The following is a 57,671-nucleotide window of genomic DNA, read 5'->3' on the forward strand; positions in this document are numbered from 1 at the left end:
GATAAATTTCAAACATAGTTGTTTTTCTCTATCCAGAGTGATGAAAGAGCGCTAATAAGCCTTCGGCGTTCAGAGATTGACTATTCAGACTAAGCGTTAAAGGCAGATATGGCATCCGATCGACCATGCCAAGACTGCTGTCAAGGATTTTGTAGGGAAATCTCTGAGCGTCAGCCATTTTGTTCTTGTTGCTTTGTCGCCAGAAGATTCATTAGAACATTGGCAGCCTCAGAACAGTTGTAGGGCGACCAGACCGGATACTCTTGGTTTGCAACAAAGAAGTTTGCATCTTCTTCTTTGACCAGTTCTGTTGCGAGAAACTGCATCAGCCGAAGCTTGTCAATTTTTGGAAGCCCCTGGATTTGTAACATGAGTTCAGCCAATGGCATTTGAGAATCTCCTCGTTTGAGGTTTGGTGAAAAGGTTGAGGATGCTCGCTTGTCATACAGAGGCGCATCACTAGCCTGCACCTATTTTACCAATTGCTTGGTGGGTTGTTTCAGGAGATTCCAATCACTATATCAGTGCTTTTCTCTTAAAAGATGAAATTAGCGATTGCCGAAGCAAGTTAGGAGATTGAGCAAAAAGTGGCTGGGTTAAAGAAGGGAACCCAGCCTACAAGACCTCAAGGGGTGACAAGCACCCGAAAACCTTTATTCAACAAGGGTTTAGAGTTTTGAAGCTGCGAATATAATCAAGGTACAAATAAAAATGATAATCATTCTTTTGGGGAGGAGTAGGGCCTTTCCAATTAGGGACTTCCAAGGAATAAAATAACCAAATACAATAATGATAATCATTCTGATAGGGGGGAAGGAGAAGCAGCCGTCGGCTGCTTCTCCTTCCCCCCCTTTTGTAGTAAATTCAATTTGGAGTGTAATTTTTGGGTGTTGGGAGTGTTGATAGAATTAACTGATTCAGTCAAAAAATTGTTTAACGAAACAGCAAGCCAACTCAAAGGAGCAGCACGACGGCAGTTTCAAGCACAAGTTGTGATGGAGCTAGGTTACGGAGGACAATTACTGGCTCAAAAAGAATTGGGATGGGATAGAAATACTATTCGTAAAGGAATTCAAGAACTAACGAGTGGAATTACTTGTGTAGATAATTATTCTCAAAGAGGACGTTGGAAGGCAGAAGAACACTTCCCAAATCTTTTAGAAGATATCAAAAAATTAGTTGATGACCAAAGCCAAACTGATCCAAGTTTTAAAAGTCAAAGGCTGTATACACGCCTGACTGCAAGTCAAGTAAGAAAGCTATTAATTGAAAAGTTTGATTATAGTGATGAACAGTTGCCAACTGAAGAAATAATTCGCATCAAATTGAATTATTTAGGTTATCGACTCAAACGAGTAGCAAAAGTTTTACCTCAAAAAAAATCCCAGAAACTGACGCAATCTTTGAGCAACTAGCACTCTTTTAATCAATCAGCTTTGGATGACAAGAGCATTTTACGTCTAAGTCTTGATGCAAAAGCTCGTGTAAACATTGGCTCGTTTGACCGAGGAGGTAGAAACAGAATCCCAACCGAAACTGATGACCATGATTATAACCCAAAAACAACAGTAACTCCTTATGGTATCTTTCTCCCAGAGTTAGATGAACTATTTTTATATTTTACAGAGTCTCAGTTAACGAGTGATTTTATTGTTGATGTCTTATCAGATTTTTGGAAAAGTCAGAGTTGGCGGTTTCCAGATATAAAAACACTTATTCTTAATCAAGATAATGGTGGAGAAAATAATTCACGCCGTACCCAGTTCATGAAACGTATTGTCGAGTTTGCTCATCAACATCAACTTAATATACGTTTAGCTTATTATCCTCCATAGGGATCTCCAAATAATAAAATGCCCAGGCGAAAGCGACGGCTGGGCATTTTATTATTTGGAAAAGCCATATCATAGTAAATATAATCCCATCGAGCGAGTATGGGGTATATTAGAAAAATCTTGGAATGGCAGTATTTTAGATGAAGTTAAAACTGCTTTAAACTTTGCTGAAAATATGACATGGAAAGGTAAACATCCTGTAGTAGTTAAATTAATAACTCAAACCTATGAAACAGGAGTTAAGCTGACCAATAAGGCTATGTCTGCTGTCGAACAACAAGAACTGATACTTCTGTGTCAGATAGGTGACATAATCCTCTTGGGCGTTATCTTCTCCTGTAGTTGCCGAAATTTTAGCAATGCCTCGTAAACGCGACAGATTTCCCCGTTTCGGCTTTGGGTTGGCTTCCTGTTTCAGAGATTCTAGAAGAGCCTGTACCAACGGCGTTGCGATCGCTAATGGGCAATTGCAACGCCTGATTTTGTATTTCTTGTAATGTCATTAGTTCTTTGCCCAGCAACTCAGCGGTCGGCTCCAACGATTTGTTATGCCGCATCAACACCAAACGCTTTAAGTGCCACAATATTAAGGTAACTTAATTTCTACCCAATTCTATGCAGGTTAAGGATTTGACTATTGAAGAACTCAAACTCTTGATTCAAGAGACTGTTGCTGAAACTATCCAATCCTTGCTGATTGACCCTGATGAAGGGAAACAAGTTAAGCCAGAGGTTAAGCAGCAACTCCTTAGTTCTTTACATCGTACCCAAGCTGGAGAGCGTGGAATCTCGGCTGAGGAAGTTGCAAAGAAATTGGGCTTGAACTGGTAATGACTTACTACGTTGAATTCACGTCAGAAGCAACAGATGGTTTAGAGCAGCTTACTTCAACTATTCAACAACGCATCCTGAGTAAAATCCGTTGGCTTTCGGAGAATCTTGATAATTTGACTCCCCAAGCTCTGAGTGCTGATTTGAGTGGACTGTTTAAGCTCAGAGTTGGGGATTATCGAATTATCTACTCATTTGATAGTAGCAATCAACGCATTACAGTTCACAAAATTGGACATCGCCGAGATGTTTACACTTGATTACCCACGCTCCTACTCTATGTGAGCGAACTAAGCAACACCAACACCATATACTTTTGAGTCAGCGTAGGTAGAGATTAAAATATCAAAGCTGTTGACAGTTATATTGCTCGGAGAAACTTGCAGGCGTGTATTGATTGCCTAGTTAGCCTCCATTGAAGCGGTTATGTTCAACTATGGATAAGGTTTAATAATGTTAGGCAGCCAATATAAATTAAAAACCTCACTAATAAACCACAAACTTACGGTTATAAAAATTATTATTTTCTCAAGTTTACTGATAGCTTTACTATTTGCCTTTTTATTAGATTTAGCTTTAGGTTCAGTTGATATCCCTATCAACGAAGTAGTCAAAATTTTGCTCGGACAAGCACCAGAAAAAGCAACATGGGCTCATATTATTCTCAAGTTTCGTCTACCAAAAGCTTTAACTGCAACTCTAGCAGGTGCGGCTTTAGGTGTGAGTGGTTTGCAAATGCAAACTCTGTTTAAAAATCCCTTGGCGGGGCCTTTTGTATTAGGAATTAGTTCTGGTGCAAGTTTAGGTGTGGCTTTGGTGGTGTTAACTGCAAGTGTGACTACACCAACGCTATTAAATGATTTGGGAATTATTACGGATTTTGGGTTGGTGATAGCAGCTAGCCTTGGCGCAGCGTCGGTTTTGGGTGTGATGTTAGTGGTTTCGCGTCGAGTACAAGAGACGATGACGCTGCTAATTTTAGGTTTATTGTTTGGCTATGCTACTAGTGCAATTGTGAGTATTTTGTTGCAATTTAGTTCAAAAGAACAGATTCAAAGTTATATTATGTGGACTTTTGGAAGTTTCGCTGGGGTGACTTGGAAACAGTTAATTGTTTTAATTCCGGTGATACTTTTAAGTTTATTGGTAGCGGTGTTGCAATCAAAATCTTTGAATGCGCTGTTATTGGGTGAATCTTATGCGCGGAGTTTAGGTTTAACGGTGGAGAAAGCTAGGTTTTCTATTATTAGTAGTGCTTCTATTTTAGCGGGTGGAATTACGGCTTTTTGTGGGCCGATCGCATTTTTAGGTGTGGCTATTCCTCATTTGTGTCGCAGTCTGTTTATGACTTCTGACCATAGGATTTTAATCCCTAGTGTGATGATTATGGGGGCAATATTGGCTTTGGTGGCGGATTTATTTTCGCAATTGGCGGTGAGTCAAATGGTTTTACCTTTAAATGCTATTACGGCTTTAATCGGGACTCCTGTGGTGAGTTGGGTGATTTTAAAGCGTGGTTCTGGTAAATCTTTTTAAACGCAGAGGTACGCAAAGGTAAACGCGGAGGTACGCGGAGTTTTTTTGAGGTTTGTATGAGTGATGGGGTGTTGACGACTTACGGGTTGAGTATTGGTTATAAGTCGGGGAAGGGGGTGCGGTGTGTGGCGAGGGATATTTCTGTGTGTCTCTTAGCGGGGGAATTGGTATGTTTACTGGGGCCAAATGGTGCGGGTAAGTCTACCTTACTGCGATCGCTCGCGGGAATGCAACCACCTATAGCGGGTGAGGTGCGACTTTTGGGTGATGATATCTATAAGTTAGCACCGCAGGATTTAGCCAAGCGGTTGAGTTTGGTGCTAACGGAAAAAGTTGATGTGGGAATGTTATCAGCCTACACTTTGGTGAGTTTAGGACGATATCCTTACACTGACTGGTGGGGAAATTTGACATCTGAAGATAAGGTTATTGTACATTGGGCGATAAAATCTGTGGGCGCACTACACTTAGCACAACGCCAAGTTAGCGAACTCAGTGATGGGGAACGTCAAAAAATTATGATTGCGCGTGCTTTGGCACAGTCCCCTATGGTGATGTTGCTAGATGAACCAACGGCATTTTTAGATTTACCGCGACGGGTAGAAATTATGCAATTGTTACGTCAGTTAGCACGGGAAACCAATCAAGCAATTCTCCTTTCTACCCATGATTTAGATTTAGCTTTACGTCTGGCGGATAAAGTTTGGCTATTAGCAACTAATGGAATTTTACACGTTGGCGCACCAGAAGATTTGGTCTTGAGTGGTGCATTTGCTGATATTTTCAAAAGTGAAGGTGTAGAGTTTGATGCTACTTCTGGTGAATTTCATCTCCATACATCCCACAAAGGAGAAATTAATTTGATAGGCGGTGAGGGAATTGCCGTAGTGTGGACTATTCGCGCTTTACAAAGAGTTGGGTTTAGGGTTAAACAATGTGAAAATTTCTCTGTTATTCAAGACGTTACGCCAACGCAAATTTCAGTAGAAGTTATATCAAACTCAGAACAATTTTTATGGCGAATCACAAATAGCAAGACTGTATATACTCATCATTCCTTGTATGAACTGATTGAATTTTTGGATTGTTTATAAAAGTAATGTCTTTAATTGATTGACATTCTTTAACTGTATACTCAGGAAAAATTGCGAAATAATTCTAATATCCTAACTACTCCTCTTCGGCAGATAACCCATCAAATAACATCTCATATATCAATGGTACGCCCAACTCTAGCTCTTCTAAAAGAGTACGCTGGTTAAATACATCTTGGGGTTTGCCTTCTACCATCAGTCGCCCTTTATCCATAACAAAAACCCAATCTGCCCACCGATAGACTAAATCTAAATCATGAGTTGCCATTACTAGAGTAGTTCCGTCTTGATGAATTTTTTTCAGAGTTGCTATCAAATTACGAGTATGTTTTACATCTAAATAGGCAGTAGGTTCATCTAGCACTAACAGTTCTGGTTCTAGTACCATTACATCTGCTATGGAAACTCGCTTTTTTTGCCCTAAACTCAGATGATGCACTGGTCTTTCTGCTAAAGCAGTCAGTTCAAATTCAACTAATGCTTGCTCTACTCGCTGTTGAATTTCGGATACTGGCAAACCCAAATTACACAAACCGTAAGATATATCTTCTTCAACAGTAGAAGCTACTAATTGTTGTTCTGGATCTTGAAATACTAATCCGACCTTCTGCTTTAATTTACCAAGATAATTTCGGTTATAGTTTAACGGTTCACCACGCCACCGGACAATACCAGAATCAGGTTTATATAAACCATTAGCTAGTAAGAATAGTGTCGTTTTACCACAACCATTCTGACCAATTAACGCACACTTTTTACTTGATGGAATCTTCAATGCTAGACCATTCAAAGCTGATTGTTGTGCGCCTGAATAGGTGTAATATACCTGTTCAAATTCGAGTAAATATTCCTGCATTTCGCCAAAAGTCCAATCCTATTAATACTACACAGCCGAAAATGGCTTCGATAATATACCGTAATTGAGGACGATAGCGACTCTGATGCCAAACTCGAAATTCACTTACAAAACCCCGTGCTTCCAGTCCAAGAGAGAACTGATTATATCGTTGTAAGGTTCGCTGTAATAGTTGTCCGATGAGTATTGCTAAACTTTTCATGCTAAGAGCAAGAGTGCGGTAGCCACCACGGGAATTTTGTGCTGTCCACAATTCACTGGCTGTGTTCAGGAGAATGAAAATAAATCGATACATTAGTAATAATAAATCGGTTAACAGTACTGGAAATCGTAAGTACTGGAGAGTTCGTAATATTTCCGTGAAAGGGACAGTTAGCATCAGAAAATACAAGCAAGAAACAGAGGCTAATGCTCTGGTTAAAATTCCCAATGCTTGGATACTGCCACTATGACTGATATAAATATAGAAGTGTCCGATAGTTAGTCCATACCACGAATCTAATTTGACGTTTTGTAAATTAGTTATTGCAACTCCATTTACCATTAGGGCTGGTAAACTTGTCAAACAGAAAACTATGGTGAACATTAACAACCGAAAATAAACTCTAGCCGGAATTCTGGCATAAATCATTGTCCAAATACTCATCCAAAGCACCATTAAAATTTGCACTAAGGGATGGGTTGCAAGGGAAATAGCAAGAGTAGTAAATGCAAAAATCAGTTTATGTTCTGGTGGCAATCTTCGCAGCCGATTAGTGTAAGCCAAAGTATCTAGTTGCAGGCTCATTCTTCACGTTTTCGTTGTTGGGAACGTCCTTTATATAACCCAATTGCATAACCAACGACTCCAGCACCCAAAGCTGCTTGCGAAGCAAATAATAAGCTTTCTATTTCCCCACTAGCGGGTTCAAAAAATGATTTAAACCAGGGTTTATATTCCGGTTGAATTTCATTTATAGCCTCTTCTGCTTTGCCATCTGCACCAGCGAATTCCGCATCACGGACAAAGATTAACGGTGCAATTGCTAAAGCTAATACAGCTACCACCAATACCCAATTACTCAACCCTTTTTTAGATTGACTCATTGCCATTTCCTCGTTTGATTAATTGCAATAGTTCCAATTCTTGAGGATTATAAGATTGCAGCCAATTCCACACTAATACAGTTAGCAATCCTTCACTAATTGCTAAGGGAACTTGAGTTATGGCAAAAATTCCGGCGAACTTGGTAAATGAAGCGATAAACCCACCAACAGGTGCAGGAAAAGCTAGGGCAAGTTGGATAGAAGTGATAACGTATGTGAGTAAATCTGCGATCGCAGCTGCTAGAAATATGGCGATTTTGTCTTTACCACCCAACTTGATTGTCAAATTATATATCCAGTAAGCGGCAAATGGTCTAGCGATCGCCATCGAAAAAGCATTTGCTCCCAGTGTTGTCAAGCCGCCATGCGCTAGTAACAAAGCTTGAAACAACAACACTAAACCACCCAAAACCGACACAGTAAGCGGCCCAAACAGCACCGCACCTAACCCCGTCCCTGTTGGATGAGAACAGCTACCTGTAACCGAAGGGATTTTTAACGCTGACAGTACGAATGTGAAAGCACCAGCCAAGGCCAGTAGTAGTTTTAGCTGTGGGTTAGCTTGGGTAATGCGAGTTAGACTACGCAATCCTAATATAAAAAATGGTAATGCCACAATCCACCAAAAAATCGCCCACTGCACTGGTAAAAAACCTTCCATAATGTGCATGGCATAGGCGGGTTTGGGTAAACCAATTACTAGGTAAAAACTGATAACTCCCATCAGGGTTAGACTGACTAACGCCTGTTTTCTTTTCATAATCTGTACCTCGCAGATTTATGTCAACGAATTGGTTCCCATCGGCGGGCATCCTGACTCACCCAATTTTGGTTCACAGTTGCGGGACAGCGCCGGATTTGCACCGGACTTTCCCCCTTGCGTCTGATGGCTGCTTTTCATCAGAACCGATGGGAGTAACTATATCATTATTGCAGAATTTTGAGCCGCGATTTTTTACCAACACAGCTAGCTGCCGCAGGTTAGCTACAAGTCATCGATCAGGGAAATAAGTATGAATTAGAGCGATCGCCTGATTCATACTTCTATTCACCAACGCCCGCTTTGTTTGTTCGTATTGCATTGGCGGATCAAATTCAGGTTTAATGCCTCGGCAAAATACGGACGATCGCTTCAAACTTTTCTAAACTATCTTGATCCAGGCTATCGGCAAAGACTGCAACCACATCTGGATTACCTACTGCCAAGAATTGATGCAGCTGTTCATAAGCTTGGAGTATCTGCGCCTCTTGTTGTGATACTAGTGCTTGCCATCTGTAATTCCGACGACTCTCTTTATTGCATACAAGCCATCCTTTTTTAGTCAAACGATTGAGGACAGTTGTCACTGAAGCAGAGGTTAGCCGTCGCTTTGAATCAGCCAAAATACGTTCATGCACATCTTTGACGGTGACGCTACCTAGTTCCCAGATGATGTGCAAAATTTCTTTCTCCAAGAAACCAAGGGAGAGTTTCTGAGGACGATAGTTAGGTAAAGGAGACATTATGTTGCATTAAATTGAAGTGTAGGGAAAGGGCATCAGAATAAAAATTAACTATCTCTATCACTAATTGAGATTAAGCTCGCAAAGTACATTAACAGACTTGAAATAACACATAAATTAGAAGTTTAACAAATATTTTGGCTAAAAATACTTGCTGTTAAGTTTGAAAAATTGTCTTATTTTTATGAAATTTTTCCGGCAAAACTTTACAGATTATTTTTTGATAAAGCTAATTATTTACTTTCTGGAGTGACTGCAAATAATAGCTAGTAACTACCAGTTATTTACATTGTTCTAGGAATTACTGGTTGAAGAAAAAAAGATTCCTCTTGATAGCAACTATGACACCTGTTAAAATTAAGTTTTTATTTTCTGGAGATCCCCAAGCAATAGACCATTACTATGGGGTAGATTGCGAAGTTTGTTCACCGTCCGGCTCATTTTGGTTGATTTTTGGGGCTTTGCTATCAGCTAGTCTTATTTTTAGTGAGCGCAGAACTTTTCGGTCTACTGAGTTTCTATATGCTTATTTTTACAATGCCTAAATGGTTGTTGAAACCAAGGTCATAAATCATTAGACAAGGTAAATATTGTCAGAACTTTTTTGGGGTAATTTGGGGGTAAAGGAGTTTTGTAAAGCGTGAAAGTACTGATAAATAGAGGTTGAGAGAGGACTGAAAATCCTCGTGTCACCGGTTCAAGTCCGGTTCCTGGCATCATAAGCAAAACCCCTGGGAAGCAAGACTTCCAGGGGTTTACTGTTTCCATAAAAACCCCATTTCAGCCGTTTTTGGTGGTGTAAATGTGGTGTAATTTTATGCCACGTTGGATATTTTTGGACGGGGTTAGTTAAATTTTGGGGGTAAGTTGGGGGTAAATCAGGGCGCGCTGATTGACTTATATCTTGCACCTCTGTGGATAAACCACTAATACACGAATAGAGGGTGTAAGAAAGTGACACCAGAAGCGAAAATGAGCTTACGTAACAATTAGTAATTAATGCAACTATATTAAATGGTAAATTACGGTGAAAAATCAAGATCAGGTGATCGACCTTCTAGATTCGTGGCTAGATGACACTGAAAATGCCTCGGAACATCAGCAAGCCTGGGATTTTCTGAAAACTGCGCTTGACGAAGATCGGTTGTCCGATCGCCCCTTGTTTCCATGAGTCGTCTGATTTTGCTAGATTCTGGACCACTGGGAATGGTAACGAATCCCAAAGCTACAGGCACTCCCCTCGATTGCCAACTATGGCTAAAATCCCTATTACGGCGTGGAGAGAGAGTTGCCATTCCTGAGATTTCAGATTATGAAGTTCGTCGTGAGCTTCTTCGCGCAGGTCTATTACGAAGTTTGCACCTGGAAATAGAGATGTCAAAACCACAACTACGTATGAGAGGAAGTAGGCGCTCAATATTAAGTAACATATGAGACACAAGCATTTGAGGAAAAATAAATTCAAGGGCAGTCTGTGCAGCCTCACCCCAATCAGGAAGTGGACGATTCTGGGTTAATAAATAAGTCCAATGGGCTTTTTCTCATATTTCCTGCAACATAAGTAAATTTAATTCTCTAAAGCGATCGCATCTGTTGGGATGAAGCCAAGCGTCATCCCAAGAAATTATATTTATTGAACCTAATTCTGTAACATTACGCGCCCATTACGTCTTGTTTGCGACAATAGATACTGAATCACTTGTTTTCATCACACTGTTATCTTTTTGAACTACTTGTTTCCGTTTTACGGGTTTATTCTGTAGGTGCAAGATATGAGTCTACGTATATCTCTGGGGCGTATAGCTTCTGTTGTATTAATTGTAAATAGATGACGATTTTCTGAAAGTCTTAACCCTTCTTTTATATCGCGCATCTCCTCAGCTAGACGCAGTTGGCTGGTGTTTCTAGGATTTGCTGATAACAGCAAGATGTTTCGAGTTTGAGCCATAGCGTAATCACTGTAAAATTGGTTGATACCGATTCAAAAAAGGTTTACGACGCATTTGGAATATGAGATGCGATTTAGGATATGAGATGCGATAAATCGCGTCTCTACAAGATTGGTTTGTCGCATTTTTCAAATTGGTATTAATTATAGATATCTCATATTTTTTGGGTGATATTGCTGAAATGTTCACTGTTCCCTGTTGTAGGTACTAATCAACAACCAATACAGCCGAGCCTTCGATTTTACCACTACGCAGAGCGTCTAAAGCTTCGTTTGCTTCACTCAAATTAAATAAATTAACCTCTGTGCGAATTGGAACTTGGGGTGCTAAGGCGAGAAATTCTTCTCCGTCTTGGCGAGTTAAGTTTGCAACCGATCGCAATACTCTTTCTTCCCATAGAATTTCATAGGGGAAAGCGGGAATTTCACTCATGTGAATTCCAGCGCAAACTACGACACCACCTTTGGCGATCGCACGTAAAGCAGCAGGAACTAGTTTACCTACGGGAGCAAAAATAATTGCTGCATCTAGCGGTTCTGGGGGTAATTCATCAGATCCACCCGTCCACACAGCACCCAATTGACGAGCAAATTCTTGTCCTTGAGTATCACCAGCACGAGTAAAAGCAAAGACTTGCCGCCCATGATAACGCGCCAGTTGATTTAAAATATGGGCAGCAGAACCAAAACCGTAAAAACCGAGTTTTTCGACATGATCACCAGCCATTCTATAGGCGCGATAACCAATCAATCCACCACATAATAATGGTGCAGCTTGCAAGTCGGGATAACCTTCAGGAATAAAAAAGCAAAAGCGGTGATCGGCGACGGTATACTCAGCATAGCCGCCATCGAGATGATAACCAGTGAACTTGGCATAATCGCAAAGGTTTTCACGTCCAGAAACACAGTAGCGACAGTGACCGCAAGTATAGCCTAACCAGGGAACACCAACGCGATCGCCTGGCTGAAATTTTTCTACTTGTTCTCCTACTGCTTCTACAATACCAACAATTTGATGCCCAGGTATTAAAGGTAGTTTTGGATCTGTCAGTTCTCCATCCACAATATGCAAATCTGTACGACAGACAGCACAAGCATGAACACGAATCAGTACTTGTTCTGGGTTCGGTTTGGGTACAGGTAAGTCAACTAATTGCAGAGGTTGACGTGGCGCTTCTAACAGCATTGCACGCATAAGCATAAATTACTCATTCATTTCTTTTAATGTAGCGAGTGCTGAAGGCGACAACCGACTGAGATAACGGAAGATCCAATACTTAAATATAGTATCTAAAATCACGGGAAAGGTAGCAATAAATAAAAATATTGGATTTCTGCTAGCTGGTAATCCTAAATGTTCTGCAACTACTTCTAGAAGTACCTCCCAGCCATGAGGTGAGTGAAATCCAACGAATATATCTGTAGATAAAATAATTAAAAAAGCCTTGGCACTATCGCTAAGACCATAGATAATCTCATCTATAAATGATTTCACAATCACTATTTCTCGTTTATTTGTAGCTATGACAAAAGCAAAAGCAACAAGTGATACTAGATCAGCAAACACATTACTAATAGCATTCTGACTTTCCTGGCGAAAAGTTTCCGCAATTTCTTTGGCTTTATTTTTTAGTTTTGCTTCGACAACTTCTGGAGCAAGTGGCGGAGATTTACGCAATAAACTTTCAAACTTAAGTTCTTTCTCATAAAAATTGAGTTCCTTTAGTGCTTTTTCTTCCATCTCCTCATTGAGGAAAAGATGAGATATATTTTCACCTCGCACGCGTTCAACAATCGGACTTATCAATAATTGTTTAGATAGATATTGAGTTAACAGTGGGACAACAATCAGCATGATTAAAAATCGGATTGCTATTCTTGTCCTGTTTCGCGCAATTTGAAAATTCCTAATATACTGTTCTTCTGCATTTGGAGAAAAATCAGATTTAATTCTATTAAATGTTCTACCAAGTGAACGTGGTAAAAATCCTGTTTTTTGAGAGGCTGGTGTCACCCTCATTTCATTTATTTTAGAGGAATCTGATTTTTGAGCGTGGTCATCATTATTATTGTTCATTGTTAGGTTTAATTAAGTTTGCTAATTTACCATAATAATCTCATAATAATAGGCGAAACTATAAACTAGGATTAGCTTCTGGAAGTGTCATTCTTATAACAAAAGTCTGCTGAAGCAGACTTTTTGATTTATTGAGTCGTCTGAAGACGACTTGTGCTATTAGCTAAGGATTTAAACCCAAGCGCGAGATATTGAAAAATGAAAAAATTTGGATGCTCCCCAATCAATTGTAATGATCACGATACACTTGGGTCATCATCAACTTTAAGCTTGCGTAAAATCTCTTGAATTCGTTGTACCCTTTGTGGTCTATTTTGGGATTTAAAAACACTCAAAGCTTTTTCTAAAGATGCGATCGCTTCATCTCGTTTACCTACTTCCCAAAGTGCTTGAGCTAAATTAGTTAGTGCATCACCATAATTGGGATTAATCGCTAGTGCTTTATTATATTCTGCGATCGCATCTTCCCATTGTTCTTGATTGGCAAATACAAGCCCTATACCATTATGTGCAAGGGCGTATTTAGAATCTAAACGAATTGCTTCTTGATATTGTTTCATAGCTTCGCCATTTTTATTTTGACGAAACAGAACATTTCCTAACTGAAAATATCCAAAAGCATCTTTGGGATACTTCTTGATCAATTTCCGCAAATTCTCTTCCGCACCAGCAAAATTACCTTGGTTCAATAAACTATTTGCTATTTGAATTAGTTGCGATCGCTCTGTCTGTCCACTATCACCACCAGGAAGTTGTGCTAGTCTTTGTTCCTGTGCAGAAACAAACTGCGATGTATTTGTGACGATCAAAATACCCAGACTCAAGTAACAAGCAATTTGACCGAATCTCAGTTTTAAAGGATTTTTTGGCTTCATCACGCAGTAATTTTTGATTACTTAGAATTTGATTTTTATATCAATAAATATATTAACAATTTTCAAATACCAAAATTTCTACTTTTTTCTATCTTCTCTGTATGTGTGCGGTGCAAATGTAGACGAGAGTGTAAGGGTGTGAGGGTGTAAGGGTAAATATTTAATTGTTTTTCTCCTCTTACACCCCTAAACCCCTATTTTTTGACTACGCACCTTCGCGTAGCTTATCTAATACACTTCTATCTTCTAATGTCGAAGTATCACCTGAGACTTCTTGTCCAGCTGCTAAATTACGTAACAATCGCCGCATAATCTTACCAGAACGGGTTTTAGGTAAAGCATCAGTAAAACGAATCTCTCCAGGACGAGCGATCGCACCAATTTCACTGACAACGTGTTTTTTCAATTCTTTATTCAGTTCTTCACTGGGGTTATTACCACCCTCTAAAGTAACAAAAGCTACTATATCTTCACCTTTGAGTTCATCTGGTTTACCTACCACAGCCGCTTCAGCTACCGCCGGATGGGAAACTAAGGCTGATTCAATTTCCATTGTTCCCAAACGATGTCCTGATACATTAATTACATCATCAACTCGACCCATCACCCAGAAGTAGCCGTCTTCATCTCGTCTAGCGCCATCGCCTGCAAAATAAATATACTTCCCGTCTTTGGGGGGAATGTGTTCCCAATATGTGCGACGGAAGCGCTCTGGATCACCGTATACTGTTCGCATCATTCCCGGCCAAGGATAACGAACTGCCAAATAACCGCCTTCGTTGTCGCCAACGGAATCACCTTCCAAATCTACCACATCGGCAAGAATCCCAGGGAAAGGACGAGTTGCCGAACCTGGTTTGGTGGGAATTGCTCCTGGAAGCGGTGTGATCATAATTCCCCCAGTTTCAGTTTGCCACCATGTATCAACAATTGGACAGCGATCGCCACCAATAACTCTGTGATACCACATCCAAGCTTCTGGGTTAATTGGTTCACCAACGGTTCCCAGCAAACGCAAAGAAGATAAATTCCGAGCTTTGGGTAAATGTTCACCCATTTTGATAAAAGCACGAATCGCTGTGGGTGCGGTATAAAAAATTGTCACACCGAGTTTTTCAATAATGTCCCATGTACAACCAGGATTAGAAGCACGGGGCGCACCTTCATACATAACAGTGGTTGCGCCATTGGAAAGCGGCCCATAAACAATGTAGCTATGTCCCGTAATCCAGCCGACATCTGCTGTACACCAATACACATCGGTATCTTGTAAATCAAAAATCCATTTAGTCGTCATGTGAGCATACAAATTGTATCCACCAGTCGTATGCACAACGCCCTTTGGTTTGCCGGTACTACCAGAAGTGTAGAGAATAAACAGCATATCTTCGCTGTCCATTGGTTCTGCGGGACAATCTGCGCTCACACCCCTTTGTAAATCATGCCACCAATGGTCGCGCCCAGGTTCCATGTTAGTTTTTTGATTGGTACGCTGGACGACTAAGACGTTATGCACAGTTGAGACAGCACCATCTGCTAAAGCTTTATCTACCTGTTCCTTAAGAGGAACGATCGCATCTTTACGCCAACCACCATCAGCAGTGATTACTAATTTTGCTTGGGCGTCAATTAATCGATCTCGTAAAGCTTCTGCACTAAAACCACCAAATACAACACTGTGGGGTGCGCCAATTCTCGCACAAGCTAACATGGCGATCGCAGCTTCGGGTATCATTGGCATATAAATACCAATGCGATCGCCTTTTTGTACTCCCAATTGTTTCAGCACATTGGCAAATTGACAAACTTCTCGATGTAACTGGGCGTAGGTGAGGGTGCGTGAGTCTCCTGGTTCCCCTTCCCAAATAATCGCGGCTTTGTTTTTGCGCCAAGTCGTGAGGTGTCTGTCAAGACAATTGTAAGAAATATTAATTTTACCGTTAACAAACCATTTGGCAAATGGTGGTTGCCAATCTAACACTTGCTCCCACTTACCAAACCAGTCTAATTCTTGTTCTGCCAGTTCTGCCCAAAATTGTTCGGGATTGGCTTTGGCTTTTTCGTAAAGATGCTGATATTGTTCTAAGCTTTTGATATGGGCGTTTTGAGAAAATTCTGGAGTTGGGGAAAATAAGCGTTTTTCTTGGAGGATTGATTCTATCGTTGGTTGAGACATAATCGCTTCAATAGTGTTCTGCCAACTATTCTGTATGGAGATTTACACAAGTGTTTTAACTTTTCATTAAGATTAAAGAAAATGCACCAGCTTTTCATACAGCCAGAAAATAAATTTTAACGGAATCGCGGAAGTCCTCACCCTCAACGCTTTGTAGGGTGAGGATGGACAGCGGGCGGTGATGAGTGCATCTTTGACCATCATCAACCGTAGGTTGGTAAAAGAAAAGATGTATGAGGAGTAGCCAAATATTTTCCGGAATAAGTTTACTAGTAAGTGTAGATAGTAGTAAAATATAAAAATCAAGGAGGTGATATCGAGTGCTACACAAAGCTGTTCAAGTTCGCTTATACCCATCAAAAGAGCAAGAAACGCTATTGGCGCAGACATTTGGATGTTCCCGTTGGTGGTGGAATTATGCCTTGAATAAATCTATTGAAACCTATAAAGAAACGGGCAAAGGACTTGGACAAGTAGCACTCAATGCACTGCTGCCCAAACTCAAAAAAGAAAAAGATACGGAATGGTTGGCTGATTGTTATAGCCAAGTTTTGCAAGCTACAACACTTAATTTGACCACAGCGTATAAGAACTTTTTTGATGGTAGAGCAAGGTTTCCTAAATTCAAATCTAAGCATGGTAAACAGTCTATTCAATATCCTCAAAACGTCAAGATTGTAGATGGTAATGTAAAACTTCCCGGTAATATCGGGATAGTCAAAGCCAAAATACATAGACCTATTGAGGGAAAAATTAAAACTGTTACTATTAGCAAGACTCCATCAGGAAAGTACTTTGCATCTATTCTGACTGAAATAGAAAGTGAAAATCCATCAACAGCAGAAGGCAAGATTTACGGCGTTGATTTAGGATTGAAACACTTTGCTGTTGTCACCGATGGCGAAAAAGTGTCTAAATTTGACAACCCTAAACACATTGCCAAGCATGAAAAGAATCTCAAACGCAAGCAACAAAAATTAGCACGTAAACAAAAAGGAAGTAATTCTCGAAATAGATATAGAAAAGTTGTTGCCAAGGTGTACGAGCGAGTTACTAATTCGCGGCAGGATTTTCTGCATAAACTTAGTTATAAGTTGGTCAGCGATAGCCAAGCTGTCATAGTAGAGAACCTTCATCTTCTAGGCATGGTACGTAATCACAATTTGGCAAAAGCAATATCTGATGTTGGTTGGGGAACATTCACTAACTTTTTAGCCTATAAACTAGAACGCAAAGGTGGGAAGTTGGTGGAGATTGATAGATGGTTTCCTAGTTCCAAGCTCTGTTCTAATTGTTTTTATCAAGTCAAAGAAATGCCGTTGGATGTCCGTGAATGGATTTGTCCGCACTGCGGCATTCATCATGATCGGGATGGGAACGCAGCGATAAATATTAGAGCAGAGGGAATCAGAATGCTAAAGGCGGAAGGTTCAGCCGTCTCTGCTGTAGGAGGGGAGGTAAGACCAAAAATGGGACGAAAGTCTCATTTGCGGCACTCCCCCGTGAGTACAGAAGCCCACAGTTCAGGCGTAGCCAACTGTGGGTAGTTCACTACCTTCTGCTGAAGAACTAGCAGAACAAGAAAAATTACGCGCCCAACAAGCGGAAGAACGCTTACAACAAACAGAGCAAGAATTATCTAGATTGCGAGAGATTTTACGCGCTCAGGGAATAGATCCTGATCAGATTTAGTTTTACGGGATATGGGGTAGGTGCAAGATGTCCGTTCAGATGAAAGCGATCGCTAATGCTGAAATCCTGGTTAAGATTGAAAATCTTTGCTTTTTTAACAAAAATCATCTTAATAAAGTTATATAAAAATTAAAGTGGGAAAACTCAATCGTCAATACCGACATAGCAAACCAATTTTGGGGAGATGGCGTAAATCCTAGCAAACAGTAAAAAGTCAAAAGAGAATCCCCATAAATCCACTTAGGGACTTGTAATCATTTTTCTCTCTTTCTTTTAACTTTTAACTTTTGCCTTTTGCCTTATTCAGTCATCTGTCAAAATTAAGGAGCCAGATTATGCGGATCATGATGATTCAACCCAACTATCATTCTGGTGGTGCGGAAATTGCGGGAAATTGGCCACCCAGTTGGGTTCCTTATGTGGGTGGAGCGTTGAAAACAGCTGGCTTTACTGACATCTGTTTTGTTGATGCTATGACCGATTATATTGCCGATGATGCTTTGGCGGAGATTATTGCCAAGCATCAGCCGGATGTGGTGCTAGCAACGGCGATTACGCCGATGATTTATCAATCTCAAACAACTCTCAAGATAGTTAAACAAGTTTGTCCCCAAGCCAAAACAATTATGGGCGGGATTCACCCAACCTATATGTATAATGAAGTTCTCCACGAAGCGCCTTGGGTAGATTATATTATCCGGGGAGAAGGGGAAGAAATCACAGTAAACTTGCTCAGAGCGATCGCCAATGGCACAGATGAGAGCGATCGCCGTGATATATTAGGTATTGCTTTCCTCGAAAATGGGCAAGTCGTCGCCACACCAGCCCATCCCCCGATAGCTGATTTGGATACTCTGACTCCAGATTGGAGTTTATTAGACTGGAGTAAATATATCTATACTCCACTCAACGTCCGAGTTGCAGTTCCCAACTACGCCAGAGGATGTCCCTTCACCTGTCGTTTTTGTTCTCAGTGGAAATTCTGGCGCAAATATCGTTCTGGTACTCCCAAGAGATTTGTCGATGAGATTGAAATCTTGGTAAAAAAACACAAAGTCGGCTTTTTCATTCTCGCAGATGAAGAACCAACTATTAATAAACCAAAATTTATCGCTTTGTGTAACGAATTAATAGAACGTAACTTAGGTGTTCACTGGGGAATCAATACACGAGTGACAGATATTTTACGAGATGAGGAAGAACTACCACTTTACCGCAAAGCAGGACTAGTTCATGTTTCCTTGGGGACAGAAGCAGCAGCGCAGTTAAAATTAAATTTGTTCCGCAAAGAAACAACTATCGAACAAAACAAACGCGCCATCAAACTCTTAAATCAAAATGGTATCGTTACCGAAGCTCAATTTATCATGGGTTTAGAGAACGAAACCCCAGAAACAATTGAACAAACCTATCAAATGGCTTTGGATTGGAAAGCAGACATGGTGAACTGGAATATGTTTACTCCCTGGCCATTTTCCGAATTATTTCAAGATTTAGGCGATCGCGTCGAAGTTCGCGATTATTCCCAATATAACTTTGTCACACCAATCATGAAACCGGATGCAATGGAACGAGAAGATGTTCTCAAAGGAGTACTCCGGAACTACGCCCGTTTTTACCTCCGCAAAACTTTTGAATATTGGTTTGTCAAAGATCCATTTAAACGCAAATATCTTTTAGGTTGCTTGAAAGCATTTGTGCAAACCACCCTCAACAAGCGCTTCTATAATCTCAAACGAGTCAAGTACAAGGGACTACAAACCGAGATAGAACTAGGTTTTGATGAGTCGAAGATTCTCACTCGCGAACAAATCGCCGAGCGTAAGCAACAACATCCAGAACTGATGGCTGATGTAAATTTTACAGGTAATATTTCCGCCTGCGGCGCACCGAATGATCTAGCGGAATATGATGAGAAACAAGAGGATGTGGTGAGGAAGTAAGGGGGACTTATCAGTTATCAGTTATCAAAATTAAACTGGTCACTGTTAACTGTTAACTGATTTATGACCAATGACTATCGTACAGACGCGATGAATCGTGTCTCTGCAAATGACCTTTGCTGATTTTCTGGTTTTTTCTCCTGAGTACGATTCCACAGAATTAAACCCGCAAGTGCTACTAACACTAAAGCAATTACCCAGATCACAGGGCCATTTCCGGTTGAACGATTTTGATTTTCTGTTGGTTGATTTTTGACTGGGGATGGATTGGGAGTAGTATCGGGTGTGGGGTTGTGTCGTGTGCCTGGTGGGATAATCATGGTGATATCTTCATAATTTATCCTGCTATGGCGCATCGCTGGAAATTGTGTCTGTGGTTGAGAGGAAATTCTCGGACTTGGTGATTGAGAAAGTGCTTTAGCCAGTGCTTCTAAACCAGCCGGATGATTAAAATAGGTGAGGTGATCACAGGTTGCATTTGGTGTTAGTATCTGAGGCTGGGGTGAACGGCTGAAACTCACACATTTGATACTAGCCAAAGTCACGGCGATATCATTTGGTTGTTCAAAGAAAACTAAGTTTACTACTTGATTTACACTTTGACCAAAAAGCCTAGACATTAATCTTTGCAGAGGACTTGATTGTTTGTCTAGTTGCATTTCTGTGGCTGCGCGAACTAAGGAGCGATCGCCTGCGACAATTGTATAAGGAACACCAGGATCGGGATTTTCGGCTAGTTGTTTGAGCAAATCTGAATCTGGATGCATTTGCTCAAGGGAATGATTGTTATTTTCGAGATATTCTAATAAATCAGCTACTACTTTTGCAGGCCAAACAATTGCTGAAAGTTGATTTAACCCAAACACCAAAATTGTGAAAATGAAATCTTGTACCGCAGGCCAAGGAGAACCAGCGTTGGGCGTACCGAACATCACCAAGTGTTGTACAATTTCATTACCGCCTTCTCGTTCAATAAACCAACGAGATACCAAGCCACCCATAGAATGAGCAACAATATGTAATTGTTTACCATGATTAGCGTCTAAACCGACTGCTTGCAATTTTTGTTTTAAAAGTCGGGCATTTTCTTCAATAGTTGTATTGAGATTTTCGTAATCAAATGCCAATACTAAATCATAGTAATCTTTGATCAGACTCTGTTGTCCATCTGCGGTGACTATAACTTTTCCAATACTAGGAAGTTGAGCTTCTGTATCACCAATAATGCCATGAATATAGAGAATTATTCGCTGTGCTTGAGTAACTTTTTCTCTAATTGATTCGGTGTTTTTGTCGTAGATGACTTGCTCGTTTTCATCAACTGTTGCGGCTGTTAAAATCGGATAGGCAAATTTTCTTCCCAACTTGCGACAGATTATTTTTTGAAAAAAGATGCGGATGGAACCTTGTAAACAACGATGACTTTTGGTGGGTGTGGGTAGTCTTTCTATTGTAATTTCTGTTTTCCCATCTAGATTCTTTTTACCTGTTCCTAAAGGTAAGAAAAATTCGCCATCGTAACTTATTGGTAAAAGATATTCGTTGTCTGCAATTTCTCGATCAACTAGTAATTTTAAAGGTGCTGCTTTTGTGACGACGGTGTGATCAACTACGTTACTTAATTCCAAACCACTCAAACCAGGATCACTGGCTCGACTGGTGGTAAATTGAAAGGGTTCGGTATTCGCGAGTTCTTGCAGAAGGGGAGGTAAGGTGACATTTCCTAAGTCTCTGCTGGTTTGCGGTACGGTGGTCAGATTAACTTCTGCTTGTAAATTTGCATGAGGTAACACCTCTACTAAACCATTTTGCAATTGCATGGGGCGATCGCTCGGCAAACTTTCAGGATTTTGAGGACGAACAATAGTGACTGCGACTTCTTGGGTTAACCAATCATCGTTGTCAACTCTAGTTTGTACTCTCACAGCATTGCGATCACCGAAGGTGGCTCCTTTAGGAGCATCGCCAACTTCCTGCATTAAACTTTCTAAAAAACTCCTTCCCCCAATTGAACGTTTGGGTGAAGGTGGATTTAACCCATCTTGTTCTAATAAACTTGCATCAAATTCAGAAGTACTAACAATCAATTTCAATATATCTTTGTATTCAGTAATTCCCTGTGCTAAAAACTCATCGGGAATTACAAAACCCAAATCATCAAAACTCGCAACTGTGACGCTAGCTTCACTACCTTTTGGTGCTAAACGAACACTGCTTTTCTCTGGGAAAAACGGTACTTCGACGCTATAGTTTTCTGTAAGATTCAGGACATTACAAAAAAGAGTTTTGTCACTATTATTTGTGAGTACAATTTGAATCCTTGGCGGTATCCATTCGCCATGATTGCTAGTATACTCTAACCGCATTTCTGAATCTGAATCAGATTCTTGGCTTCCAGACAAAACGATAATTTCCATCTGGATATCATCAGAATGGATGCGACTAGTAGCGGGGGTTTGGAGTTGCAAAATATTTTGCCAACGAGCAATATGTTCTAAACGCCCAATAGCTTTGCTAGTAAAATAAGGCATGTAACCAGCCTGAGTTGATTGTTCTGGAATCGGGGCAACTACAGGAAGTTTACTAGTAGAAAGTATAATCCAATATTGATTGTCTTTTGCTAACAAGTGATAATCTGCATCTTCTGATTTCTCAACTTGTTGCACATACAAAGAACCAGTGTTCGCTAGTGCTTGACGCGCTAACTCCATACCTGCGGCTTGACCATCAAGATATACTTTCAACGGGGGTAATGGTAAGCTGGTAACTATAGCCCAATAACTGGCATTTTCAAATAAATTATTGCTTCCCTCAATAATTTCTACTTTACTCCGTTGTGGTGACACCTGCTTCACCCGCGCTTGAGCCAAAGCATTTCCTAAATCACCCCACTGTTGTTCAGCACTTCCAACTGGGAAAATTGCAACAAGAGTATCTCCACCATTGTCAACTTTCGGGATACCGTGAACAGCACCCGCATCAATTACCCAACTTTTTTCATTTTCGCTGTAAGTCAAAGTCAAGTAATGAGAACGTTCTCGAATTGCACCACCCAAAAATGGCTTTTCTAGCTCCTGTGGGTCAGTTGTGTCAATTTGTGGTGACTGTTCCTTAAGTTTGCCACTAATTAAAGCATTGAGATTTCTTGCTAAATCCCGATAAGTGATCTTACCATTCGTTCTTTCCAGGGTTTGCAGTAAAAAGTAAGAAAAAGCACCACGAGATTTCCCATCTTCAGCTTTATACTCTTTCGCCTGTTCGTATTCTCGACACGCAGACAACATGACGTGTCTACCTTTTGGTAAGACCACTCCTGTGATTTTTTTATCTAAGCTGCGATCAGCACTTAAGGATTCTGCAATATTTATCTCATCAGCAAAAATGTAGCTACTCAACGGGCGATCGCGATAATCTATAGGAGCTTGACGCACATTAACTGCGATATCTCTAGTACCCGAACCAGAGTGACAGCAGTCGAGAATCACAACAACATGAGGATTTTTTTGAGCAACTTCAGAAATCAGGTAAGCTATTTCTTTATCAGCTAAATCTCGACTATTTACTGTCCGGCTATCGTAACAAACCAAAGTTTCATCCAAACGATCTGGCTCTAAACTCCAAAATTCCTGCGGAGATTTTTGTTGTCCACCATGACCTGCATAGTAAAATAAGACAACATCTTCACTGTCAGCATTGCATAGATGTTGCCGAAAGCCATCAACAATTGCCTGACGAGTAGCATTTTGATTGATCAGTATCCAAGGTTGATTTGTTGGTTCTACCAAATTCCATTCGCGATCGCGAGCCACACGTTCCCGCAAATACATTTCTACCGCGTTGATGTCATTAACGCAACCCTGCAAAGATGGTATAGACACAACAGAAGCGGGATCATATTCATCAATACCAACTAGCAGCGCATAAATGTTTTTAGCCATAATCTCTCCATTCAGTCATCCGATTTTGGATTTTGGATTACCCTGCGGTAAATCACACAAGCGTCTATGGATTTTGGATTGATCCCACAGATAAATCCGCTTTCTCGTACCATCAAGGAATTATCGCTCAGGCTGTTTTCGATATTCTTATTTATTAATCTGGTGATTGTTAAGGCAAATTAAATTCAAAAAATTTTGTCTTAATACTTGGATAATTCAAAAAGATTTCTAGCCGTACACAAAAATGCCAAAATACACCTATTTATTATAAAAATTAACAAAAGTATTGTTTCAAGATAACAATACTAACGCCATTCATAATACAGCATTTATGGTAATTGGTAATTGGTAATGGGTAATAGACATCTCCAGAAATTAATTCTGCGTTACCCAAAATCCTTGTAGAGACGCGCCTTAGCGAAGCCATGCGCTACAGCGCTATTGGCGCGTCTCTACATTAGTTTTCACAGAGGTCTAATGGGTAATGGGTAATGTTCAATGTTCATTAGCTATTCTCCCTTGTCCCCCGTGTCCCCCTTGTCCCCCTTGTCCCCTTTCCCCAATCCCTAATCCCCAAGCAAATTCCAGAAATACCCATCTGGTGCGACAAAGGAAAAACTTGGTTCTCCAAATTCGTTTTCAGCAACAGTTGTAAATTTTTGTATGGAACTTGCTTTGATGCGATCGCAAAATTGATTGAGTTCTCGTACTCGGTAGGTATACAGACACATTCCCAAACTACCTGGTTGTGCTGCTTCATAACGAGAATCTAGATTTATGGAACCGGGAAAGCGAACAATATAAAGTCTACCGCTACGTGCTGCCATAAAGTCAGTTGTGGAAGAACGTGGATCATCAAAAGCGGTGACGAAAAACTTTTCACCTGGTTGAAGATCAAAAATTTCTCTCCCAGCTAAAGATGATTCGTAGCTAGTCTCGACATCATCACGCACCCGCAACAAACCCAAAACTTCGTCATAAAACTTCAATGTTTCCTTGCTGTCATCTTGAACTACCATCCCAATGTGGGTAAACTGACTAGTCTTGAGAAAAGAATTAATATCAATATTTCCGTAATCGGGAAGTGTATAACCAAACCTTTGAAAAAAAACTTGTCGTGTGAATGGTTGTAGAAATAGCATTTCACGCACTCCAACCATCGCGTCAATAAAAGGATGTTTTTTCTTTTCTTTGTTATAGATAACTTCCCAATGGGGACGGGTAAACCAAAGCGGCCAACCAGCTGCTTTTGCTTCTTCTACATGATTTAAGATATTGATAATATCGGCAGTTAAAGTTGTTGCCCAACGATTACCCTTCACTTTCATTGATCCCATCTTTAACCCGTTATTGATAGGATTTTGCCAAATCATCAAACGAATCAAACCATGATCTGCATTTTGGTGGTAAAGGCGAATTGAGCGTAAAGACGAGTCCACACCATACAATTGTTTCGCAACACTTGGTGATAACTCGCCCTGTTCACCAATACGATAACCGAATTGCTGCCAATACTGAATCGCCGCAATTGGTTCTGGAACGCCAATACATACTTCATAGATGCCTTCTATTACATTTTGTAGTCCCTGATGCATAGTTTTTTATACACGTGCAACAAAAAGTTAACTTGAATCAAGCTTGAGTAAAGATGCCTGGGTTTTGACAAAAGTGACGCTATTTTGAATTTTGAAGTGCCATCGTTATTTTTACTGTGATCACTCGCACCCACTAACGTAAACGTTAAATGAATATTAAATTTTTTTGGGCTAACTATTGAATTTTCACTAAAAAAAAGGTTAAAAAATTTACATGCAGATTTTTGCTTGTATAAATTTTACTCAGCTACCACACGAATTATGTTTTGACTACCAAGATTTCAACTAGTTTTTTAACTCTCGTAAAACAAAGGCGGGTGCGGTGTATCAGCAATACGGACATTACTACCTATGTCAAGCACAATTTACCTGGCTAAAAGCCATATCTGACTCTGCGATCGCCTTCGCATATTACTTACTTCCCATCATGATTGTTGATTTTGCTCGCAAACGACAAGATTTTCTTTTTAAGTGTATATACTTAGCAAATATAAACTTAATTGCCATAAATAGTACCTATATTTTTATAGAGGCTTGGATGTTTTGGCGATCAGAGTATTGGTTGCTAGGTTTACTCAAAGCGATCACGGCTTCTAGTTCAGTGTGTGTGGTGATATTACTGATGCGATCGCTTCCTCAATTTCTGACTATTCCCAACTTGACAGAACTAAAGCAAGCCAATCAGCAGCTGGAACTGGAAATCACACAACGCAAACAAGCAGAAGCAGCTTTGCAACAAGCGAATAAACAACTTTCCTCTTGGGTGCAGCAACTCGAACAACGCAACCATGAAATTGCTTTACTTAGTCAAATGAGCGATATTTTGCAAGCTTGTCTGACGGTTGAAGAAGCATATAAAGTAATTGCTCAGTTAATCCAACCTTTGTTTCTGGAAACATCAGGTGGAGTGTTTATCATTAGTTCCTCAAAACACCTAGTCGAAGCTGTGACGACTTGGGGTGACTCAACTATTGCGAGTAAAACAGTATTTTCAGCCAAGCAGTGTTGGGCTTTACGACGGGGGCGATCGCATCTTTCCACATCAGATCATCAGGGTTTACATTGTAGTCACATTGAAGAATCATTTGTAGGCGAAGCCCTTTGTGTACCAATGATGGCTCAGGGTGAAGCTTTGGGTATGCTGCATTTCCATTTCCCACAAAAAGGACAACTCACAATAGCCAAACAACAACTAGCTTCTGCGGTTGCGGAACGTATCGCCTTAGCTTTAGCCAACTTACGACTCACTGAAGCTTTGCAACAGCAGAGTATTCGTGATCCTCTCACAGGTTTATTTAATCGCCGCTACTTAGAAGAATCTCTAGAACGAGAAATCAGCCGCGCCGAACGCAGCCACAAACATGTTGGCATTATTATGATGGATGTTGATCATTTTAAAAGCTTCAACGATAAATTTGGTCACGAAGCAGGTGATGTTGTATTGCGCGAACTCGGTGGATTTTTGAAAAAACAAGTTCGCAAAGCAGATATTGCTTGTCGGTATGGGGGCGAAGAGATAATGTTAATCCTACCAGAAAGTTCTTTAGAAGTTTGTCAAGAAAGAGCCGAGCGTATTCGCCAAACAGTGAAACTTTTAAATCTCCAACATCAACGTCAGAAACTTGGTGGTATTAGTTTGTCATTAGGAGTAGCCATGTATCCAGAACATGGTTTAACAGGTACAGCAGTAATAGAAGCCGCCGATACAGCTTTATATATTGCCAAAAAAACCGGACGCGATCGCGTCGTCATGGCTCAATCTCAAGTAATTGACACTCTGCGCTCTGAAGAGACGCAGATTCTTTGGCGTTGCTGAATGCAGTATGAATCCGAATGTAGAGACGTTGCAGTGCAACGTCTCTACATGTCCAAAATTATGACGAAAAATTCTTAACCGAACCGTATTACCCCCTCTCTACAAAGATTTTGGCATTACGCAAAATCATTTTCATACATGAAATCAGCAATGTCGATTCTTTAAAAGTTGTCTAAAAAGGAACTAACTTGCTTTTTTCCTTTAAAAAAGATTTTTTAAAATAAATTTTTAACTATTTTTTATCAACTAATTAGGTAATTCATAAACTGTTCTTAACTACAAAGAATGTAGTTTTATCTCAGGTTGAAATTTCAGCATAAATTTGGTCATTCAATCTGAGGAAATATGAATTTTTCTATCAGCGCTTTTAATCGTGTAGCTACCACTTCAGTTGTAACGGCGGCTGTTGCGTTTGGGCCATTTTTTGCAGCGATCGCCCAAGCAGTAACTCTCAATGGTGCAGGCGCAACCTTTCCTGCTCCATTGTATGAGAGATATGCTCGTGAAATCAAAAAAGACATGCCAGACATGAAAATCAACTACCAAGGTATTGGTAGTGGTGGCGGTGTAAATCAAACAATTGCTGGTACTGTTGACTTTGGTGCTAGTGATGCTGCGATGACTGATGCTGAAATAGCTAAAGTCAAGCAGGGAGTAATTTTAGTACCGACCGCAGGTGGTGCAGTTTCTGTTGTTTACAATGTTCCTGGTGTAAGCGATCTAAAATTATCTCGTACTACATTACCAGGTATTTTCTCTGGTCAAATTACTAAATGGAACGACGCAAAAATTAAAGCAGATAACCCTGGTGTTAATCTCCCAAATCTGCCAATTAAAGCTGTAGTTCGTGCTGATAGTAGCGGTACAACTTTCATTTTCACCAACCATTTAAGCAATATCAGCGCTTATTTTAAAGGCAGAATTGGTACTAGTAAATCTCCAAGTTGGACTCTCTCAAACGCCCTCAAAGGTAAAGGAAACCCAGGTGTAGCAGCTTTGGTAAGCCGTACTTCTGGTTCTATTGGCTATGTAGAATATGAATACGCCAATAAAAATAAGCTCAAATCAGCACAAATACAAAACAAAAAAGGAGAATTTGTAGCTCCTTCTTTACAGTCTGCAAACTCTGCTCTTTCTTCTGTTAGCTTCCCTAGTAATTATCGTGTATTTGTTGGCGATCCTGGTCAAGGTTATCCCATCGTTGGCTTAACTTGGATTATGGTTTATAAGAGCTACAAAGATCCTGCTAAAGCCCAAGCTGTGAAAAACTTTGTTAAATGGGTTCTGACTAAAGGTCAAAAGTTCAATGATGATTTGAACTATACTTCTATTCCCTCTAACGTCGCAAATGATGTCATCAATACTGTAAATAGCAGTGTCAAATAATTGACCATTTGCTAATTTAACTAGTATTTCACCACATTAATTTTGATGGTTTGCGGGTGTTTTAGATCCCCGGCTGCTTAAAGAAGTCAGGGATCTATAACCCCTCAATATTAATTGTCATCAACAACCACCAAGCACGAAAAATCAACAATTAAATGACGACTTCATCTGGTTCAGCCTATCAAAATGACCCTAAGCAACCAAAGAAAATTGATCCTAGTATTGATATTACAATTATTGAAGGAAAAAATTACCAAATAGACCAAGGTTTCACTTGGATAGTTTATAGCTTTGCTGCCTTAACAGTACTTGTATTGTTTTGGATGAGTTGGGTTATATATGATAAAGCTCATCCAGCAATTGTAAAGTTTGGATTCGGATTTTTATGGAGTCAAAATTGGGATGTACCTAATAAACTATTTGGTGCTTTACCTTATATTTATGGAACTTTAGTTAGTAGTGCGATCGCAGTTTTATTAGCAATACCAGTCGGACTAGCAGTCTCTTTAGTCACAAGCGAAGATTTTCTCCCAGAATGGTTACGAGCAACTTTAGCTTTTGTTGTGGAATTAATTGCAGCAATTCCCAGTGTCATTATTGGATTGTGGGGTATTTTTGTTTTTATCCCCTTTATTGAACCCCTACAAAAATGGCTCGCAGCTAATTTTAATTGGATACCGCTATTTAATACTGTAGAGCCTTCTGGGTTAAATATATTAACTGCCGGAATTATTCTTGCCATCATGATTTTACCCACATTAGCAGCAATTTCTCGTGAGGTATTATTAGTAATTCCAAAAGAATTACGTAGTGCATCAATGGCTTTAGGTGGTACACGTTGGGAAACTATTTTTAGAATATTATTACCAGCAGGTTTTTCGGGAATTGTCGGTGCAACAATGTTGGCATTGGGAAGAGCTTTAGGTGAAACAATGGCTGTCACAATGGTCATAGGTAACTCTTCTGTTATTAGCGCTTCCTTGCTCGATCCCGCTTATTCAATTCCTGCGGTATTAGCCAACGAATTTGCAGAAGCAGAAACTGGATTACACGTTGGTTCTCTCACATATTTAGCTTTAATTTTATTTGCCTTAACTTTAGCCGTAAATATCGGCGCTGTCTTATTAGTACAAATAGTTGGTGACAAAAAGAAATAATTGTCATTGGTCATTGGTCATTTGTTATTCTTCCTTGTTCCCGTTCCCCGTTCTCTATATGAAAACAAATGAATCTTTCGCAACCGAATTATTAACCTCTTTACCCTTAAAGCGACTGTTGTTTAATAACGGTATGAGTGCGATCGCTTTTATTTTTACAGGTTTAGCATTACTGCCTTTATTATCAGTTTTATGGGAAATTATAGTCAGGGGTACTTCTGGACTCAAACCAGAAATGTTTGTCGCGTCAGTAATTGATAATGGATTTGCCAATGCAATTGTTGGTACTTTCATAATGGTAGTGATTGCTGCACTACTCAGTATTCCCATTGGTATTGTCACAGGTATATATTTGGCAGAATTTAGCCAGGGAACAAAAACAGCAAGTTTTGTTCGCTTTATCACCACAATTTTGACTGGCGTTCCTTCTATTGTTGTGGGCGTATTTGCCTACAGCGTGATAGTTTTATTAACAAAATCATTTAGTGCGATCGCTGGTGGTTTTGCTCTAGCAATCATCATGCTACCGATTGTTATCTTAACAACTGAGGAAGCACTAAAATTGATTCCTGTTCCTCAGCGTTTAGCATCAGCAGCTTTAGGAGGAACTCGTTTTCAAACAACTTTTCGAGTTGTAGTCTCTGCTGCTATACCTGGGATCACTACTGGTATATTATTAGCTATAGCCCGTGCCGCAGGTGAAACAGCACCCTTGCTTTTTACCGCTTTATTTAGTCTAGATTGGTCACAGGATTTATTCAGTCCCACAGCATCACTATCTGTCTTAATTTTTAACCTTTATAATGATCCATCACCAGAAAAAAACCAACTTATTTGGACTGCATGTATAGTATTGCTAAGTTTAGTGTTGTTTACTAGTATTATTTCGCGACTAGTGATTAACAAAACAAGGAAAAAATAGGGTATTTTAGATATACTTATAACCCATAAAAATAATTAATATTAGTTCCCTAGCTCAACTAGTAAGTTCATAAACTAGCACTTTCAAGGTGGACAAGAATACTCAAAAAATTTCCTAATTTTAGGCTTTTCATCTTCGTGTTTTAGTGTCTTGGTGGTGAAAAATTTAACTTTTAAACCACTAAGACACTTTAGACGCGCAAGCAGCTACTTGCAGAAGTCGCTACGCGCCTACTGTAGGTAGACATCAAGAAAAAACATTACACCTTGAAAAAGCTAGTTCACCAAACCAAATCAGATTCATATATCTAGATATAAACTAGTCAATTATGAGTAAATTAGTTCCAGCAATCACAGTCAAAAATCTTAGCTTTTACTATGGTAGTAGTAAGGCACTTGAAGGAATATCAATAAATATTTATCAAAATCAAATAACAGCTATTATTGGCCCTAGTGGTTGTGGTAAATCTACTTTTATTAAATCTTTAAATCGAATTGCAGAACTAGAAGGGGAAATTCGAGTAGAAGGAAAGCTGGAATTTTTTGGTCAAAATATTTATGACCGTCGTGTGAATATTAATCGTCTGCGTCGCCAGATTGGGATGGTATTTCAAAAACCGAATTTATTTCCCATGAGCATTTACGAAAATGTTGCTTACGGCGTAAAAATTGCTCGATGGTGTCCAAAAACAGAATTAGATGAAATAGTTGAATCAGCAATCAAATCTGCTGCTTTGTGGGATGAAGTCAAAGATAAATTACACAAATCTGCTTTAGGACTTTCGGGTGGTCAACAACAACGACTCTGTATAGCCCGTGCTTTAGCAGTTAAGCCAAAAGTTTTACTCATGGATGAACCTTGTTCAGCACTTGACCCCATCGCAACTATGAAAATAGAAGAATTAATTCATACTTTGCGTGGAGAACTAACAATTGCTATTGTTACTCATAACATGCAGCAAGCGGCTCGCGTTTCAGATTTTACAGCTTTCTTCAGCACAGATGAAAGCCGCATTGGTCAAATGATTGAATTTGGAGCAACATCACAAATTTTTACTACAGCGCTTGATGAACGCACCCGCGATTATGTATCAGGGCGTTTTGGGTAAATAAATCTGTAATCGCTTTTGCTACAAGTGCGAGCGATCGCATCGCTACAAATAATTTTATGTGATACAATTGTACTATACAAGATAAGAATTGAGTGTGTGATGGAAATCTACCATTTTCCTTAAATAAACGCACACTAAAAAATTGGTATTGCATGTTTACGGGATGAATTGATCTTATCTGTTAACAAAGAATTAACTCATTAGCTTCGTGGGCTTAATTGCTCTCTTATTTGTGCAATACCAACCCTAACATTTTATTGAAATTCATATTTAAGGAAATCAGGGTAGGTTAACTATGGCAAAAAAATCTGCCACAAATCGTGTCATGTCTTCTCAACGTCGCAAACGCATATCGGGAAAAATCAACAATAGAATTTCTCTATTGGAACTGCTTAAACTTTTAGAATCAAATCGCCATAGCATAATCATTAACCTTAAACATCTACAAGCAAATTATCAAAGAAAAGGTGTCAAAAGAGTCCAAGGTTACAAAGATGAAAATGGTAATATTATTAAGCCTTGGTTGACGACACAATATATCGACAATGGTGAGTATGTTGGTATGGGTACATTTGAGCTTAACCAAAACACAGCCAATATCAACATGCTGATTACCCGCAAAGTCAGATTGATTAAAACAGAAGCTCAAACCCCTATTAGTGAAGTTGCAGGTTTATTGATAAATGACCTAAATAGCTTTAACAATTACACCATTGTTAGTGAAGGCGCAGTCAACATCAAATCACTACAAATTAAAATTAGCAACAAAAAAACCTTTGATTTACTCAAAGCAAAAGGCGTCATAGAAAACGAAGAGTACGATTTTCGCTGTGAATATACCATCAGATTAGATAATTTACCTCTTGTACCTCCTGATAGAAATTACAGCAGTATTGAGGGTGTATTCTATCAACTTGCAGAAGCAAAAGTACTTACAAGTATCATTTCTGCGCTTTTGAAAAAAGAATCAGATATCTTTGTACCAGAACAATTAGAAGAGTTGAGAAAGCATTATCTTTCTAAACATTTAAATCTCAACTTTCCAACAACTAACGAATACATCAACATTCAACAAGCTCTAGCCAGACAGAATATCGATACACGCATTAGCTACAAAATTGATATTGGTAGTCAAGAGATTCTGAATCTTGGTAAACTACATTCTGCTAACAAGTTTCTCGATAGAATGTATGAAGTTTATCATAAACAAACAGGAGAAATTATCTCCAAGCCTAGCTTTGATCTGTTGTTTCATGAAAATATTGCTTGTAGACACAAGCAATTATCATCCCGGATAAAAGTTACGTCCGTGGATGAATTCATGAAACCAATTTTTGATGATTTTCTCGGATTAGATAACAATGGTATTATTGCTAGTATTCTGACCAAAATTGATGCTGGTAATTTGGCACAAGTTTTGCAGCAACAACGCGAGCATCAAAACGTGAACAAAAATGCTTTGATAGAAGTTCTATTTATTGCAAATGAAAAATTGGAGGAATTTATCTCAGCAATCTACCAAGAAAAAATCAGTCCTTTAGTATTGTATATCGGTTCTACTGGACTGTTACCAAAAAAAATGAAGGCAAAGGCAATTACTGCGGAAGAACTTGCTATAAAATATCCGTGTTTGCAGTTTTCCAAAGATGAGAAAGAAGGTAGATTTTTTCTAATTGGCGACAGCATTGTTAGCGTATATGCAACCAAGGAGTATTATAGTAAACAGACTGCTGTGATGGTATAAAAATAGTCATTTGGGGGAGTCTCTTAATTTTTCCAATATATTGCTAAGAATTTAAACTCTTAGCTAACAGCACAAGTCGTCTGAAGACGACTCAAATAAATTAAATAGTCTGCTTAAGCAAACTTTTGCTATGAGCCTGCGATTTGAATCGCAGGCGGCTTTTTGAACATATTATGAGGACTAAAGTCCTCACTACAAACTAAAATTAAGAATCCACATTGGCTGATTAAATACGAACCAAGCTTTCGCCTCTTTGCTGCTCAATATTAGTAATTAATTCTAAAACTTCTTGATACTTTGTAGTGTTTCTTTGTTCTAAAAATAGACTTGCTGATTTCTTAAAATCTTCTAAAGCTCCTGAAGAGTCTGCCTGATTATAGCGAGTTACACCTCGGTTGTAATAGGCAAAAGCTTCATTGGGATTAAGGCGGAGGGCTTGATTATAATCTTCTATTGCCCTTTTATGATCTCCTTGTTCATCGCGGACATTACCTCGACCAACATAGGCAAGGGTATCATTAGGATTGAGGCGAATTGCTGTGGTATAATCCTCTATTGCTCCCTTTTTGTCTCCTAATTGATTACGAGCCAAACCTCGGTTGTAGTAAGCAAGAGTATTACTATGATCAAGAGTGATCGCTGTATTGTAATCTTTGATGGCTCCTTGGCTATCTCCCAAGTCATAGCGGCTATATCCACGATTGACATAAGCAACAGCATTACTAGGGTTGAGGCGAATTGCTGCACTGAAGTCTTCTATTGCTCCTTTTTTGTCTCCTAAATCGTAGCGTGTATAGCCCCGGTTAACATAGGAGATCACATCATCAGGGTCAAGTTTAATAGCTGCGGAAAAAGCTGCGATCGCACCTTGTAAATCCCCTTGACTATACTTATTGACTCCTTGATTGTAAAAGTCATCAGCTTTTGTGGTTATGGCTTGCTCTGTCTTAAGAAGATTTGTTATCTGTGTCGCATTAGCGGGCGCTACAGATGCACTCAAAGTAAATATCGCTACACCACAAAACCCCACAACCCCTGCTAATACTTGACCTGATAATGCTAATTTCATTTTTTATAGTGATTAATTTAGTTGCTCTATATATACCTACACTGCTGGAAGTTTTGTTTACGCAATTTTTTTGTAAAACTGTGTGAAGTTAATGTGGAACATACTGAAAACCTTAAAACTATCAAAATATTAACGATATTTAGGATTGTCAAATCCAGAAGCTAACTTTTGAAAAAGCCTAGCTAGTAAGCTTTTAATCATTTGCGAAAAAAGCATTAGTCCTGGTATGGGGATCACTCCTATCTGTTGCATTAATCCTAGTGCATCACCACGGTTCGGATAAGACAAATCGATTAACATTTAAATCCTGTACCAGACGCGATATATCGCGTCTGGTACAATCCCAAAATTATGACGAAAAATCCTTAACACCAAGCGTATTGGATTATAAATCACGGCTACACAAACCAAACCCGCCTGCGCGGGTTATTGAGTCCACAAATAGTGGACTTTCGCTATGAGCCTCGGAACTTTAGTTCTGGGCGGATATCTTTTGAATGCAAGACGTTAAATTTCCCCATCTTCTGCAATCAAAAGCAAAATACCAGATAATAACAGAAAATCAACCTCCACAAAAACTCATCCATGTCCCAGGAGATTGCTGTTGAATTTCGTCATGTCACCTTTAGCCGAAACCATCGCCCACTGGTAGCAAATCTGAATTTCAGTATTCCTCAAGGAGAAGCGCTGGTATTACTTGGACGTAGTGGTAGCGGTAAAACTACGACGATGAAATTAATCAACCGCTTGTTCACACCCAGCCAAGGCGAAGTTTTATTTAACGACATTCCTACAACCCAGTGGAATGAAATTAAATTGCGGCGCAAGATTGGCTATGTAATTCAAGAAACTGGTTTATTTCCTCATTTTACAGTTGAGCGGAATGTCGGTTTGGTTCCCTCTTTAGAACGTTGGAAACCCAACCACATCAAAAGCCGTGTTTATGAACTGTTGCAGTTGGTGGGTTTAGAACCACAAAAATTTGCTCAAAGATATCCCCACGAACTTTCAGGAGGACAAAGACAACGAGTTGGTGTCGCGAGGGCGTTAGCAGCCGATCCGCCTGTATTGCTGATGGATGAACCTTTTGGCGCCCTTGATCCGATTACGCGCTTAGAATTGCAGCAAGAATTCAAACGGTTACAACAAGAGTTAGGTAAAACAGTTGTTTTTGTGACTCATGATATTCAAGAAGCCTTTGTTTTGGCATCGAGAATTGGTTTAATGTATGGGGGAGAATTGGTAGTGTTGGGAACACCAGAAGAATTTATGCGATCGCCCCACCCAGAAGCTCTTGCTTTTTTGCAATGTCTCAAACCAGCGCTTTGAAATTCAACAAGTTTTTTTAATTAAATTAGAACGCAGATTGGTATCAGAATGCGATCGCTTTTTGATAGAAGTGAATGCGAACGCAGAAACTTATTCCCAACAATGGTGGTTGATTACCTTGATAAGATGAAAAAAGTTGAGCCGTTCTCTTAGCCGTACTATTAAGGTATGACCACAATAACCCTGCAATTATCACCAGAATTAGAGCAAAAACTGCGAGAAAGTATTGCACGTCAAGATACCCAAACCATTCGACAGCTATTAGCTGATGCATTTGCACCAACGGTAGAAGTATTACTAGGACAAAAAACAGATACTAAAATTCATGATGATGAATTTGAGATACTTGCTGATCAATTAGCTGATGATTTTGCAGCTTGTGTTGGGTCAGATGCACTTCCATTATCTGATTATGCAGTGAGTCGTGAAGGTATTTACGAGGGTGCGATCGCACATCCGACACCAAAGGCGATCGCTTGTTGATGAGTTATGAATGGCGATCGTACCACTAATACCATTTCACAAAAAATATGATACGAATGTAGGTTGGGTTTCGTCCCTCAACCCAACATATCAAAGTCTTATAATTGTTGGGTTTCACTCCGTTCAACCCAACCTACGCATTTGTTTCATTTGAAGTGGGAACATTCTTGTTTTCAGTGAGAATATTCTCGTTTCAAGTGGGAATATTCTTATTTTCAGTGAGAATATTCTCGTTTCAGGTGAGAATGTTGTCGTTTCAAGTGAGAAATTTCTCGTTTCAACCTAGAAATTTCTCGTTTCAACCTGGAAATTTCTCGTTCCAACCTGGAAATTTCTCGTTTCAAGCGTGATCAATCGCACTCAAACAAATCAAACAGTCTGCTTCAGCAGAGTTTAGCTATGAGACTGCGATTTCAATCGCAGGCGGTTTTGAACATTTGCGATACTCCCTCCCAAACCAGATCCCACTATTCTAGAGAAGAACAAAAAGCGATATCTGACGATAAGCCACTGCGTGTCTACGCACCACCTTTTTCGATCCCCGATCCCCATTACCCCTTCGCCCCTAATCCCCACTCCCTTGGGGGGAGTGGGGGCCCCGAGTTCCCCAAAGGGGACCCCTACCTTCCCCAATCCCCAATCCCCTATTCCCCTTTCTCATAATCACCACCAGAACCATACTTCCAAGCATCAACCCAACGATGCCAGTAATATTTAGAAGTGTTGGGTAAATATTTCTCCCAGGGTGCAAAATTTTGACTGAGCCAAAACAACGCAGAATATGCAGCCAAATTACTATAATGTACCAGCCAATCTAACAAAGCTAATAAACCGACATGGGGAATAATTTTTACCACAATTCCAGGATGGGCGAAGTTTGTTTTTAATAAGGTTTGCGTCAGGGCTGGAAACTGCACTACATCTTGTAAAAATGGTTTTAAAACTATCTCACCTGATGTTTGCATTTGCTGAAATACTGCTGATAGTAATTCGTTAATTTGTTCCGGCGCAATTTTTTGATTGACACCCACACTCATGGCTTTTTGAAATAACCAAGTCACACTCAAACTCGGTTGATATGGTTGCAATAGTGCTAATGCATTGGCAGATAACTGATCCGTTTGCAGTGCTTCATCAATTCCGTGGGTTAATCGCTGTAAATGACGCACCATCGCCCCAAAACCACCAAAACTTAAAGGCGATTGATTTCCACTGCTGTCTCCAACTGGGAGAATGCGACTCCAGGGTGTATGTAGGGGACTTTGGCGATAGGAGGGAAAGAAACCAAATAGCGCCCTTTGCAAGGTTAACTGTGACAATTCCACATTTTGGTATTTTGGCAGCAAGCGCAGATAGTCTGCAAACAAAGCTTCTAATCCTATATGTCGTGGATCTGCATCCATATAAGTAAACATATAAGTTGTTCTACCATCTCTGGCGGGGAAAGCTTCCCAAAAATATTGGCATTGTTTTTGAATCGGTGTCAAAGATAAGATTAAATCGCCAGTGTGATTTTCGGGAAAACCTTGGGCGCAACTCCCAACCACCAAGCACACCGCATCTGGTTTTTGTCCTTGTCGCGCTTGTTGGCTAATCGGAGAAAAATGTCCCATCGCGTCAATTAACAATCTGGCTTTGTATTGATTGTTAACTATGACTCCATCTGGATGAATCACTGCTTCTTCAAAAGGCGTGTTTTCAAATAACTTTCCGCCGACAGCCAGAAATCGCTGTTTTAATGTTTCCAGTAGATACACTGGGTCTACACCAATATTTAAGACGTTTTCCACCCAAATTTCTACACCATTGTCAAACCCGACTCTGGCTGGATTGTATTCTGTGGCGATCGCTTGTTTCAATTCTGCATCTGTTAATAAAGATAATTTTAAAAAAACTGCTAATTCTTGGCGAGAGATATTCCATTCTTGATCTCTTCCCCGCAATATCCCCCGTTCGAGTAACGCCACCCGGAATCCTTGCACAGCTAAAGCACAACCAATTAAAATTCCTAAAGTGCCACCACAAATCAACACATCCCAATCAACAGCACCCAATTGTTGTTGATTTTCTTTAACTGCCGTCGGTACAGGAATTTTACCTTCTCTAATTGATGTTAAGATGCGATCGCTCCGACGCAACCCCCCCAAAACATCACCCGGTAATTGCGAAAGAATTTCCTCAGTTAAAGACATAGAACTTCATCCCAGCAAAGTTACTAATCTTGATCCTAGCGACTCCTTCCCCATTCCCCATTTTCTCATTTCCGAAATCACAGCCTTAGCATTTGTATAATCCTAATAATTGTACAGACGCGTAGACGCTCGTAAGAGTATAATCGCGTCTGGTACAACCCCAAAATTATGACAAAAAATTAACTCCCCCTTTTCAGAATAATTACTTAGTTTAGTCAAAAGCCTGTAAATAGAATATTAAGTACCAACTCAAAAAAATATTCTATTCCGTAAAGTCAACATTCGGTTTTCAAGAACGAATTTGCTAGGATTTGAAAGCATCATAGTTATATATATCCGAAGTAAAATTTAATCGGATGTATTGTATTTTTATTGTGATATTTTCTAGATTTTAATAATCACGAGTCTTATTACAAATGCTAACTTCACCAATCCAAGAAAACTTAGATTTAAACCAATCAATCAATACACCAGTTAACCATGTATTCGTCTTTTTGGAAATTTTTTCCTATGAAGGTGGAATTCAATCTTATGTCAAAGATATTTTTCAAGCCTATTTGCAATTAGCTAAACCAATACATGCAGATATATTTATATTACGTGATGCCCCTGATTGCACCAATCCTTTTACATCTGAACGCTGCCAATTTCATTATTTTAAAACTTCGTCTCCTCAACTTGGACGAGTGAAAATGGCGGTCGCATTACTCAATCATTTGATCCAACAACGACCCCAGCGTGTTTTTTGTGGTCATATCAAGCTAGCGCCTTTGGTAGGGATGTTATGCCAATTTTTGGGAATTCCTTATACTGTGATCACCTATGGTAAAGAGGTTTGGGAACCATTACCAAAGTTCATGCAATCCAGTTTGCAAAAAGCAGCGCAAGTTTGGACAATTAGCCGCTACACTCGTGAGGTTGCCTGTATAGCCAATCATCTTAATCGCGATCGCGTCAAAATTTTACCTTGTGCTGTGGATAGCGATCGCCTGACTCCTGGAGAAAAACCAGCTAATTTCATCGAACGCTATAGTTTACAAAAAGCTAAAGTATTAATGACTGTAGCCCGGTTGTGGTCTGGTGATATTTACAAAGGCGTAGATATCACAATTCAAGCCTTACCACAAATAGCTCAAGTTTTCCCAGAAGTGAAATATTTAGTGATCGGTCGTGGTGATGATCAACCTCGTCTTGCCAAGTTAGCACAAGATTTGGGAGTTAGCGATCGCGTTGTGTTTGCTGGATTTGTCCCTACAGAAGAACTAGTGGAACACTACCGCCTAGCTGATGCTTACATTATGCCTTCTCAGGAAGGGTTTGGGATTGTCTATTTAGAAGCAATGGCTTGTGGTGTACCCGTACTATCTGGTGATGCCGACGGTTCCGCCGAGCCACTACAAGATGGTAAACTTGGATGGCGAGTCCCACACCGCGATCCAAATGCTGTAGCTGCGGCTTGTATTGAAATCCTCAAAGGCGAAGATCAACGTTGTAACGGTGAGTGGTTGCGAGAAATGGCGATCGCGAATTTTGGAATTGAAGCCTTTCACAAGCGATTACAACAGGAATTATCTTAATTTATTTGTACTTCTGCTGCGTTCTCTGGGTATTTTGTACGTTAAGGGCAAAACCTCGGTTTGCAACAAATCCAGATTTTACACCCCTATCCACTAACAACTAACCCAGGGTGGTTTCATACAAGCAGAGAAAATTAAAATCTTCTTTTAAAGCCTCTCCCCTTAATAAGGGGAGAGGTTTGGAGAGGGGTAAAAATCTATGCTTCAAAACGAGAAATACAGACTTCCATATTTTTCTTTTTTCGTATGAAACCACCCTGCTATCCACTAACAACTAACCATTGCGAAAAATCTTGCCCAAATTGAGAAAGTGATAATAGTTGAATGCGTGGATCATTTTGGGCTGTAGTTTTTTCTAAAGGAGTATTGTAACCCCAGTCTGCTAGGAAGAGTTTTACATCTTTCAGGTCTGTTTGCTGGTCTACTAACTGTAATGTTTTTAATCGATCTTCCACAAACCAGACTGTTTCTTGTGGGACTTTGTGCAATTGAATTAATTCTCGTAAAATTTCATATTTGGGACGTTTCACTTCTTTACCGAAAATCTTTTCTGAACCTAAATTTACTCCTTCTTGCTGGAATAATTGCTGGACAAAACGTCCTTCTTTTGTAGAAATAATATATAATTTGCTTGTGCTGGCAATTGTCGATTGAAGTTTGTCAATTACACCTGGATAAAATTGATGCAAACTCAACCAACTTTCTAAATCATTAGCAATCCATTCATCGCGTAATTTATCTAATGTGGTACTGATTTGTTTAGCATTGAGATTGTCTTGAAGTACAATTTTCTGGTTAATATTATGCCAATTTTGGAGAATTTCTACTTCTGCAATTCCCTCTAACAAAGCTTTGACTAAAACAGGCATTTCCCAACCTGTTTCAATTACGGGTCTGAGTCGATAAAATTGAGAAGCCAAATCATCTGGTGGTGTTTCGTTAGCGGGGAACCAAACTTGGCAATAAGTACGCCATGCTACCTCAAAATATTCAATTAGTCCGTCGCAAATTACACCATCAAAGTCCAAGGCGAGAATTGAGGGAATATTTGCCATTGTTTTTTTTGATTAAAGCTGCTGTCGTCAGCTTAACGTATTCATCAAGCTGCTGAATCATGTACTCTCAAGTTTATTGTGACGGACAGTTTTTCACTGTTGAGGATTTTACTTTTTCCTTTTCCCGTAAACTGAAAATTGACAGACTACTAGCTAACCCAATTTTTGGTGATACACTAGCTTGCTCACACTTAACGTTGTGTTACCTTAGTATTACTAGTAAAATTAAACTCTTGAAAAATTGAGAGGAAATCATTATCGTAGTCCAAAAGCAACTTATTAACTCCCAAATCAAGTCACCTCAAGTCTTATTGATTGACCATGAAAATAACAATCGTGGTCTGATAGACACCCGTGAAGCTCTAGAGCTAGCCCAGAGTGTGGATCTTGACCTGGTTGTAGTCTCTCAAAGCAAAGATACTCCAGTGGCGAAGATTCTCAACTATGGTAAGCTTCAGTATCAAAAGAAAAAACGTCAGACCCAGAGTGCTAGACCCACAGTAAAGGAAGTACGATTCCGTCCAAATGTGGGTGCGGCTGATTACAATTTACGTATTAATCAAGCGGCTCAGTGGTTAAGTAAAGGCGATTCAGTAAAGTTTGCCATTCGTTTACGAGGTCGAGAACATCAATATCGTGATCAAGCTGGAAAATTACTAGACCGCATTGTCGATGATCTCACTTCAGTGGGTAAAGTTCAGTCGCTTGATAAGCGCTCACTGATTCTTCAAGTCATTCCTGGTTAAATTAATCTTTTACCAATCTCTTAGAAATATCCCTCAATAAAGAAGTTGAACTAAATGAGGGTTTAATAAACTGAACGGGCGAGAACCCATTTCACCAATCAAAAATTGTTCTGGTGGAATGGGCTTCTAAGCCGTTATCAATGCTATACTATTTAACTTACGCCAGGTCTGAATTGACTGATTTAGCAGATGCTCCCCCTACTGAGAATTAAAGTCAGATTATTTGGTGATAGCAACAATAAAGTTTTCTGCTTGCGACTTTAAGAAAGGATTCTGCTCAGGTTTGTGCTTAGGTACATGTTCAGATATATAACTAAACAAATCAAAAATCCGAACAGTTCCATCAGCCTTAGCAACTTTACCACGTATTCCTTCTAACAGGTAGTAAGTAAATAGCCCATTCCGCATTCCTGGAAGTTCCCAGGACACTTCATCTGATTTGCATGAGGCGATGATGACTCGTCCTTCTCCCTGAACGAGGTGATTATAGGTTTTTTCTGACAAACCAGCTTCTAATTGATAAAGCAAATCCTTGGGTTCACCAACCCCACCAGAGTGACAGCTATCTAGAAAAACAACTAAGCGACTAGCATGAATAGCCCGCAAAGCATTGGTGAATTCTGCATCAGAAATACATGTATCCTTGATTTTGTTTATTTCTGCTTCCACTGGACACAAATATTCGCCTGATGAAAAGCCACCAAATAAACGCGCCCCATGACCAGAGAAAAAGATGATTACGGTATCATGGGCTTTAACATGACTAGCAAGCAGTTCTAATTTCTGACTAATCGCGGCTTTTGTAGCATCTTGATCGAGCAAAATAGTGACATTTGTTTGACTATAGCCATTTTGAATCAGCGTTTCGTGCAGATCACTCGCATCATTAGTTGTTTTTGAGAGTGGACGGATGTGATGATAATTGGCAATGCCAATTACCAGAGCATAATAATTAGATTGGATTGTAGCGATCGCCTCTGGTATTTGAGATGGTTTTTGGACTGAATTTTGATGTTGCGAGGAGGTTGTTATTTGCTTTTGTAAAACTGCTTGAACTTTTGTGATAAAACTACTGTGATCAAAATCAAGCTTATCAAAAAAGCTAAAGATACCAAATTTTTCGTATAAGTTACTGACATCTTTTCTACTTAATCCTGGTGTTCCACTGACTGCAATAACTGGTATGTTTAACTCGTGAGCTAGGTCAGCTAAATGCATTCCTTTCTTGAGCATAGATACTGATGGATCTCCCAGACCAATGTCAGTAACTAGTAGATGCCAGCAATCATTTTTGATAGTGTTATAAGCTTGATCGAAAAGTTCGACAATTGTAATGGCACTCTTTGGGTCATCAATACCTCGCAAAGCAAGGCGAATCTTACGTTCAAGAAGATCCTGCCAAAATAAGTCATCCTCAACCAGAAGAATTTTGTACTCCGCCATAAACTTCTCCTTTATATTGCTTCTGGTACTTGATGCCGAATCTCAACTTAAACCTCCGGATTACATGCTGGCAATATTACAGTAAATTGTGTTCCCTCACCAACTATGCTATTTACTGTTAAATGTCCGTCTAAGCTTTCTATCTGACTTTGAGTCCACCATAATCCAAAACCCATCCTGCCACGATTACTCTTGGTTGTAAATCCTAGTTGAAAAATTTTTTCACGGTCTTCTTTACTAATGCCTAAACCAGTATCAGAAATTTGCAATTCTATCCAGAGCTTTCTTTCTCGCTCTACGCTTTTGCCACTGATGGAAAGTACACCTCCATCAGGCATAGCATCAATAGCATTTCGGATGAGATTATCAAACACACCTAGTAATTGCTGTTTACCACCAAACACTTCATGCAAATTGGATTCTAGATCAATTGTTTGGATAACTTCAGATGGGATTTGTATTTGATTTAGAACTTCGAGAATGACTTGGTAGAGATTGATAACTTGGGGACTTTCTTGCTTATAAACTTTCATCCCTCGGAGATTGTCACGAACTCGATCTACTAAAAGCCGAATCCGGTTCAATGTATCTCTTGCATCATTAATATCACCTCTATCGAGGCTATCAATAGTTTCTTGTAGGAATTCTTTAAACGCACCAACATCATTATTCATGCGATGCAGAATTTGGCTGGTTAAATCACCAACAGCAGCCATGGTTTCCATTTTGGCAAGCTTTTCTTTACTTTCCGCATTCTGAATTGCAATAACAGCAAGATCAGCTAAAACTTCTAACCTTTGTAAATCTCTTTGATCGAATGCATTAGTCTTACGACTTTCTACATTTAGTACACCAACTACACGACCATCTTGATCAAGAAGAGGTACACATAACTCTGAAAGAGTATTAACAAAATAGGCTTTATAGCGTGAGTCAGTCCGAACATCATCAACTAATGCTGGTTGGCGATGTCTTGCGACCCAACCAGCCACCCCTTCATCCATCTTTATAGATGTTAAATTTAATTCAACTGGCTCATCAGCAGGATGCCTAGTCTGTGCAACTAATTTCTGGCTGATTGGATCTAAGTGGCGAATAATTCCCAAATCTGCCCCTGTGATTTGTACTGCTCGCTGCACAATTAGCCTTAAGAGTTCTTCTTGGTCTAAAGTAGTTATAATTTCACGATCAATATCACCTAAAGTTTGCAACCATCGTTGGTTTTTGATCGCGATCGCAGCTGAAGCAGCTAAGGAATCAATAATTTGTATTTCCTCTTTAGAGAAACTGTGAGATCTGCGATAGCTAATAAACATGACCCCCACAATATCTGTGTCTACCTTCAGCAAGACACCAGCCACAGACTTGATATTTTCCCGCTTGGTAAAAGGTGAATTTTTAAAGATAGATTTTTCAAACTGTGGAGCATAGACATTCTTTCCATGCGCGATCAATAGAAATGGTACATCTTGTTGACTAATCTCTTTACTCATTTCCTGTTCTGCTCTGAGGCGTCCGGCAATACTAGGTGGTGTCAAAAATTGCTTTTCAGCCTGAATATATGCGTAGATAGTGACAACATCTGCTGCCAGCACGTTTAAAGTATTCCAAGCAATGTGCTTTAGTAAATCACTGTTTTCTGGTATCTGATTGAGGGATTGAGTAACTGAGTGGAGAGTACTTAATTGACGTGCTTTATCGCGCATCTGTTGATATATAATAGCGTGCCATATAGCATCAACAGCCCGGTTAGCAAAGAGTTCTCCCCAACGCAACTCATCATCATCTAATTGATGCTCGCGCAGGAAATGAATATAAAGGACTCCGACATAACTGGAGTCAGATTTTTTTCGACCACTATTATTTTCATGTGTGTCAGTGGAGATTTCGCGATGTATCAATCCCTGTTTGCCATCGAACAGCAATGGAAAAGCGGCATATGCTCTGGTTCCTTCACGATATGCTGTCGGATTAAAGAATTCTGGCTCGGAACTGCTAATAAATTGAGGTTGTCTGTCACGGATTGCTTGCCAGCCTAACCCTTCTTTACGAGGTGGATTGTTCTGTGTGAACAGATTATTTATACAGCCGATACAGATATCGTATACGTAGCGGTTTTGATCTCGATTCCAGAGAAAATGCAGTGTAGACCAATCAGCTCGCAAAATACGCCTAGCGTTCTCAGAAATAACTTCTAAAACATAAGGTAAACGTGCTTGACGAATATCTAGTGCTTTTTGACCAACAAGTTTAGCCAGAGTAACTGCTTGTTTATATGTAATAGGTATTTCAGAGTTTTTGTAGCCTGCTTCTATAGTACCAATAACTTTAGGTACAGCAAATCTAGGTAATTGATTCATCTGAATCGTAGTATTTTTTTCTCCTCCAATTGTTTGTCTAGGAATAAAGTTATTCTCCCAGTCATAGTGTTCAAACCAATCTTCAATTACTTTTCCAGTTTCATCTCTGATCAGGATAATAGGTGTAAAAATACGAATGAAATGCTGATGGTGAAATGTTTCGTAGAGCCAGCGATCAAATCGCTTGTCCCATCCAGATATAATTTCGGTTTGACGAGTTTGGACTACATCTGCTTGAATATCTCGTAACTCTTGATCTTCTTCTATATAATGTCTTGCTTGATTGAACCAATTGTTTTTGGGAATGCCAATTCCATGTACTGTCTCAATGGTATTGTGTGCTGGCATCACCAAGGATATGGTGGCAAAGTCGAAGCCCAGCACAGATTGAATTTCATGACAAATATTGTCAAGGATATCTTCCAGAAAAAACAGTTTTGAGGTTGCCTGTGCTATCTGATTTTCAGCTTCCAGAATTTCTTGTTCAAATACTTTTACTTCTTCTGGTTTTTCTCTATCAGCAACCATAGCATCCCTTATTTTTAACTTTGATGAATTAAGTGTCTGACTGACAATTCAACTGATTGCACAAATTAGACACCATTAACGGTGTATAGCTTGAATTTAAGATTTCTCAACCGATTAATTTCAGCAGTGGAGATTAACAAAAGCTAAAAGGTAGTAGTTCTTAACTTCACGAAGCAAACATTAGTTTCCGAAAAAAGACTTGCTCAAAAAATTTTTTCAAAACGATAGTACTTAATGAAGGCTACTATGAGGTGATATAAATAATAATAACATAAAAGCCTGCTTCAGCAGGCTTTGTGGCTATGACCCCACCCTTTTAGAGTGAGGCATGATTGTTAACGAACTTAATACGCATCCATTGGTAGACAAGAACAAACAAAATTCCTGTCCCCAAAAGCCGCATCAATACGCCCAACAGCAGGCCAGAATTTGTGTTCGCGTGTCCAAGGTGCAGGGTAAGCAGCCTGTTCACGAGAATAAGGATGATTCCATTCTCCGATAATTAAACTTTCGGCGGTGTGCGGTGCATTTTTCAGGACATTATTTTGCAAATCCGCCTTACCTGCTTCAATTTCAGCAACTTCTTGACGAATACTAATCATCGTATCGCAGAATCGATCTAACTCTTGTTTCGATTCGCTTTCGGTAGGTTCCACCATGATTGTACCTGCTACAGGCCAAGAAACAGTAGGCGCGTGGAAGCCGTAGTCCATCAAGCGTTTAGCGATATCATCAATTTCGATGTTGCTAGATTTTTTGAGCGATCGCAAATCTAAAATACACTCGTGGGCAACATACCCATTTTTGCCTTGATACAAAATAGGATAGTGTGCTTCCAAACGCTTGGCAATATAGTTGGCATTAACAATAGCCACTTTCGTAGCATCAGTCAAACCACCTGCACCCATCATCGCAATGTACATCCAAGAAATTACCAAGATGCTGGCGCTACCCCAAGGTGCAGCCGAAACCGCCCCTATCGATTTTGGATTTTGGATTACTCTACGAGAAGCCGCTATCGCGTCTATAGATTTTGGATTGTATTCTTGCATTGCAATAACAGCGTTTCCAGGCAAGAATTCTACTAAATGGATTGCTACGCCAATCGGCCCCATACCAGGGCCACCACCACCGTGGGGAATACAGAAAGTTTTGTGCAGGTTCAAGTGACAAACATCAGCCCCAATATCTCCAGGGCGACAAAGTCCCACCTGAGCATTCATATTCGCTCCATCCATGTACACTTGTCCACCGTGGGCATGAACAACAGCACAAATTTCCTGAATTGCTTCTTCAAACACGCCGTGAGTCGAAGGATAAGTCACCATCAAAGCAGCGAGTTCATGGCTGTGTTTTTCGGCTTTTGCCTTGAGATCATCCACATCAATATTACCTTGGCGATCGCAAGCCACAGCTACTACTTTCATCCCGCACATTACTGCACTTGCGGGGTTAGTTCCGTGAGCAGATGTGGGAATTAAGCAAACATTGCGGTGTGCTTCCCCACGACTTTCGTGATACTGGCGAATCACCAGCAACCCTGTGTATTCACCTTGGGAACCAGCATTTGGTTGCAGAGAAATTCCCGCAAACCCAGTAATCTCAGCTAACCATTCTTCCAACTGCTGGAAAAGAATTTGATAACCCTGAGTTTGTGATTGCGGCGCAAAGGGATGAATTTTGGCAAATTCTGCCCAACTGACTGGAATCATCTCTGATGTCGCATTTAATTTCATCGTACATGACCCCAAAGGAATCATTGATGTCGTTAACGACAAGTCCTTTGTTTCCAGCTTGTGCAGGTAACGCAACAACTCGGTTTCTGAGTGATAGGAGTTGAAAATGGGGTGAGTGAGGTAGGCGCTTTCGCGCTTAAGGGGAAGATTAGGGGTTAAGGTGAGGAGAGTAAACTCATTCCCAAAGGCGAAAATTTCTAGTAGATTGTGAACATCTTCAACTGTGGTGGTTTCGTCGAGCGAAATACCTACAGCAGTTTCATCAAAAATCCGCAGGTTAATTTTCTTAGCTTCGCAAGCAGCGAGAATTTCTTTGAAACTGCGTGTTCCTAGTTCTACGCGGATAGTATCAAAGAAACTTTCAGAACTAATTTTGTAGCCCAGGTGTTTTAATCCAGCAGCCAAGGTGACAGTCAAGGTGTGGATATTCTCGGCTATTTTTTTCAGTCCTGCGGGGCCGTGATAGACAGCATACATACTGGCCATCACCGCTAACAATACCTGTGCTGTACAAATATTACTAGTAGCTTTTTCTCTACGGATGTGTTGTTCGCGGGTTTGCAAAGTCAAACGTAATGCTGGCTTACCTTGGACGTCTTTGGAGACGCCGACAATCCGCCCTGGTACTTGCCGCTTGTACTCTTCTTTGGTAGCAAAGTATGCCGCATGGGGACCACCGTAACCCAAAGGAATACCGAAGCGCTGAGTACTACCAACTGCGATATCAGCACCAAATTCACCCGGAGGTGTCAATAGTGTAAGGCTTAACGGATCTGCTGCTACCGTTACCAATGCTCCCACAGCATGGGCTTTTTCTACAAAAGCGCGGTAGTTGTAAACAGTGCCATCGCTAGCAGGATATTGCAGAACTGCCCCAAAAATCGATTCTGAGAAATCAAAAGATTGATGATCGCCAATTATAATCTCGATTCCCAATGGTCTAGCCCGTGTTTGCAACACATCAATAGTTTGGGGATGACAATCTTGAGAGACAAAAAAGGCATTTGCTTTATTTTTGCAAATACCATAGCTCATACTCATAGCTTCGGCTGCGGCTGTTGCTTCATCTAATAGTGAAGCATTAGCAATTTCCAAACCTGTGAGATCAATAATCATGGTTTGGAAATTCAACAGCGCTTCTAATCGCCCTTGGGCAATTTCTGGCTGATAAGGAGTATAGGCAGTGTACCAACCAGGGTTTTCCAGGATATTACGCTGGATCACCGCCGGGGTGATAGTGTCGTAATATCCCATACCAATAAATGAGCGGAAAATTTGGTTTTTTAAACCAATATCTTTTAACTTTGCCAGTGCTGTATACTCACTTAGGGCTTCTGGCAAATTTAAAGCACGAGATAGCCGAATGGACTGCGGTACTGTTTTATTAATCAAGGCATCTACGGAAGACACCCCTACTAGATCCAGCATTTGCTGCATGTCATCGGCGTTAGGGCCAATATGTCTTTGCTTAAAATCACTTGATTTTTCAGTGCTTTCGCCCAGAATTGGTTGATTACCTGACTGGGGACGAGGAGCAGATACTACCACAAAGAGCTTCTCCAGACGTTACTATTTAATATTTTGCAATAAGTATATTTAAGGTGTTTGGATCTAAAGTATCAATTCACCTAAATTTCATCAAATTTCTTTGAACCGTATTGGGACAAGGAAGGGAAGGGGGACAAGAGGGACAAAGGGGACAAGGGAGACAAGGGGAACAAGGGAGAATATTTTTGATAGATTCTCTCTTGTCTTTTACTCTCCCCTGTTGTCGAGTATCAAAGACCCGTCGTCGAGTATCAAAGACCCGTCGTCGAGTATCAAAGACTCGTCGTCGAGTATCAAAGACTCGTCGTCGAGTATCAAAGACCCGTCTTCGAGTATCAAAGACTTGTCGTCGAGTATCAAAGACTCGTCTTCGAGTATCAAAGACTCGTCGTCGAGTATCAAAGACTCATCAGCGAAATACAAATAGTTGTTTACTGCCCAATGGCCGCGAAATCCTACTGCCGAGACAAGTGGCATGAGTTTAACGCCTCTTGGTGTTACCGCATCCCGCATCCCCGCCTCTGCAAAACTCTACCCCTCCACCTCAGCACTATATTCCTGCGCTGTGAGTGCATCATCAATTTCACCAGGGTCATTGACTCTTACTTTAATAAACCATCCCTCACCGTAGGGATCTTCTGCTATATGTTCGGGAGATTCGATCATTTCCTCGTTACGTTCTATAACAGTACCAGTTACTGGTGAGTTTAAGTCTTCAACGGCTTTTACTGATTCAATTGTACCAATTTTGTCTCCTTTGGTGACAGCATCACCAATCTCTGGTAATTCCAAAAATACAACATCACCCAGTTGATTTACAGCAAAGCTGGTGATACCAATTGTGGCGATTTCACCTTCTAAGCGTACATATTCATGAGTATCCAAGTATCTTAAATCTTGTGGATATTCCAAAGACATATCACTTCCCTTTCCACGTAAAAAAAATGAACAGGATAACAACTAATGGCTAATGGTAAAGACATTATTAGCAATTAGCAATTAAGTCAGTCGGTGAGAACAAATAGAACATGATTGAAAACCTTACCAATGACAAATGACAAATGGCTAGTTTGTAATCCGATTTGGAGAACGGTAAAAAGGTTTCTTAACCACTAGGGCTGGGTATGTTTTACCGCGAATTTCTATATCTAGCTGCTGACCAACAGTTGCTAGCTGGGTAGGAACATAAGCTAGGGCAATAGGATAAGTAAGTGTAGGTGATAGTGTACCACTTGTCACCTCTCCTATAACTATTCCTGCTGATAATACTTGGTAGCCATGACGGGCAATATTGCGTCCTTGCATTTGTAAACCTACTAATCGACGCTGTACTCCCGCAGCTTTTTGTCGTTCCAAAATCGGACGCCCGATAAAATCTCCTTTGGTATCAAGATGTACCAACCAACCTAAACCTGCTTCTAAGGGTGTGGTGGTATCATCAATGTCTTGCCCGTAAAGTGCCATTGCTGCTTCTAGTCGCAGGGTATCCCTTGCACCAAGTCCACAGGGAATGACACCAGCCTGAAGCAAACTCTGCCATAATTCTATACCCGCTTCTGGGTCGAGCATGACTTCAAATCCATCTTCTCCAGTGTAGCCTGTGCGGGCAAGGAAAGCTGGTTTACCTAGTAGTTTTGTTTCCAGATGACCGAAAGCTTTGACAGAAGTTAAGTCTGCTTGTACCAAGGGTTGAAGATATGCTACTGCTTTTGGTCCTTGAACGGCGATTAATACTTTTTCTGGTGAAAGGTCTTGGAATTTGATGTCTGTAGTATCAAGATGCTGAAGTAACCATGTTTTGTCTTTGTTGGTTGTGGCTGCATTGACTATGATTACTCCCTGTTGTTCGCCAGCAGAGTTTTCTCCCTGGTAGTAAAAAATAATGTCGTCGATGATACCAGCTTCGGAATTTAACAATACTGTGTATTGGGCTTGACCTGGTTGTAACCGACTGAGGTCTGAAGGTACTAATGTTTGCAGTTGAGAAATCAGATATTTCCCTTGTAAAGTAAATTTACCCATGTGGGAAATATCAAACATTCCTGCTGCATTTCTAACAGCATGATGTTCTGTAGTAATGCCACTAAATTGTACTGGCATTTCCCAACCGCCAAAGCTGGTGAGTCGTGCTTTTAATTCTTGGGCGAGGATATATAGAGGGGTTCGAGATAAGGAAACAATGTTTTCTTCTGGTTTAGCCACGGGTAATTTTGTTGTCGTAGGTCAACATTTATATATCCTACGAGATTGATTCGAGTACGGGGTTGCGGATCGCCTGTATTGTGTGAACTACAAATATACAAAGGGAGCATCCGAATTTTTGAAAAATACCCGCAGACTGGAAGTCTGTGTAGGCGGACTTAGTTTGTCTAGCTCCAGATTTCCAAGGGATTTTAAACATTTAGGATGCTCACTACACAAATGACACTACAGGCGATCGCACTTCTAATTACAGAAAATACATTATGTCCTGGCGTTTCTACAATTTAGCAAAATTTGCACTGTCTAATATAGTTAAAAAATCAATTACTTTAAACTGTCGATAAACTGCTGGGAGACTACAGATTTTTGCCCCCATATTAAAATATACCTGCAAAATATTCGGAATTTCAACATCAGATGAATCTGGATATTGCTGAGGAAGTTCGAGAAGATATTCTGCATTGGGATAAACTAAAATACTTGAATGCATTAAGTTATTCTGCTGAAAATAATTATAAGTACAAGCAGCTTGCACAGGACATAGTGTTGGTAATAAAGTACATCCAAAACAATATTGATTACCACTCAAATTCAGATAATTGAGTAGCCCTTGATAAAGTAATAACAGTGCTTGAAGATTGCGATGTTCTCTTGCTATGCATACACGCCCAATTTCCACAGATGCTTTGATGATCAAATCAGGAATGTCATTGAGATTATATTCTTTAGCGGCATAAAATCCGAAAGCTTCAGAAGCCATTGTGTAGGTTTGCAATCGATAAGTTCCGATTGTTTTTTTTGTTTCTTTAGAGATGAGCATGAAGTGATGGAAAACTGCATCAAACTTGTCTCGATCCATTTGACTAACATTAGAAGTAGCTAATCCTAGCCCTTGCTCAATATTAAATACTTCAAAACGTAGCCGTAAAATCGATTCTAATTCAGCTTCAGTGGATGCAAGCTTGAGGATATATTTTGCAGATTGCAGCACTGGAAAATCTTGTAGAGCAAAAGATGAGCTTGGTGAAACATCACTATTGTTAAAGTTTTTTTTCATCTCTATTCCTACTTAGGATTTATAAAACAGGTGCTTAATAGCGCTCACATAATATTTTTCGTGTAAAATCTACGCCTAATCCCAGGGTTATTTCATTCTCGTTTAGTCCGCAAATAATTAAAATTCTTGGCTTATAGCTTAAGTCGTCTAAAAACGACTCGCAAATTTTTCAGTCCACTTTAAGTGGAGTTTTACTATGAGCCTGGAAATTTATTTCTGGGCGGGTTATGTTAAGAATGAAATACTCTTGGTTCTAAACATATTCAAGCAACTGTTAAGAATGAAATACCCTTGGGTTTTAATTGTTTTTTCAACCTAATTTAAAGTGATTGATATGTGCTTTGTAGAATTACATTTTATAAGTTGAGTATATGTATCTTGTAAATAGTTTGCCATGCAAGATAAAAATATGTCAATTATTGTTGCATGAGGTTGTATTGAAATTAGATTTAAACAAACACAATGGTTTAAAATTTTTGATTCAACTTAGATACTTATAAGTATCAATATTTTGTCTATTCAATCAATTTTATTAATTGCAAAATATATAGAGTTAAAAAAACCCGCCTGCAATTTCAATCGCAGTCTCATAGCGAAAAGTCTGCTTATTTTTTGGTTGGACGAAAAGCTGGTGCAAAATCTGAATTTACCTGTTTGCTTACTGATTCTAATGAAATGAGAAAGCAATATGCCTAAATGAGTGCGCGATATATCGAAACGAGTAAACAATATGGCTTTTTGAGTAAGCAGTATGCCTAAACGAGAAAGCAAAATGGCACTTTACTTATTCAATTTGACTTTATATGTTTTTTTGATGAAGTTATGAGTTGTGGTGATGGTGAAAACAGTTGATTCTTCGAGATAACCTACCAACGTTTATTTTTGGCGATACGAAAAGCTAGTGCAAGATATAAATCTCAGTCTGGAAACATCTACTGGGCATCAACGTCTCCTTAGCAAGGCGCATCTATCAAGATAAGAAGTCAGCTAATCAGGCGATATCGCCTTACACTCAGTTTTGTTGCGGAGTTCATCTACTCAATTTATGCTAGTGTTCTCCAAAAAAGGGATGAGATTTGGGTAAGATAAAGGAGCTATCTAAATCTGTATGGCAGATACGGAAAGCTTTTCATACTCAAAGGAGATACTCAATGCTGACTTTAAAAATCGTTGTATATATAGTTGTTGCCTTCTTTATCACTCTGTTTGTGTTTGGATTTTTGTCAAATGACCCTGCTCGTAACCCTGGTCGTCGGGACTTCGAGTAAGATTAAGACTAAATTATCCATAATTACCGTCAGGTAAAAAACACTAGACGCTGTTGAGGCGGCCTGCTAAAAAGTTAAACAGAAAGTAAAAGTCGGAAGGTAAAAGCCAGATTAGTCCTTCCGGCTATTAATTTTGGCTATTCGTTTGCTAGATTGTGCTGAAACATGTTTCATACCGTTCTGCCGCCCGAACCACCTGCTATTGTTGAACCATTACTAGCAGAAAATCTGCCAGCCATAGCTGCAAGCGATCGCCAATTGCATTTCCCAAAACAACAGGCGAATGCAGAAAATTCCCAACAAAAACCAGTTAACCTGCGACATCAGTCTGCACCTGATGAGTCATCGGTAGTCCAAACTCCACCCACAATCTCTACACCGGAAACATTCTCAGCAGAATTTTCACCTTTAAATATTGCTCAAACGAGTGCAGTTTTACTAGGAGAACCCTTATCTATTGGCTACTCACAACAACAGCCACAGGTTTCTCAAGACACTAATAACGTTAGTCAACAAAAACAAACCAAACAGCAAATTGTCCAAAAAATCCAAAATAGTAAGAACCAATCTCAGAAAAAATCACAGTTATTGGTTCAACAACTAGTCCAGTCAAAACAAAATCATCACACTACCCAAAATTCCCAGACTTCCCAGTTAGCAGCACAACCCATCAAAATCAAATTTAATCTTGCTAACCAACAACCAACCAACACCCAATCCACAACCACCAACAACCAAACAGCAACTATAGAATTTAAAACTCGCAACCTCACCAGCCAAACTCCACAACCAGCACCAGCACCAAACACACCAGAAACAAGGAGAGTTATAGAAGTAATTGCAGATAACCAGGAGTATGATGAACAAAGACGAGTAGTCACAGCAGTCGGTAATGTTGTTGTCCGTTTTGATGGAGCGGTGGTGGATGCTGATCGCATCCAAGTTAGTTTAGACAATTTAATTGCTGTGGGCGAAGGAAATGTCGCTTTAACCAGAGGCGACCAAGTAATACGTGGACAGCGATTTACCTATAATTTTGTTCAGGATAATGGAGAAATGATCGCTGGTCGTGGTGAGATTTTTCTACCCACAGCCGACCAAGATTTTGCTTTTTTGCCTACCGACGCCACAGCAGGGGGAGTACCAGCACGTCCACCAAGCGATCGCATCAGAAGCAATCAACCGTTGACTGGGGTAAGTAGTCCAGGGGAAGTTAACTTTGGCTTTGGTAGTAGAACAAATGCGAGTAATGTACCCAAACCCGAACAGGGAGGACAAGTGCGGCGAGTCCGCTTTGAAGCTGCACGCATTGATTTTTATCCCCGTGGCTGGCAAGCATCAGATGTTACGCTCACCAATGATCCCTTTTCACCACCAGAATTGCAATTACGTGCTGACAAAGTGACATTGACACGAGAATCACCTTTGCAAGACCGTGTTCGTACTCGGAATCAACGTTTAGTTTTTGACCGACGTGTAAGTGTACCTATTCCCAAAAACGAGCAGGTGATTGACCGCAGAGAACGAGATGCTACGCCTGGATTAGTTGCTTTTGGTTTTGATGGGGATCAGCGTGGTGGTGTATTTATAGAACGCAAATTGGAACCGATAAATTCCGAGAATTTTCGTTTTAGTCTGACACCTCAGTTTTTCGCTCAAAAGACTGTGGAGGACGGTTTTAGTAACGTTCCCTCGCTGTTTGGTTTAAAAACATCACTTGATGGCACTTTGAGTCCACGGACAACAGTTGAAGGTTCTGGGACATTAACTAGTTTTGACTTGAGCGATGTTGAAGATAACCTCAAGGCAAGTTTACGATTGCGGCAACAAATAGGTGATATTCGCTACCCTCATAATTTAACATTAGAATATAGTTATCGCGATCGCCTCTACAACGGTAGCCTTGGTTATCAAACTGTTCAAAGTACCTTTGGCGGCCTCATTATTTCCCCAATCATTCCTCTCGGTAAAACTGGATTAAATCTCAGCTACCAAGCAGGCGCTCAGTATATCACTGCCAACACTGATCGCGAAGATTTGCTAGAAACTATCCGAGATAATAATCGTGTCTCCCTTGGTCGTCTCCAAGCTAGCGCCGCCCTGAATGGAGGATTATTATTATGGCAAGGTAAACCCTTACCACCCACCGCTACTGAAGGTTTACGATACACACCTAACCCCGTAGTTCCCTACCTCCGAGCATTTGGTGGTTTGACTGGTACTACCAGTTATTACACGAACGGAGATAACCAAAGCACATTGATTGGCACAATTGGTTTAGAAGGACAAATTGGTCATTTTTCCAGATCTTTTTTCGACTACACTAATTTTAATATTCGTTACTCCCAAGGTCTTGATAGTGGTGAGTCTCCCTTCTTATTTGACCGTGCTGTTGATACCAGAACCTTGACTGCGGGGATTACACAGCAAATTTATGGTCCATTCACTGTTGGTATTCAAGCATCAGTTAATTTAGATACTGGAGAAAACACCAGTACAGACTATTTTTTACAGTACAATCGTCGTACTTATGGTATTACCCTGCGTTACAATCCAGAACTCGAATTAGGTGGAATTAGCTTCCGCATTAGCGACTTTAACTGGACTGGTGGCACTAATCCATTTTCGGAAGTTAAACCTGTTGTCGGTGGTGTGTCAGAGTAGGCAGGGGATTGGTGATGAATCAGTTAACAGTTAACAGTTAACAGTTTAATTTGAAGTTACCCCAAAAAATAAATTTTGAAAACACTCAAAGTCATACCCAGCCTTATTTACAGCTAGTTATGCATTTATTACTACTGAGTACATTTTTATTGATAATGCCCAAAACAGCTTCCTGGTAAAGATTTTAAGAATTTATCTTGCATTCTCGATGTTGGGCATATTTTGTTTTCAGTATAAAACATATCTGACGAGCAAAACAAGACTTTACATGGGTACAGTAAGCCAGGTGTAAAAGTTTCTATCCATTGCCAGATAATAGTTTGAGAGGCGTTATCTATCTTTTGGTTTAGGGAACTTCAGTTTAATTTGATAACTGATAACTGATTCATCCCCAATCCCCTGCCTCTTCGTTCTATAGAGAATTTATATGACAAAAAATTGATATATAGATATTTATTAATGCAGTATAATTTTTTTGTTTGTAAAAAATAAAACTATATATTTTCTATTTACCTCATATACTTTAAATATCCGAATTTTGCTCTGATTGGCACAAAAATGCTAATAAAATGGGATTTATGAAGATTGAAATTACATGGATAATCAAGTAAAAATACTTAAATCCAAGCTTTGCAGCAATGTATATTAGTAACAATGGCTCCCAATCTAGCCATTAAGAACATGCAATAACATTTTTAAAGATCCTCTCAAAATAAGTTTCTTAAAAAGACTTTTTTTGTAAAAATTAATAGAGTTATCGCCCAATAATGGGCATGTAAATTGCGTTTAGGTAAAGCTGATGCTCTTCGGCAAAGTTCTCCGGAATCGCTACAGAATCCTTAAGAAGCTGGGAAGCGGCGGATTTGGTGATACCTTTCTTGCTGAAGATATGGATTTACCTGGCAATCCCCAATGCGTTGTTAAGCATCTCAAAACTCGCAACCCTAATCCAGAAATCTTGCAGATTGCCAAAAGGCTATTCAACCAAGAAGCAGAGATTCTGTATCGACTAGGCAAGCGTCATGACCAAATTCCGGAACTTTTAGCTCATTTTGAAGAAAATGAGGAATTTTATTTGGTACAGGAATTTGTAGATGGACACGATCTAACTACAGAGATTATTCCTGGTAAACAGCTCAGTGAAGCTCAAGTACTAAAACTCTTACAAGAACTACTAGAAGTTTTGGCGGTTGTCCATGAACATGGTGTGATCCACCGAGATATAAAATTGCAAAATATTATGCGTCGTCAAGACGGAAAAATCGTCTTGATCGATTTTGGCTCCGTTAA

The 57,671-nt window shown here is 39.8% G+C and carries 49 protein-coding genes, 1 pseudogene and 1 riboswitch (1 of these 51 running past the window's edge); of the genes and pseudogenes, 22 read left to right on the top strand and 28 right to left on the bottom strand.

From position 1 onward, the window contains the following. Positions 1–28: 28 nt before the first annotated feature. Both AC5JMK_RS23810 and AC5JMK_RS23815 read right to left on the bottom strand, forming a co-directional pair. Positions 29–178, bottom strand: a complete 150-nt coding sequence (locus AC5JMK_RS23810; RefSeq protein WP_495911167.1) for a hypothetical protein — start codon at positions 176–178, stop codon at positions 29–31. Next, positions 171–389: a hypothetical protein gene (locus AC5JMK_RS23815; protein WP_495911168.1), complete on the bottom strand. Its 219-nt coding sequence runs from the start codon at positions 387–389 to the stop codon at positions 171–173. The genes AC5JMK_RS23810 and AC5JMK_RS23815 overlap by 8 nt, the downstream gene beginning before the upstream one ends. Positions 390–995: 606 nt before the next feature. Here AC5JMK_RS23815 and AC5JMK_RS23820 point away from each other — a divergent pair. Further along, a pseudogene (locus tag AC5JMK_RS23820) lies at positions 996–1,835 on the top strand (ISAzo13-like element transposase-related protein). Between the two features lie 55 nt (positions 1,836–1,890). Then, on the top strand, positions 1,891–2,205 hold the full coding sequence (locus AC5JMK_RS23825; protein ID WP_495911169.1) for an ISAzo13-like element transposase-related protein: 315 nt from the start codon (positions 1,891–1,893) through the stop codon (positions 2,203–2,205). On the opposite strand, the gene AC5JMK_RS23830 is transcribed toward AC5JMK_RS23825, so the two are convergent. Next, positions 2,189–2,338 (bottom strand): hypothetical protein, encoded by a 150-nt coding sequence (locus AC5JMK_RS23830; RefSeq protein WP_495911170.1) that lies wholly within the window; start codon positions 2,336–2,338, stop codon positions 2,189–2,191. The two genes, AC5JMK_RS23825 and AC5JMK_RS23830, sit on opposite strands and share 17 nt — an antisense overlap. Positions 2,339–2,450: 112 nt before the next feature. On the opposite strand from AC5JMK_RS23830, the gene AC5JMK_RS23835 reads away from it, so the two are divergent. After that, the gene (locus AC5JMK_RS23835) at positions 2,451–2,666 is read left to right on the top strand and encodes a hypothetical protein (RefSeq protein WP_495911171.1); all 216 of its coding nucleotides are present in this window, start codon (positions 2,451–2,453) and stop codon (positions 2,664–2,666) included. Then, positions 2,666–2,926 (top strand): type II toxin-antitoxin system RelE family toxin, encoded by a 261-nt coding sequence (locus AC5JMK_RS23840; protein ID WP_495911172.1) that lies wholly within the window; start codon positions 2,666–2,668, stop codon positions 2,924–2,926. Before AC5JMK_RS23835 ends, AC5JMK_RS23840 begins: the two co-directional genes overlap by 1 nt. A gap of 30 nt (positions 2,927–2,956) precedes the next feature. Here the strand turns inward: AC5JMK_RS23840 and AC5JMK_RS23845 are convergent, their stop codons facing one another. Then, positions 2,957–3,064, bottom strand: a complete 108-nt coding sequence (locus tag AC5JMK_RS23845) for an H-type lectin domain-containing protein (protein ID WP_495911203.1) — start codon at positions 3,062–3,064, stop codon at positions 2,957–2,959. Positions 3,065–3,119: 55 nt separating this feature from the next. Between AC5JMK_RS23845 and AC5JMK_RS23850 the strand changes: the two genes are divergently transcribed. Then, entirely contained in the window at positions 3,120–4,202 is a 1,083-nt protein-coding gene (locus AC5JMK_RS23850) for an iron chelate uptake ABC transporter family permease subunit (protein WP_495911173.1), read from the top strand. Between the two features lie 56 nt (positions 4,203–4,258). Continuing rightward, on the top strand, positions 4,259–5,296 hold the full coding sequence (locus tag AC5JMK_RS23855; protein WP_495911174.1) for an ABC transporter ATP-binding protein: 1,038 nt from the start codon (positions 4,259–4,261) through the stop codon (positions 5,294–5,296). 76 nt (positions 5,297–5,372) lie between these two features. On the opposite strand, the gene AC5JMK_RS23860 is transcribed toward AC5JMK_RS23855, so the two are convergent. The 11 genes from AC5JMK_RS23860 to acs form a co-directional block, all read right to left on the bottom strand. Continuing rightward, positions 5,373–6,152: an energy-coupling factor ABC transporter ATP-binding protein gene (locus AC5JMK_RS23860; protein ID WP_495911175.1), complete on the bottom strand. Its 780-nt coding sequence runs from the start codon at positions 6,150–6,152 to the stop codon at positions 5,373–5,375. Beyond that, complete coding sequence (gene cbiQ, locus AC5JMK_RS23865) at positions 6,127–6,939, bottom strand: cobalt ECF transporter T component CbiQ (protein WP_495911176.1); 813 nt, start codon at positions 6,937–6,939, stop codon at positions 6,127–6,129. The genes AC5JMK_RS23860 and cbiQ overlap by 26 nt, the downstream gene beginning before the upstream one ends. Further along, positions 6,936–7,238, bottom strand: coding sequence for an energy-coupling factor ABC transporter substrate-binding protein (locus AC5JMK_RS23870; RefSeq protein ID WP_495911177.1), 303 nt, complete (start codon positions 7,236–7,238; stop codon positions 6,936–6,938). The genes cbiQ and AC5JMK_RS23870 overlap by 4 nt, the downstream gene beginning before the upstream one ends. Continuing rightward, positions 7,225–7,998: an energy-coupling factor ABC transporter permease gene (locus tag AC5JMK_RS23875; protein ID WP_495911178.1), complete on the bottom strand. Its 774-nt coding sequence runs from the start codon at positions 7,996–7,998 to the stop codon at positions 7,225–7,227. Before AC5JMK_RS23875 ends, AC5JMK_RS23870 begins: the two co-directional genes overlap by 14 nt. A 26-nt stretch (positions 7,999–8,024) precedes the next feature. Further along, positions 8,025–8,164, bottom strand: a riboswitch (cobalamin riboswitch). A 175-nt stretch (positions 8,165–8,339) separates the two neighbouring features. Continuing rightward, on the bottom strand, positions 8,340–8,741 hold the full coding sequence (locus AC5JMK_RS23880; protein ID WP_495911179.1) for a BlaI/MecI/CopY family transcriptional regulator: 402 nt from the start codon (positions 8,739–8,741) through the stop codon (positions 8,340–8,342). A 1,022-nt stretch (positions 8,742–9,763) separates the two neighbouring features. Further along, on the bottom strand, positions 9,764–10,036 hold the full coding sequence (locus tag AC5JMK_RS23885) for a hypothetical protein (RefSeq protein ID WP_495911180.1): 273 nt from the start codon (positions 10,034–10,036) through the stop codon (positions 9,764–9,766). 449 nt (positions 10,037–10,485) lie between these two features. Continuing rightward, positions 10,486–10,689, bottom strand: a complete 204-nt coding sequence (locus AC5JMK_RS23890; protein ID WP_495911181.1) for a hypothetical protein — start codon at positions 10,687–10,689, stop codon at positions 10,486–10,488. Positions 10,690–10,897: 208 nt separating this feature from the next. Continuing rightward, positions 10,898–11,887, bottom strand: a complete 990-nt coding sequence (locus AC5JMK_RS23895) for a zinc-dependent alcohol dehydrogenase family protein (protein WP_096677382.1) — start codon at positions 11,885–11,887, stop codon at positions 10,898–10,900. Between the two features lie 9 nt (positions 11,888–11,896). Then, positions 11,897–12,769 carry a CemA family protein gene (locus AC5JMK_RS23900; RefSeq protein WP_096677383.1) on the bottom strand — a complete coding sequence of 291 codons (873 nt, stop codon included), beginning with the start codon at positions 12,767–12,769 and terminating at the stop codon, positions 11,897–11,899. Between the two features lie 236 nt (positions 12,770–13,005). Continuing rightward, a complete protein-coding gene (locus tag AC5JMK_RS23905; protein ID WP_495911204.1) occupies positions 13,006–13,644 on the bottom strand; it encodes a tetratricopeptide repeat protein in 639 nt (212 codons plus the stop codon). Positions 13,645–13,849: 205 nt separating this feature from the next. After that, positions 13,850–15,820 (bottom strand): acetate--CoA ligase, encoded by a 1,971-nt coding sequence (gene acs, locus AC5JMK_RS23910; RefSeq protein ID WP_495911182.1) that lies wholly within the window; start codon positions 15,818–15,820, stop codon positions 13,850–13,852. Between the two features lie 320 nt (positions 15,821–16,140). On the opposite strand from acs, the gene AC5JMK_RS23915 reads away from it, so the two are divergent. The 3 genes from AC5JMK_RS23915 to bchE all read left to right on the top strand — a co-directional run bounded on the left by AC5JMK_RS23915 (position 16,141) and on the right by bchE (position 19,455). Continuing rightward, positions 16,141–17,367: an RNA-guided endonuclease InsQ/TnpB family protein gene (locus tag AC5JMK_RS23915; RefSeq protein WP_096677386.1), complete on the top strand. Its 1,227-nt coding sequence runs from the start codon at positions 16,141–16,143 to the stop codon at positions 17,365–17,367. Continuing rightward, positions 17,360–17,512, top strand: coding sequence for a hypothetical protein (locus AC5JMK_RS23920; protein ID WP_495911183.1), 153 nt, complete (start codon positions 17,360–17,362; stop codon positions 17,510–17,512). The genes AC5JMK_RS23915 and AC5JMK_RS23920 overlap by 8 nt, the downstream gene beginning before the upstream one ends. A gap of 335 nt (positions 17,513–17,847) precedes the next feature. Then, positions 17,848–19,455: a magnesium-protoporphyrin IX monomethyl ester anaerobic oxidative cyclase gene (gene bchE / locus AC5JMK_RS23925; RefSeq protein WP_096677387.1), complete on the top strand. Its 1,608-nt coding sequence runs from the start codon at positions 17,848–17,850 to the stop codon at positions 19,453–19,455. A 74-nt stretch (positions 19,456–19,529) separates the two neighbouring features. Here the strand turns inward: bchE and AC5JMK_RS23930 are convergent, their stop codons facing one another. Next, a complete protein-coding gene (locus tag AC5JMK_RS23930; RefSeq protein WP_096677388.1) occupies positions 19,530–23,393 on the bottom strand; it encodes a DUF7379 domain-containing protein in 3,864 nt (1,287 codons plus the stop codon). A 566-nt stretch (positions 23,394–23,959) separates the two neighbouring features. Then, entirely contained in the window at positions 23,960–24,988 is a 1,029-nt protein-coding gene (locus AC5JMK_RS23935; RefSeq protein ID WP_096677389.1) for a VOC family protein, read from the bottom strand. A 322-nt stretch (positions 24,989–25,310) separates the two neighbouring features. On the opposite strand from AC5JMK_RS23935, the gene AC5JMK_RS23940 reads away from it, so the two are divergent. The 6 genes from AC5JMK_RS23940 (at position 25,311) to AC5JMK_RS23965 (ending at position 33,124) form a co-directional block, all read left to right on the top strand. After that, a complete protein-coding gene (locus AC5JMK_RS23940) occupies positions 25,311–26,804 on the top strand; it encodes a sensor domain-containing diguanylate cyclase (RefSeq protein WP_096677390.1) in 1,494 nt (497 codons plus the stop codon). A gap of 345 nt (positions 26,805–27,149) precedes the next feature. After that, positions 27,150–28,190, top strand: a complete 1,041-nt coding sequence (pstS, locus tag AC5JMK_RS23945; protein WP_096677391.1) for a phosphate ABC transporter substrate-binding protein PstS — start codon at positions 27,150–27,152, stop codon at positions 28,188–28,190. 155 nt (positions 28,191–28,345) lie between these two features. Beyond that, complete coding sequence (pstC, locus tag AC5JMK_RS23950) at positions 28,346–29,347, top strand: phosphate ABC transporter permease subunit PstC (protein WP_495911184.1); 1,002 nt, start codon at positions 28,346–28,348, stop codon at positions 29,345–29,347. Positions 29,348–29,405: 58 nt separating this feature from the next. After that, the gene (gene pstA / locus AC5JMK_RS23955; RefSeq protein ID WP_096677393.1) at positions 29,406–30,269 is read left to right on the top strand and encodes a phosphate ABC transporter permease PstA; all 864 of its coding nucleotides are present in this window, start codon (positions 29,406–29,408) and stop codon (positions 30,267–30,269) included. A gap of 325 nt (positions 30,270–30,594) precedes the next feature. After that, a complete protein-coding gene (gene pstB / locus AC5JMK_RS23960) occupies positions 30,595–31,377 on the top strand; it encodes a phosphate ABC transporter ATP-binding protein PstB (RefSeq protein ID WP_495911205.1) in 783 nt (260 codons plus the stop codon). Between the two features lie 298 nt (positions 31,378–31,675). Continuing rightward, positions 31,676–33,124 carry a hypothetical protein gene (locus AC5JMK_RS23965; protein WP_495911185.1) on the top strand — a complete coding sequence of 483 codons (1,449 nt, stop codon included), beginning with the start codon at positions 31,676–31,678 and terminating at the stop codon, positions 33,122–33,124. Between the two features lie 226 nt (positions 33,125–33,350). On the opposite strand, the gene AC5JMK_RS23970 is transcribed toward AC5JMK_RS23965, so the two are convergent. Next, a complete protein-coding gene (locus AC5JMK_RS23970) occupies positions 33,351–34,193 on the bottom strand; it encodes a tetratricopeptide repeat protein (protein WP_495911186.1) in 843 nt (280 codons plus the stop codon). Between the two features lie 129 nt (positions 34,194–34,322). Then, positions 34,323–34,493: a hypothetical protein gene (locus AC5JMK_RS23975; protein WP_495911187.1), complete on the bottom strand. Its 171-nt coding sequence runs from the start codon at positions 34,491–34,493 to the stop codon at positions 34,323–34,325. Between the two features lie 285 nt (positions 34,494–34,778). On the opposite strand from AC5JMK_RS23975, the gene AC5JMK_RS23980 reads away from it, so the two are divergent. Together AC5JMK_RS23980 and AC5JMK_RS23985 are read left to right on the top strand one after the other, a co-directional pair. Then, positions 34,779–35,522, top strand: a complete 744-nt coding sequence (locus AC5JMK_RS23980; RefSeq protein WP_096677397.1) for an ATP-binding cassette domain-containing protein — start codon at positions 34,779–34,781, stop codon at positions 35,520–35,522. A 168-nt stretch (positions 35,523–35,690) separates the two neighbouring features. Next, a complete protein-coding gene (locus AC5JMK_RS23985; RefSeq protein WP_096677398.1) occupies positions 35,691–36,005 on the top strand; it encodes a hypothetical protein in 315 nt (104 codons plus the stop codon). Between the two features lie 644 nt (positions 36,006–36,649). On the opposite strand, the gene AC5JMK_RS23990 is transcribed toward AC5JMK_RS23985, so the two are convergent. Beyond that, the gene (locus tag AC5JMK_RS23990) at positions 36,650–38,197 is read right to left on the bottom strand and encodes an FAD-dependent oxidoreductase (RefSeq protein ID WP_495911188.1); all 1,548 of its coding nucleotides are present in this window, start codon (positions 38,195–38,197) and stop codon (positions 36,650–36,652) included. 416 nt (positions 38,198–38,613) lie between these two features. Here AC5JMK_RS23990 and AC5JMK_RS23995 point away from each other — a divergent pair, with 416 nt between their 5' ends. Further along, the gene (locus tag AC5JMK_RS23995) at positions 38,614–39,774 is read left to right on the top strand and encodes a glycosyltransferase family 4 protein (RefSeq protein ID WP_096677400.1); all 1,161 of its coding nucleotides are present in this window, start codon (positions 38,614–38,616) and stop codon (positions 39,772–39,774) included. Between the two features lie 260 nt (positions 39,775–40,034). Here AC5JMK_RS23995 and AC5JMK_RS24000 read toward each other — a convergent pair whose 3' ends face one another. Further along, positions 40,035–40,829, bottom strand: coding sequence for an HAD family hydrolase (locus AC5JMK_RS24000; protein ID WP_495911189.1), 795 nt, complete (start codon positions 40,827–40,829; stop codon positions 40,035–40,037). 278 nt (positions 40,830–41,107) lie between these two features. On the opposite strand from AC5JMK_RS24000, the gene infC reads away from it, so the two are divergent. Continuing rightward, a complete protein-coding gene (infC, locus tag AC5JMK_RS24005; protein ID WP_495911206.1) occupies positions 41,108–41,575 on the top strand; it encodes a translation initiation factor IF-3 in 468 nt (155 codons plus the stop codon). Between the two features lie 219 nt (positions 41,576–41,794). Here infC and AC5JMK_RS24010 read toward each other — a convergent pair whose 3' ends face one another. From AC5JMK_RS24010 to AC5JMK_RS24040, 7 genes are all read right to left on the bottom strand, one after another. Beyond that, a complete protein-coding gene (locus tag AC5JMK_RS24010) occupies positions 41,795–43,018 on the bottom strand; it encodes a caspase family protein (protein ID WP_096677403.1) in 1,224 nt (407 codons plus the stop codon). Positions 43,019–43,065: 47 nt separating this feature from the next. After that, positions 43,066–45,906 (bottom strand): GAF domain-containing protein, encoded by a 2,841-nt coding sequence (locus AC5JMK_RS24015; protein ID WP_096677404.1) that lies wholly within the window; start codon positions 45,904–45,906, stop codon positions 43,066–43,068. A 344-nt stretch (positions 45,907–46,250) separates the two neighbouring features. Next, complete coding sequence (gcvP, locus tag AC5JMK_RS24020) at positions 46,251–49,190, bottom strand: aminomethyl-transferring glycine dehydrogenase (protein WP_495911190.1); 2,940 nt, start codon at positions 49,188–49,190, stop codon at positions 46,251–46,253. A gap of 207 nt (positions 49,191–49,397) precedes the next feature. Continuing rightward, positions 49,398–49,667, bottom strand: a complete 270-nt coding sequence (locus tag AC5JMK_RS24025; protein WP_495911191.1) for a hypothetical protein — start codon at positions 49,665–49,667, stop codon at positions 49,398–49,400. Between the two features lie 54 nt (positions 49,668–49,721). Continuing rightward, positions 49,722–50,108, bottom strand: coding sequence for a glycine cleavage system protein GcvH (gene gcvH, locus AC5JMK_RS24030; protein WP_096677407.1), 387 nt, complete (start codon positions 50,106–50,108; stop codon positions 49,722–49,724). A 147-nt stretch (positions 50,109–50,255) separates the two neighbouring features. Continuing rightward, the gene (gene gcvT, locus AC5JMK_RS24035; RefSeq protein WP_096677408.1) at positions 50,256–51,392 is read right to left on the bottom strand and encodes a glycine cleavage system aminomethyltransferase GcvT; all 1,137 of its coding nucleotides are present in this window, start codon (positions 51,390–51,392) and stop codon (positions 50,256–50,258) included. A 277-nt stretch (positions 51,393–51,669) separates the two neighbouring features. Then, complete coding sequence (locus AC5JMK_RS24040; RefSeq protein ID WP_495911192.1) at positions 51,670–52,449, bottom strand: GNAT family N-acetyltransferase; 780 nt, start codon at positions 52,447–52,449, stop codon at positions 51,670–51,672. Positions 52,450–53,600: 1,151 nt separating this feature from the next. Here AC5JMK_RS24040 and AC5JMK_RS24045 point away from each other — a divergent pair. The 3 genes from AC5JMK_RS24045 to AC5JMK_RS24055 all read left to right on the top strand — a co-directional run. Next, complete coding sequence (locus AC5JMK_RS24045; protein WP_009458972.1) at positions 53,601–53,717, top strand: photosystem II reaction center protein I; 117 nt, start codon at positions 53,601–53,603, stop codon at positions 53,715–53,717. A gap of 165 nt (positions 53,718–53,882) precedes the next feature. After that, on the top strand, positions 53,883–56,381 hold the full coding sequence (locus AC5JMK_RS24050) for a DUF3769 domain-containing protein (RefSeq protein WP_096677410.1): 2,499 nt from the start codon (positions 53,883–53,885) through the stop codon (positions 56,379–56,381). A gap of 799 nt (positions 56,382–57,180) precedes the next feature. Then, positions 57,181–57,671: the 5' end (the start) of a serine/threonine-protein kinase gene (locus tag AC5JMK_RS24055; protein ID WP_096677411.1), read on the top strand. The gene runs 1,540 nt beyond the window's last position; only the first 491 of its 2,031 coding nucleotides appear in the window; it begins with the start codon at positions 57,181–57,183; its stop codon lies off the right edge, out of view.

It is taken from the genome of Pelatocladus sp., assembly GCF_059505505.1.

Bases quoted from the DNA above. Each gene is read 5' to 3' on its own strand.
- AC5JMK_RS23810 (WP_495911167.1), bottom strand. From the start codon at position 178: ATGGCTGACGCTCAGAGATTTCCCTACAAAATCCTTGACAGCAGTCTT.
- AC5JMK_RS23815 (WP_495911168.1), bottom strand. From the start codon at position 389: ATGCCATTGGCTGAACTCATGTTACAAATCCAGGGGCTTCCAAAAATT.
- AC5JMK_RS23830 (WP_495911170.1), bottom strand. From the start codon at position 2,338: ATGACATTACAAGAAATACAAAATCAGGCGTTGCAATTGCCCATTAGC.
- AC5JMK_RS23835 (WP_495911171.1), top strand. From the start codon at position 2,451: ATGCAGGTTAAGGATTTGACTATTGAAGAACTCAAACTCTTGATTCAA.
- AC5JMK_RS23840 (WP_495911172.1), top strand. From the start codon at position 2,666: ATGACTTACTACGTTGAATTCACGTCAGAAGCAACAGATGGTTTAGAG.
- AC5JMK_RS23850 (WP_495911173.1), top strand. From the start codon at position 3,120: ATGTTAGGCAGCCAATATAAATTAAAAACCTCACTAATAAACCACAAA.
- AC5JMK_RS23855 (WP_495911174.1), top strand. From the start codon at position 4,259: ATGAGTGATGGGGTGTTGACGACTTACGGGTTGAGTATTGGTTATAAG.
- AC5JMK_RS23860 (WP_495911175.1), bottom strand. From the start codon at position 6,152: ATGCAGGAATATTTACTCGAATTTGAACAGGTATATTACACCTATTCA.
- cbiQ (WP_495911176.1), bottom strand. From the start codon at position 6,939: ATGAGCCTGCAACTAGATACTTTGGCTTACACTAATCGGCTGCGAAGA.
- AC5JMK_RS23870 (WP_495911177.1), bottom strand. From the start codon at position 7,238: ATGAGTCAATCTAAAAAAGGGTTGAGTAATTGGGTATTGGTGGTAGCT.
- AC5JMK_RS23875 (WP_495911178.1), bottom strand. From the start codon at position 7,998: ATGAAAAGAAAACAGGCGTTAGTCAGTCTAACCCTGATGGGAGTTATC.
- AC5JMK_RS23880 (WP_495911179.1), bottom strand. From the start codon at position 8,741: ATGTCTCCTTTACCTAACTATCGTCCTCAGAAACTCTCCCTTGGTTTC.
- AC5JMK_RS23885 (WP_495911180.1), bottom strand. From the start codon at position 10,036: ATGGCAACTCTCTCTCCACGCCGTAATAGGGATTTTAGCCATAGTTGG.
- AC5JMK_RS23890 (WP_495911181.1), bottom strand. From the start codon at position 10,689: ATGGCTCAAACTCGAAACATCTTGCTGTTATCAGCAAATCCTAGAAAC.
- AC5JMK_RS23895 (WP_096677382.1), bottom strand. From the start codon at position 11,887: ATGCGTGCAATGCTGTTAGAAGCGCCACGTCAACCTCTGCAATTAGTT.
- AC5JMK_RS23900 (WP_096677383.1), bottom strand. From the start codon at position 12,769: ATGAACAATAATAATGATGACCACGCTCAAAAATCAGATTCCTCTAAA.
- AC5JMK_RS23905 (WP_495911204.1), bottom strand. From the start codon at position 13,644: ATGAAGCCAAAAAATCCTTTAAAACTGAGATTCGGTCAAATTGCTTGT.
- acs (WP_495911182.1), bottom strand. From the start codon at position 15,820: ATGTCTCAACCAACGATAGAATCAATCCTCCAAGAAAAACGCTTATTT.
- bchE (WP_096677387.1), top strand. From the start codon at position 17,848: ATGCGGATCATGATGATTCAACCCAACTATCATTCTGGTGGTGCGGAA.
- AC5JMK_RS23930 (WP_096677388.1), bottom strand. From the start codon at position 23,393: ATGGCTAAAAACATTTATGCGCTGCTAGTTGGTATTGATGAATATGAT.
- AC5JMK_RS23935 (WP_096677389.1), bottom strand. From the start codon at position 24,988: ATGCATCAGGGACTACAAAATGTAATAGAAGGCATCTATGAAGTATGT.
- pstS (WP_096677391.1), top strand. From the start codon at position 27,150: ATGAATTTTTCTATCAGCGCTTTTAATCGTGTAGCTACCACTTCAGTT.
- pstC (WP_495911184.1), top strand. From the start codon at position 28,346: ATGACGACTTCATCTGGTTCAGCCTATCAAAATGACCCTAAGCAACCA.
- pstA (WP_096677393.1), top strand. From the start codon at position 29,406: ATGAAAACAAATGAATCTTTCGCAACCGAATTATTAACCTCTTTACCC.
- AC5JMK_RS23965 (WP_495911185.1), top strand. From the start codon at position 31,676: ATGGCAAAAAAATCTGCCACAAATCGTGTCATGTCTTCTCAACGTCGC.
- AC5JMK_RS23970 (WP_495911186.1), bottom strand. From the start codon at position 34,193: ATGAAATTAGCATTATCAGGTCAAGTATTAGCAGGGGTTGTGGGGTTT.
- AC5JMK_RS23975 (WP_495911187.1), bottom strand. From the start codon at position 34,493: ATGTTAATCGATTTGTCTTATCCGAACCGTGGTGATGCACTAGGATTA.
- AC5JMK_RS23980 (WP_096677397.1), top strand. From the start codon at position 34,779: ATGTCCCAGGAGATTGCTGTTGAATTTCGTCATGTCACCTTTAGCCGA.
- AC5JMK_RS23985 (WP_096677398.1), top strand. From the start codon at position 35,691: ATGACCACAATAACCCTGCAATTATCACCAGAATTAGAGCAAAAACTG.
- AC5JMK_RS23990 (WP_495911188.1), bottom strand. From the start codon at position 38,197: ATGTCTTTAACTGAGGAAATTCTTTCGCAATTACCGGGTGATGTTTTG.
- AC5JMK_RS23995 (WP_096677400.1), top strand. From the start codon at position 38,614: ATGCTAACTTCACCAATCCAAGAAAACTTAGATTTAAACCAATCAATC.
- AC5JMK_RS24000 (WP_495911189.1), bottom strand. From the start codon at position 40,829: ATGGCAAATATTCCCTCAATTCTCGCCTTGGACTTTGATGGTGTAATT.
- AC5JMK_RS24010 (WP_096677403.1), bottom strand. From the start codon at position 43,018: ATGGCGGAGTACAAAATTCTTCTGGTTGAGGATGACTTATTTTGGCAG.
- AC5JMK_RS24015 (WP_096677404.1), bottom strand. From the start codon at position 45,906: ATGGTTGCTGATAGAGAAAAACCAGAAGAAGTAAAAGTATTTGAACAA.
- AC5JMK_RS24025 (WP_495911191.1), bottom strand. From the start codon at position 49,667: ATGCCACTTGTCTCGGCAGTAGGATTTCGCGGCCATTGGGCAGTAAAC.
- gcvH (WP_096677407.1), bottom strand. From the start codon at position 50,108: ATGTCTTTGGAATATCCACAAGATTTAAGATACTTGGATACTCATGAA.
- AC5JMK_RS24040 (WP_495911192.1), bottom strand. From the start codon at position 52,449: ATGAAAAAAAACTTTAACAATAGTGATGTTTCACCAAGCTCATCTTTT.
- AC5JMK_RS24045 (WP_009458972.1), top strand. From the start codon at position 53,601: ATGCTGACTTTAAAAATCGTTGTATATATAGTTGTTGCCTTCTTTATC.
- AC5JMK_RS24050 (WP_096677410.1), top strand. From the start codon at position 53,883: ATGTTTCATACCGTTCTGCCGCCCGAACCACCTGCTATTGTTGAACCA.